Below are 56585 nucleotides of genomic sequence, written 5' to 3' on the forward strand. Positions count from 1 at the left end.
CCGCGCGTAGCGCCCGCCTCTCGGGGCGGGCGAGGATTGAAACCATTACCGGGGCAAGTACTCCGGCAATAACCGGCGTAGCGCCCGCCTCTCGGGGCGGGCGAGGATTGAAACGGATCAAAAGGAACACTAAAGCGCTGGACGATGAGTAGCGCCCGCCTCTCGGGGCGGGCGAGGATTGAAACTGCCTTGGGTGGGGCCATGGCCGCGGCGACAGATGTAGCGCCCGCCTCTCGGGGCGGGCGAGGATTGAAACTGTCGTATATTCCCTCGCTCATGTTCATGCTCCGTAGCGCCCGCCTCTCGGGGCGGGCGAGGATTGAAACTTTCACGAAGGGCAAAAGGGCGTTACGCCTTGTGGTAGCGCCCGCCTCTCGGGGCGGGCGAGGATTGAAACTTCGATGGACTGCTACGACTGCACGGCCTACGCGCGTAGCGCCCGCCTCTCGGGGCGGGCGAGGATTGAAACGTTCCTGATTCGTTTGATTCCGCAGATGCCGCCAGTAGCGCCCGCCTCTCGGGGCGGGCGAGGATTGAAACACTATGCAAACAGCACGAGCGGATTTGGAACGACGTAGCGCCCGCCTCTCGGGGCGGGCGAGGATTGAAACTCCGCAAAGCGCAAAGCGCAAATGCGGGAAACCATGGTAGCGCCCGCCTCTCGGGGCGGGCGAGGATTGAAACATGGTGTAAGCCATGCGTTAAAGAATATCAATTAAAGTAGCGCCCGCCTCTCGGGGCGGGCGAGGATTGAAACGATGGTTTCTGTCTCTGCTTATGCGGCGTTGCCTGGTAGCGCCCGCCTCTCGGGGCGGGCGAGGATTGAAACGCTAGATTCGACATCGGAACATGGTATTCCATGAGTAGCGCCCGCCTCTCGGGGCGGGCGAGGATTGAAACCGTGAATATATCGCTTGGCGATTTGGTGACAACAGTAGCGCCCGCCTCTCGGGGCGGGCGAGGATTGAAACTCAAGCGTTTCGGCAACAAGGTTTAATCTTCAATGTAGCGCCCGCCTCTCGGGGCGGGCGAGGATTGAAACCGATGTCGAATCTAGCGAAAATCAACGTGCCGATGTAGCGCCCGCCTCTCGGGGCGGGCGAGGATTGAAACGTCATAAACAGGTACTTGCCGGCTTTTTCAAAGTGTAGCGCCCGCCTCTCGGGGCGGGCGAGGATTGAAACCTGTCTGCGCGTGGTATAGCTGGGGCCAGTGGACGTAGCGCCCGCCTCTCGGGGCGGGCGAGGATTGAAACAAGGTGTTGTATCTCGTTTGCAAATTTTTGACGGTGTAGCGCCCGCCTCTCGGGGCGGGCGAGGATTGAAACGATAAAATGCCGGAATACCCGTTGAAAGTTACATGTAGCGCCCGCCTCTCGGGGCGGGCGAGGATTGAAACGTTCGCTATCATTTGCAGCTCGCCGGATTGCTGCAGTAGCGCCCGCCTCTCGGGGCGGGCGAGGATTGAAACTATTGAGCCATAAGGGATCTGGCTGCACTCGTTTGTAGCGCCCGCCTCTCGGGGCGGGCGAGGATTGAAACTCACTCATACCACGCCCTTTGCAGCCGCGCTGTGAGTAGCGCCCGCCTCTCGGGGCGGGCGAGGATTGAAACGGATGGAGTGCATCTGTAATGCTTGGCGACTTTGGGGTAGCGCCCGCCTCTCGGGGCGGGCGAGGATTGAAACACGGTGCCAACCTTACCCGTGCCATCCTTACCCGGTAGCGCCCGCCTCTCGGGGCGGGCGAGGATTGAAACCCCTTGCAAAAACACAAACATTTTCAATGATTAGAGTAGCGCCCGCCTCTCGGGGCGGGCGAGGATTGAAACTCGATCGATCTGGGGCTGCAAACGCGACATCATGGGTAGCGCCCGCCTCTCGGGGCGGGCGAGGATTGAAACCATTTGGACGCGATACACTTCTGGTATGTCGTCCGTAGCGCCCGCCTCTCGGGGCGGGCGAGGATTGAAACAAGCGGCAGGAGTAGACAAGCATAGGGTACGCACGTAGCGCCCGCCTCTCGGGGCGGGCGAGGATTGAAACAGCGCCTTGGCCGCGCTGAATTTCGGCACGCGCTTGTAGCGCCCGCCTCTCGTGGCGAGCGAGGATTGAAACATGGCATCCCCTTAAGCTTGTGAGTAGGTGATCCACACTGGGGAGTTGAACTTGTTATGAAAATCCCCAATATTGCATCCGGGTGGTGTTTGTATTATGCTCTGTATTACAGGATTCTATGCGAGGGAAACCATCATGAGAATGCTTTCGGTAAGGCTGGATGATGAGGAAAGCGCTGCGTTGCAGACCGTATGTGCGCAAACCGGAATGACCAAAACGGAAGTGGTCAAGGCGGGGATCATGAATATGGCCAAGCAGCAGGTTAAACGGAAATCCGCTTATGAACTGGCGGAACAAATGGGGCTTGTCGGGTGCTTTGAAGGGCCTGCTGACCTGGCAGAGAAAGCCGGGGAATACGCCAAGGAACGCATCCGTGAAAAACACCATCCTCATTGATACCGGCCCCATTGCCGCGCTGATGAATAGGCGCGACAAGCATCACCAGCGCGCGACAGAGTTATTCAGGGATTTTTCAGGAACAATGATGACCACTTGGCCGGTCTTGACCGAGACTTCTCATCTGCTGCCTGACCATCTGCGCGTTGGGTTCATGCGCTGGGTAGCGGCGGGTGCGCTGGCAATTCATGAAATGCCGGCCGCGGCCGCTGAGGAAATCGCAGACCTGATGGAAAAATACAATGATCGTCCGATGGATTTGACGGATGCTTCTCTGGTCTGGTTGGGGTCGCATTGTGGGGTAACCCAGATCGCCACGATTGATCTTGACGATTTTTCTGTTTACCGCACCCAAAAAAATCGGCATTTCACCAATATTTTTTGATTCTGATCAAAAAAGTTTCAATCACACAATTATGAAAATCCTCTCCCTCGACTCTTCTACCGAGCTTTGTTCCGTCGCCTTGTGGCTGGACGGCGAAATGCTCGTGCGCGAGGAGTTGGCTGGGCAGCGCCACTCCGAGCTGCTGCTGCCGATGGTGCAGGAATTGCTCACTGAGGCGGGGCTGGATTTGAAGGCGCTGGATGGCATCGCTTTTGGTGAGGGGCCGGGGTCGTTCACCGGCCTGCGCATCGGTTGCGGTGTGGCGCAGGGATTGGCATTCGGTGCGGATTTGCCGGTGGCGGGGGTGTGTACCCTGCTGGCGCTGGCCGAAGCTTCGGGTGCAAGCCGCGCGATCGCCTGCCTGGATGCGCGCATGGGCGAGGTTTACCATGGCGTGTACGAAAAAATCGAAGGCGAGTGGTGTACCTTGAATGCGCCCGGATTGAGTTTGCCGCAGCAGACGCCGGATGTCGCAGGTGAACACTGGACCGGATGTGGTAATGGCTTTGCGGCTCATGGCGAGATATTGCGCAGCCGTTATGCCGGGCAGCTTGTCGAAGTGATGCCCGATGTTTTGCCTCATGCGGCGGAGATCGCCGTGCTGGGTGCAGCGCAGTTCAAGCGCGGCTTCGGCATGGATGCGGCCGAAGCTGCGCCGTTGTATATCCGTAATAAAGTTGCGTTGAAGACAAGCGAACGATGAGCGCCCAGTTGCAGGAAATTGTCTCTATCCGCCCCATGTGCCTGGAAGATGTCGAGGCGGTGGTTGCGATCGAATACGAGATTTACCCTTTCCCGTGGACCTACGGCAACTTTCGGGATTCTCTCAATGCCGGCTACAGTTGCTGGGTGTATGAACTCAGCGGGTTCGTGATCGGCTACAGCGTGATGATGGTAGCAGTGGGCGAAGCGCATTTGCTCAACCTGGGCATTGCACCGGATTGGCAGGGCAGAGGTCTGGGGCGGCGCTTCCTTCACCAACTGATCAATCTGGCGCGCGATTATCATGCGGAAATCATGTTGCTGGAGGTGCGTCCTTCCAATATTGCGGCACGTCGGCTTTATCTGAGCACCGGTTTTTCCAAAATCGCCGTGCGCAAGAAATACTATCCGGCCGAAGAGGGCCGTGAGGATGCGGTTCTGATGGAGTTGTCGTTATGACGGGCAGGCGCGAGCTCTATCTTCAGGAAATGGGCCTGATGCCGGTGTGGCGTGCTCGCGGGACACCGGCTGGTGCGGCTGACCGGGGCGATGCAGGAGCCATGGATTGGGCCGAACTTAAAGCCACAGTGGCAGGCTGCACCTCCTGCGACCTCCACAAGAGCCGCACCCGGACGGTGTTCGGCGTCGGCGACGAGAACGCCGACTGGCTGTTTATCGGCGAGGCGCCCGGCGCGGACGAGGATGCCCAGGGTGAACCCTTCGTCGGCCAGGCTGGCAAGCTGCTCGACAACATGCTGAAAAGCATCGGACTGAAGCGGGGCGATAATGTGTATATCACCAACGTGGTGAAGTCACGCCCACCCAACAACCGGAACCCTCTCCCTGATGAGATCGCGGCATGCTTTCCCTACCTCCAGCGCCAGATCGAACTGATCCAGCCGAAGCTGATTGTCACCCTGGGGAAAGTCGCCTCCGAAACGCTGCTTGGGCGCGAGGCGACCATCTCCAGCCTGCGCGGCAAGGTGCACGCCTACCAGGGCATTCCGCTGATCGCGACCTATCATCCCGCTTATTTGCTGCGCACCCTGCAAGACAAGGCTAAGGCGTGGGAAGATTTGTGCCTGGCGAAACGGACCATGCAGGACATCTGTTCCAAAGACTCAGCTACACTATAAAAAAAGCGTTGTTTACACAGGAGGTCGTTATGCGTAACTGGCTGTTATCCGTTGTTTTGCTGTTGTCCCTGCCCTTGGGCGGCTGCGGCTACAACACGCTGCAATCCACCGACGAGCAAATCAAGGCGAGCTGGTCTGAGGTGATCAACCAGTACCAGCGCCGAGCGGATCTGGTGCCCAACCTGGTGAACGTGGTCAAGGGCTATGCCGCGCACGAGAAAGAGGTGCTGACGCAGGTCACCGAGGCGCGTGCCAAGGTGGGTTCAATTCAGGCGACACCCGAGCTGATCAACGATGAGCAAGCTTTTGCCAAGTTCCAACAGGCGCAGGCCCAGATGACGAGCGCCTTATCCCGCCTGTTGGCGGTGTCAGAGAACTACCCGCAGCTCAAGGCCGATGGCCTGTTTCGCGACTTGCAGGCACAGCTCGAGGGCACGGAAAACCGCATCACCGTCGCACGCAACCGCTATATCAAGGCGGTACAGGAGTACAACGTGACTGTGCGCTCCTTCCCCAGCAATCTCACAGCGATGCTGTTCGGTTTCAAGACCAAGCCCAACTTCAGCGTGGAAAACGAGAAAGAAATTTCCACCGCACCCAAGGTGGATTTTGGTGCTGCGCCTGCCGTCAAGTAAAGCCTGGCTGACCAGCCTGGTCGCCGTCCTGTGGCTGCTTTGCGCACCGTGGGCGGCGGCGGAGGTGGCGGTGCCGCCGCTCAAGGCGGGTGTCACCGATCTGACCGGGACACTTCAACCCGACGAGCAGGCCGCACTGGAGCAAACCCTGCGAGCCTTTGAAAGTATAAAAGGCAGCCAGATCGCCGTTCTGATCGTTCCCACTACCCAGCCTGAAACCATCGAGCAATACGCCATCCGCGTGGCTGACGCCTGGAAACTCGGGCGCAAGGGCGTGGATGATGGCGTGCTGCTGTTGGTCGCCAAGAACGACCGCGCCCTGCGCGTCGAGGTGGGTTACGGTCTGGAGGGGGTGATTCCAGATGCGGTGGCGAAGCGCATAGTCAGTGAAATCATCACGCCCCATTTCAAGCAGGAAGACTATTTTGGCGGCATCCGAGCCGGGGTCGATCGCATCATCAAGGTGATCGAAGAAGAGCCGTTGCCGGATAAGAAATCGTCGCGGTCGAAAGGCGAGGGCGGTAGCGGCGATTGGCTGGCCATCGGTTTCGTGCTTGCAGTCGTTTTGGGGGGCGCAATGCGCGCCCTGCTCGGCCCGTTTGTCGGCGGGCTTGTTGCCGGTTCGGTCGCGGTCGTCGTCGCCTGGCTATTGTTCGCCTCGCTGATGATGGCCCTTGTCGCCGGTTTGTTCGTTTTCATCTTTACCCTCCTTGGCCGTCACGGTGGCGGGGGGTGGTCCAGCGGCGGCGGTGGCTGGTCGGGTGGAAGCGGTGGGGGGTTTAGCGGTGGCGGCGGTGGTTTTGGCGGCGGCGGCGCTTCGGGAAAATGGTGAAAAGATGAAGATCAAACGGCTTGTCAGGCATTTGGTGACTGCCCCATGGCAGATGAGGCGGGCATTTTCTCCGCACACGATGCGAGCCATAGAGGCGGCGATCAGGAAATCAGAAACGACCCATTTTGGGGAGATTCGTTTTGCCGTCGAGGCGGCACTCGATCCTATGGCGCTGCTTTATGGTCGCAGGGTCCGCGAGCGCGCCGTGGAGGTGTTTTCGCAGCTACGGGTGTGGGATACCGAGCGCAATAATGGCGTGCTGATTTATCTTCTGCTCGCTGATCGCCGTGTGGAAATTGTCGCCGATAGAGGTATCAATCGCGATGTCGGGCCGCCGGGGTGGGATAAGATTTGTCGGGCAATGGAGCGTGCGTTCAAGAAGGAGGATTTTGAACTGGGGGTGGTGTCAGGCATACACGCGATTGCAGAGCACCTTGTCCGGCATTATCCAGCCACTAGCGCCAATGTGAACGAACTTCCTGACAAACCCGTCGTGCTGTAAAAAATCAGGGCCTTAGTTCCGGGTGTCGTCGAGTAGTGCGACATCATCGAACTGGCGCTGATTTTTATCGTGCCGCTTTTTCAGGTAATACATCATGCCGCTCACGAACAGCCCAAACAGTGCGATGATTGCGTAGACCGACAAATTCAAATAGACCAGCAACGCATAAAGGCCGGTCATGACGAGGATCGACAGATTTTCGTTGAAATTCTGCACCGCAATCGAATGGCCTGCGCCCATCAGGATGTGGCCGCGATGCTGCAACAGTGCATTCATCGGCACAACAAAAAAGCCTGACAGAGCGCCGATGAGAACCAAGAGCGGCACGGCAATCCACAGGTCGTGCACGAAATTCATGCCGAGAACGATCAGTCCCATGGCGATGCCAAGCGGAATCACTTTCACCGATTTGCGCATCGTGACCATTTTTGCCGCCAGTACCGCACCGATCGCGACGCCTACCGCCACCACTCCTTGCAGCATGCTGGCTTTGGACAGGTCCATATTCAGCGCCGCCTCCGCCCACTTCAGGACGATGAATTGCAGGGTTGCGCCTGCGCCCCAAAACAGGGTGGTGACAGCGAGCGACACCTGGCCCAGCTTGTCGCGCCACAGCAGCTTCAGGCAGTGGTTGAAATCGTGTAACAGATAGAGCGGATTTTTCTTCAGGATCCGGTGGTCCACTCCGGTGTCGGGGATGTACAGGTTGAATGCCGCGGCAATCAGGTAAATGCTGCCGATGATGCCGATACTCATCTCAGGGATCGTGTCGATGCCGGTGTCGATCATCGGGAAATCGAGGTTCAACAGGGCTTGGGCGATGTCCGGCTTGACCAGCAGACCGCCAACCACAGTGCCGAGGATGATTGCCATCACCGTCAGCCCTTCGACCCAGCCGTTTGCGACTACCAGCAGGCGATGCGGTAGCAGTTCAGTGAGTATGCCGTACTTGGCGGGGGAGTAAGCGGCGGCGCCCAGGCCGACGACAGCATAGGCGGCCAACGGGTGCACGCCGGCGAACATCATCAGGCAGCCGATGATTTTGATACCGTTGCTGATGAGCATCACCCGGCCTTTGGGCATCGAGTCGGCAAAAGCGCCGACAAACGCGGCGAGCAAGACGTAGGAAACAGTGAAAAACAGCTTGAGCAGGGGTTCGTATTCCTGCGGCGCATGCATGTCGCGCAGGGCGAAAATGGCGACGATCAGCAGAGCATTATCGGCCAGTGCGGAAAAAAACTGGGCCGACAGAATAATGTAAAAGCCACGCTTCATCTGCTATTTTTGGGTAGGGTTCCGTTCGGTTTTCAGGGGCAGAGAGTAAGCTCTCAGCTTTATACCATGAAACCATGAGGGGTGCCATGCGGCCAATCTAAAGTTGGGATTTAGCCTATCTTTGCGCCTCAATTTGTGATTGAATATACGACCATTAAATTTGCTTATGATCCCTTATGGCAGACCGCCGACTTCAAGTTTTTTACACCGTTGCCAAACAATTGAGTTTCACCAAGGCGGCCGAGATCCTGTTCATGACCCAGCCTGCGGTCACGTTTCAGGTCAAGCAGCTGGAAGAACATTTCAATACCCGTCTTTTCGAGCGCAGCCACAGCAAGATCGCACTGACGCCGGCAGGGCGTCTGGCGATGGAATACGCCGAGCGCATCCTGAACCTGACCGCGGAAATGGAAACCCGTTTGACGGAAATGACCGGGGAGGTCGGCGGCACGCTGCTGATCGGCGCCAGCACGACCATTGCGGAATACATGCTGCCGCGCATGCTGGGAGACTTCAAGGCGCGCTACCCCCAGGTTCAGGCGCGGCTCACGGTTGCAAACTCGGAAACGATCGAATCCAAGGTGGCCGACCACACCCTCGATATCGGCCTGATCGAGGCGCCTTCCCATCATCCCAGCCTGAAATCGGAAGTGTGCTGCGAAGATGAACTGGTGATGATCTGCTCGACGCAGCACGAACTGTCGAAGCTTTCCTCGGCATCGGCCGAGAAGCTTGCCGTCCAGCCCTACATCAGTCGTGAAGCCGGTTCAGGCACGCGCGAGGTGGTGGACGATTACTTCAAGCGCGCCGGCATCTCGCCGGATGACCTGAATATCGCGATGGAACTGGGTAGCCCGGAAGCGATCAAGGGGGCGGTTGAGGCGGGGCTGGGCATTGCGATAGTTTCGCGCGCCACTATCCTCAAGGAAGTCAAACTCGGCGATCTGGTCGCCGTGCCATTGGAACCGCGCCTGATTCGGCCGCTGTCGGTGGTTTATGCCACGGAAAAATTCCGCTCCAAGTTGTTGCAGTCTTTCCTGGACTTCACGACCGCAGCGCTGAAGTAACTTTATCCATGAAACCTGAAGAGAAGGAACTGCTGCGTCTGCTAAAGATGCTTTCCGCGGAGCAGCAGGATACCGTGTTCGCCTTTGTCGAATTTCTTGCTGCCCGTAATTCGGTCGTCGACGTTGCCGTTCCTCAGGAACCCCTGGCTATCCCCCGGCCTGCTGAAGAATCCGTAGTCAAGGCGATCAAGCGGCTACGGGAAACCTATCCGATGCTGAATCCTGACAAGCTGCTGCACGAAACCTCAGGTTTGATGACGAAGCATGTCATGCACGGCAAGCCGGCCGTCGAGGTGATCGACGAGCTGGAAGCCTTGTTTGCCCGGCATTATGAATCGCACAAAGATATGCAGTAGGGTGCGTTCCACGCACCATGGTGCGCACGGCGCACCCTACTCGCCCCTGAAACATCCGGTTTAAAGTCAATATTGTTCGCTTAAGCCCGTTCGCCCTGAGCTTGTCGAAGGGTGAATGGGCTTCGACAAGCTCAGCCCGAACGGTAATTGAACAGTATTGGGGTTAAAGCACCTCCGCTGCATAATCCGCCAGCCTTGAACGTTCGCCGCGCAGCAGCGTCACGTGGCCGGAGTGTTCCCATCCCTTGAACCGATCCACTACGTAAGTCAGCCCGGAGCTGCCCTCGGTCAGATAAGGCGTGTCGATCTGCGCGATGTTGCCGAGGCAGACCACCTTGGTGCCGGGACCGGCGCGGGTGACCAAGGTTTTCATCTGCTTGGGCGTCAGGTTCTGCGCTTCGTCGATGATCAGGAATTTATTCAGGAAGGTGCGGCCGCGCATGAAGTTGAGCGACTTGATCTTGACCCGCGAGCGGATCAAGTCCTGCGTCGCGGCACGTCCCCAGTCGCCGGCATTCTCGTCGGTCTTGTTGAGCACGTCCAGGTTGTCTTCCAGCGCGCCCATCCACGGCGCCATTTTCTCTTCCTCGGTGCCCGGGAGAAAACCGATGTCTTCCCCGACCGGGACGGTGACACGGGTCATGATGATTTCGCTGTAAAGTTTCAGGTCCAGCGTCTGCGTCAGGGCGGAAGCCAGGGTGAGCAGTGTCTTGCCGGTACCGGCCTGGCCGAGCAGGGTGATGAAATCCACCTCCGGGTTCATCAGCAGGTTCAGGGCGAAATTCTGTTCGCGGTTGCGCGCGGTGATGCCCCAGACGCTGTTTTTGAGATGGGTAAAATCCTTGATCGTTTCCAGTACGGCGGTGTTGCCGTTTAATTCCCTGACGATGGCGTGGAACGGCTTGTCGTATTCGAAATAGACGAATTCGTTGATCAGCAGGCCGGCGCAAAGCGGCCCCTTGATGCGGTAAAAGGTATGGCCGGCTTCTTGCCAGGACTCCATGCCCTTGCCGTGGTATTCCCAGAAATCCTGCGGCAGCGCCTTGAGGCCGGTATAAAGCAGATCGGTGTCTTCCAGCACCTTGTCGTTGAAGTAATCCTCCGCAGCATAGCCCAGGGCGCGGGCCTTGATGCGCATGTTGATGTCCTTCGACACCAGAATGACCTCACGCTTGGAGTATTGCTGCTGCAGGTGCATCACCACGCTGATAATCTGGTTGTCGGCCTTGCTGGTCGGCATGCCGGCGGGCAGTTCGCCGTTCATCTGCTTGGTTTGCAGGAACAGGCGTCCACTACATTTGCGATCGTTGATGGAGAGGGGAAAGCCGTCTTCCATCGCGGTCTGTGCGCCGGTGACGATTTCATCCAGGAAGCGGCTGGCCTGGCGCGCATTGCGTGCAACCTCGGTCATGCCTTTTTTGTTGTTGTCCAATTCTTCCAAGGTAATCATCGGCAGGAAGATGTCGTGTTCATCGAAATGGAACAGACTCGACGGATCGTGCATCAGCACGTTGGTATCGAGAACAAATATCTTGGAATGGATGTGTGACTTTCGTGCCATTGGTAACCCTTTATTTAAGCGTCTCGATGAAATCAATCACTTCCTGGGCATGGCCGGCGACCTTTACGCCGCGCCACTCGCGCCGCAGCACGCCTCCGCCGTCGATGACGAAGGTGCTGCGTTCGATGCCCCTGACCTGTTTACCATACATATTTTTCATTTTGATGATACCAAACAGATTGCAGGCGGCTTCTTCCTTGTCGCTGAGCAACTCGAACGGCAGATTCTGTTTCGCCTTGAAATTTTCGTGGGACTTCAGGCTGTCTCGTGAGATGCCGTAAATTTGGCAGCCAAGGGCTTGAAATTCCGGATAAAGATCGCGGAACTGTTGCGCCTCGGTGGTGCAACCGGGTGTGGAGTCTTTGGGATAGAAGTACAGGACTACGGGTTTTCCTTTGGCCGTGGATAAGCGGAATTGCTTGTCCCCGGTCGCGGGAAGTTCAAAGTCGGGAACGGGTTGGTCGAGCATAGGAAATTTTGTGTTGGCCATAGCGTCATTGTTGACAAAAATCGGCACCAGCGCAACAGGCAACATCAGCGTTTTTTGTTCAGTGGTGATGGGCGCGCATATTTATGCCTTGCATGAACATGAAGCAGGCTCATCGGCGGGCTGGGGTGAAGAATTTCCCCCGCAAGCTGCCACTACCTCCGGCTTGGCCAATTCCCGCTCGAGGATATCCATCGTGGCCCGGCCAATATACTCGCTGTTCGGATCGGATGTTTCGATCGCTTCAAGGTAGGCGCGACCGATCAGGCGGCCGAGAGGCTTCGGATTGTATAGCAGCTTTTTGATGAGAAAGGGATTGAAAGTGAGCGGGTTATAGTCCGGCTTTAGGTAGCCCCGGCTGATCAGCAGACGTTCCACCGGTGTGCCGGGTTGAATGCCGATGAAAAAAATGAACGGCAGCACGTTGTCGCGGCCGAACATTTCATACAGCTCCTTGATCTTCTCGACGGTCTTTTGCAGCGTTTGCACTGTCTCGCCGGGCGCGTTCAAGGGCATGTAAAGTTTGATCTTCTGATCGGTGTGGCCGTTCGCCTGGAACATGCGGAAGGCATCCATCTGCTGTTCCAGCGAATAACCCAGGGTCAGCTTGTCGATGATCTCCTGCGATCCGGCGAAAGACAGGTCAACGCTGCTCATCCCCGTTGCCAGCATTTTTCGCGCGATTCCCGGCGTCAGGTGGTTCAGCCGCAGATACCCCGACCAGTTGATATCAATTTTTCTTGCCAGCAATTCGTCCAGGATATGTTCGACATGCTCGGTGCTCCTTTTTGTCGAACAGAACTGCGCATCGGTGAACCAGATTCGCTTGACGCCATATCGCCTGTGCAGTGTTTCCACCTCATTGGCGATCTCGGCCGGCTCGCGGTAGCGCTGCATGGCGCCCTCGATTTTGTTGTACAGGCAGAAATGGCACTGAAGAGGGCATCCCCGTTTGGTATGCACGCCGATGTCATTGTCGAGATAACGGTGGAAGTCGGGAAAAATCGATTCGACGTAAGTGAAATCGACCGCCGTAAGCTGGCGCAAATCGAAGGTTTCCGCGCGGCTGCGATGATCGACCTGGCCGGAGCGGTTCTTGTAGAAATACTCGCCGACCGGCTTGGTGAAACCGTCGACAATCGACAACATGGTGTCCTCGCCTTCGCCGATGACGATCACCGAATCGGGCGGGCATTTCTCGGCGACATATTTGCCGAATATCGACACTGCCGTCCCGCCGACCACAACGCGCGTGGTGGGCAGCATCCGCCTGACCAGCTTCATGTAGCCGAAGTTGCGCATCCGGCTGGCCAGATAGTCATAGATAATCGACAGCGAATCCTTGGCCGCTTTCAGTCTTCGATACAACTTCGGTGAATGGTCGAAGTTCATGACGACGCCGAGGGCGTCGTCCTCCGGATGTGGGCCGAAGGACTGCATGTTGCGCCAGGAGAAAGCCACAATGTCTGGCCGCAAGGTGCGTAGACGCTCCTTCAGCACGCGTTTTCGGTCGGACGGCGCAACCAAGGCCAAATCGAGAAGGTGCTGATGAATATCCGGCCGCTGTTTGTGAATGTAGTCGGCGACATAGATAACACCGCCGGGATAGATTTTCCAGCAGGGCAGACGGACGTAGAGTACTGATTTGGCTTCAGTCGGCATAGTTAATTTTTTTTTATATCGGCCTCAATATGTCTTGAGACACGCCAAAATCCGGCGCGGCTAAAGAAGATTAGGAATATTAGCATGTATTTATATACAACGGAGTTCGGCCATTAAAATTGGCCCACAAAGTTCGTGTTGTTCACTATGGCTAAGCTGGAGAAGGTTAGAATTATGCGTATAGTTTGCAAGGAGTGCCGACATCGAATCCATTGCCGTTAGCCTAAGCTTAGAACCTTGCGCATGTTTTTCGCCCTGTGTTTCGGTGCGGAAACGATACACCCTACCCTGGAGCCTTAGGCCGCATACCAAAGCACTGCAAAATAATGGCATGCGGTACCGGCTATAACAAACAGATGCCAGATTAGGTGGCCATACTGCAGCCGTGAATCGGTTGCGAAAAAGGCTACACCGGCTGTGTAAGACAAACCTCCAGCAAGCAACCAGAGCAAGCCCGCTGTCGGCACTCTGGCAAATAACGGATCGACTGCGATCACGATAACCCACCCCATCAACAGATAAAGGCCGGTGGAGAGTATCGGATGGGAGGCCTTATCGAATGCCTTCAGCGCCACCCCGGCTACGGCAAGACCCCAAACAACCCCGAAAAGCGTCCAGCCCCATGCGCCACGAAGTACCGCCAGCGTGAACGGCGTGTACGTACCAGCGATAAGAAGAAAGATCGCGGAATGCTCGATGACCCGGAAAATGCTCTTGGCCTTACCCATTGGTAACGCGTGGTAGAGCGTAGAGGCAAGGTAAAGAAATATCATGGTTGCGGAGAAGACACTCGTACCGACAATGAATCCAGCGTCTCCGTGCCGTGCTGCATGCATGATGAGCAACGGAGTTCCGACGAGTGCGGCGACCAGTCCTATACCGTGGCTGATGCTGTTCGCAATTTCTTCCGCTTGCGATTGCTCGCGCTTGGGACCTGCAAGCAATATGCGCACGCCAGTCCCTTTCATTCGTTAAGTGTGCATTCTAAAATGACGCTTTATCCTGCACTAAACTCATAAAATATTTTAGAATAATTTTGTTCCCAACTTTTTTAGGACATCCTAAAAATGATTGATGCTGCCGTCTTATCTACTTCGCCGCGCTTGTTCGATAAGGTGCGCGGGAAAATTCGTTTAAAGCACTACAGTATCAGTACTGAACAGGCATATCTGAATTGGATTAAACAATTTATTTGTCATTTTTGCAAGCGCCATCCGAATGAGATGGGAGCTCGCGAAGAGGGAGCTCTTTTGACATGTTCCCTCTCTCCTAAATCTCTCCCCCTGGGAGAGATGGACGAGGTCTCGTTTCGAGAGTCTCATGTTGAGCCCACCACGGCGCGCCTGTTTTTCGCCCTCTGGCCCAGTGCGGTAGCCTCTGCCGGGCTGGCTGAGGCGGGGGAACGTCTGCATGGGGTTTGCGGAGGACGGCGTACGCGCGCGGAAACGATCCACCTGACCTTGGCGTTTCTCGGCGAGGTTGGGCCTGAGCGGATCGACGATCTGCTCGCACTCGCCGGGGAAATTCGGGCTCCCGCATTTTGCCTCAATCTGACGCGATTCGGCTGGTGGCCCCATAACCGGATCGTCTGGGCGGCGTCCGATGAAACGCCAGCGGAATTGATGCTGCTGGTCGATGCGTTGCGGGAGAAGCTGCATGGGGAGGGATTCCGCTTCGATACCAAGCCCTTCGTGCCTCATGTCACTCTGCTGCGTAAGGCCGACTGCAGGAACAAACCTCTCCCGGCCGGGGAGGTCGAATGGCGTGCCGATGATTTTGTCCTGGTCAGGTCGGTGCCGGGCGAGAGCGGGTCGGCCTACGAGGTGGTAGACCGCTGGCCGTTGTTATAGGTAGATGAATTTTTCCAGGTGGCCTGCCAGTTCCTTTTGCGTGGCCTTGGTGTAGTCCTTGTCCAGGCTTTCGCTGATCAGACTGTGCACCTGGGTGCTGAAGGTGTTGTTGAGCAGTCCGCGGAAGTGGGGCTCAGCGGTTACTATGAGGCGCTGATAGTGGTTGCCGGTGCGGCCATGCTCGATGTGGCGCGCGATTTCGCGGGCGAAAATTTCATGCTCGTGCTGCTTCGGATCGGTGGCCGGCTGGCGGGCGCCGTGGCCATTGCCGGCACTTTGCATGTGGCCGGAGCGGTCGGTCACCAGATCCGAGTTCTTTTTCCTGCTGTCGGGGTGGTCGAAAGCGGCGACCTTTTCCAGACCCTTGCTGATTCCCGTGTTGGCGTAGAGTTTTGCTTCACTGGCGTTTGCGACAAGAATCCAGGTTGTAGTCATATTGACCTCTTTTGGTGGATGAACAAGACCAAATTAAAGCGTACCACCTTATCGCATCGAGTCAAGGCATGGCCTTGATCTTACTCAAGCATTGCTTTCTTTGCGGCCTCGCGGAAGCTTTCCATGCTGATATCTGCAGGGTGAAGAATAAGGGCCTCGCTGAACTGAGTATAATGTTTCGCAGTGGATTTGTTGTAGGCAGGGTCGTAGTGTTTTGCCAGTAGTTCCCCGACCAGTTCGTCCCAGGCCCGTCCGGCGGAGAGCGCCTGCCATTTCTGGATCAAGCCCTTGCCGTGAATCCCGGTCAGGTGATCCAGTTTGTGGCAAAGCGCTTCCGGATTTTCGAGGAAATGGACGTATTCCTCCTTGAGCAACGCGATGCGTTGTTCCTGTGCCATTTCGACACGGACGCACTGGCCGTGTTGCCACATTTCCTCCAGCAAGGCGTCGGGCGCCCGAATATTGCCGATTTTTTTGCTTTCCGCTTCCACATACACCGGATGGTCAGGGTCGAATTTTTGTAGCGCTTCCCAGAGTCGGCTTTCGAACAGCTTTTGAGGCGGCTGGTCAGCGTCGGGCAGGCTGCCCAGGATCGAACCGCGGTGGGCAGCGAGTCCTTCCAGGTCCAGTACCTGTGCGCCCAACTCATCCAGCGCGGTCAGCAGGCGGCTTTTCCCGGAACCGGTAGGCCCACAGATGACCCGGTAGCGGAAGCGGCCGGGCAGGGTTTGCAGCGTTGCCAGTACCATGGTGCGGTAGGCTTTGTAGCCCCCTTTCAACTGCTGGGCGCGCCAGCCGATCTGGTTCAGGATGTGTGTCATCGCGCCGCTACGGCTGCCACCGCGCCAGCAGTAGACCAGGGGGCGCCAGTTTTTCGGCTTGTCGGAAAAATGCTGTTCCACATGGTCGGCGATGTTGCGCGCAACCAGCGCCGCGCCGATTTTCTTGGCATCGAAGGCCGAGGTCTGTTTGTAAATGGTACCGACCCGTGCGCGCTCCTCGTCATTCAGCACCGGAAAATTCACGGCGCCCGGGATATGGTCCTCGCGGAATTCGGAGGGCGAGCGTACATCGATGATGTCGTCAAATTGGGCCAACTGTGCTAGGGTTAAGGCCTCGGCTGCGACGGTGCGATGCCCGCGGTCATTGCTTGTGCAAATCATTTATGTGTCAGAGAAACCAAGTGTCAGTGAGTGAAGGGTGCGAAAGATTATAATATGGATGTCAAGTTAACAGAGTTCTCGCACGGCGGGGGCTGCGGCTGCAAAATTTCTCCGGCGGTTTTGAGCGAAATTCTCGCCACCATGCCGACGCGCGCTATCTTTCCCGATCTGCTGGTCGGGATCGAATCCAGCGACGATGCCGCGGTTTACCGCTTGAATGCGGAGCAGGCGATTGTCGCGACAACCGATTTCTTCATGCCGATTGTGGACGATCCGTTCGATTTCGGGCGCATCGCCGCCACCAATGCGATTTCAGATATCTATGCCATGGGCGCCCAGCCGATCATGGCGCTGGCTATCGTCGGCATGCCGATCGGCAAGCTGCCGGTCGAGGTGATCCGTGAAATCCTCAAGGGCGGCGAATCGGTGTGCGCAGCGGCGGGCATCCCGATCGGCGGCGGCCATTCGATCGATTCCGTCGAGCCGATTTATGGGCTGGTGGCGCTGGGCATTGTCCATCCCGACCGGGTCAAGCGTAACGACCAGGCCAGGGCGGGCGATGCGCTGATTCTCGGAAAAGGTCTCGGCATTGGTATCATGAGCGCGGCATTAAAGAAAGGCGAGCTGTCGGAGGAGGGCTATCGCCAGATGATCGCCAGCACCACCCAGCTCAACACGCCGGGGTCGGTGCTGGCCGCAATGCCGGGCGTGCATGGGTTGACCGATGTCACCGGCTTTGGATTACTGGGCCATCTGCTGGAAATCTGCCACGGCTCCAAGCTGGCCGCCGAGATCGAATTCGATCGTTTGCCGCTGCTGCCTGTCGCGCTGGATCTGGCGAAGCAAGGCTACGCACCCGGTGCGGCGGCGCGCAACTGGGCGAGCTATGGGCACGAAGTAGCACTGCCGGCGGCCATGCCGGAGTGGCAGAAGAATTTGCTGTGCGATCCGCAGACCAGCGGCGGGTTGCTGGTGGCCTGCGCCCAGGAGGATGTGGGTGGTGTTCTGGAAATCTTCAACCAGCAGGGTTTCGGCTACGCGAGTGTGATCGGCTCGTTGCGTGCCGGAAGGCCTTTTGTGTCATTAAAAAAATATTAAACAGATAGATAAAAATAAATGTTAATGTCAATTCTAGATAATCTGGCGGGTCGATTATGATGAAATTGCTGATTATTGAGGATGATGAGTCAGCGGCGAAGTCGCTCAGGAACGGGTTGGTGGAGGCGGGCTTTAGCGTTGACCTCGCCCACGACGGCGAGACCGGCTTGCAGCAGGCGCAGGACGGCGATCACGACCTGTGGGTCATCGATGTCATGTTGCCCGGGCGCGATGGGCTATCGGTTCTGAAGGCGCTGCGGGATCAGGGTAGAAGCACTCCAGCCCTGATCGTGAGTGCGCTGGGCGAAGTGGACGAGCGGGTGGAAGGCCTGCGTGCCGGCGGCGACGATTACGTAGTCAAGCCCTACGCCTTTGCCGAATTGCTGGCACGGATCGAAGCGCTGCTGCGCCGCTCGCGCAGCTTCGGCAGCGGTCCGGAAACCATGCTGGAACTGGCTGATCTGAAAATGGACTTGCTCAGCCGCAGCGTCACCCGCGCCGGCCAGGCAATCGATCTCCAGCCGCGCGAGTTTAGCCTGCTGGAATACCTGATGCGTCATGCCGGACAGGTGGTGACGCGCACCATGCTGCTGGAAAATGTCTGGGAATATTTCTTCGACCCTCAGACCAATGTCGTGGACGTCCACATCAGCCGGCTGCGTCAAAAAATCGACAAATCCTTTGCCACGCCCCTGCTGCACACCGTGCGGGGAAGCGGCTATATCCTGCGTCCGGAAGCATAAGTGGTCGGGATGTGGCTGTCAGTGGTTTTGCTGCTGGCCCTGCTTGGCGGGGTTGCCGGCTTCTGGTGGCTGCAGCGGCGGCGGCAGCAGCAGAAAGATGCCTTGCTGCGTCGTCAGCTGGTTGCGGTGACTCAAAGCACCCGGCAGACGGGTGACAATATCGCTCACGATTTAAGAACGCCACTGACGCGCTTGCGCGCCGATGTCGAAGCGGCATTGCGGCATGACGATGGCGAAATGCACCGCGCCGCGCTTGAAAGAGTGCTCGACGAAGTCCAGAATATGCAGAACATTGTCAATGCTCTGCTCACGCTTGGCCAAGCCGATGCGGGCGCCATGCGGGTGAGAAAAAAAGCGGTGGACCTGTCCGGGTTGCTGGAAGAGTTACTGGAACTTTACGTGCCTTCAGCGGAAGAACGCCAACTTACCCTGCAAGGGCGGATTGCTCCCAATCTTACCATCGAAGCCGACCGCCAGTTGCTGGCGCGGATTTTTAGCAACCTGCTCGACAATGAGCTCAAGTATGTCCCCGCAGGCGGTACCATTTTGCTGACGGCCCTTGCCAGAGAGAAGCATGTGGAAATCCGGGTGGAGGATGATGGCCCGGGCATTCCGGCGGAAATGCGCGATAAAATTTTCGAGCGTTTCGCCCGACTAGATCCGAGTCGAACCCTGTCCGGCGGAGCCGGTTTAGGGCTTTCTCTGGTCAAGGCTTTCGCGCAGCTGCTACAGGGCGAGATTTGCGTGGCGGAAAGCCGTTTGGGTGGGGCGGCATTTATCCTGACGTTGCCAGCATCGGCTGCAGAAGTTTCCAAACCCTTTCCACGATCAGCGGCTGGGCAGCGGTAGTGGGATGCAGGCCATCCGCCTGAAATAATTCCGGATTGTCGGCAAATCCTTCAAGCAAGAAGGGTAGAAATGAGATTTTATGACGCTGCGCCGCCTGCTGGTAGATTGCCTGGAACTTGGTGGTGTAGGCATTGCCATAATTGGGAGGAAGCCGCATCCCGATCAGCAGTACACGGGCTTTGCGGTTGCGACAGGCAGTAATGATGGCGTTAAGGTTGGATGCGGCGGCATCAAGCGGCAGCCCGCGTAGTCCGTCGTTCGCTCCCAGTTCCAGGATCACCACCGCTGGCCGGTGCTCGGCCAAAACCTGTTCGATTCTGTAACGGCCGCCGCTCGTGGTTTCGCCGCTGATGCTGGCGTTGACTACCCGGTAGCCTGGATTTTTCTGGTGAATCCGCCGCTCAAGGAGGGACACCCAGCCCCTGTCTGCAGGAATGCCGTAGGAGGCGGAAAGGCTGTCGCCGAAGACCAGAATGACCGGCGCGGCTTGCGCGGCGACACCCCAGAGCAGGAAACAGACCATCAGCAGCAGGCGCTTAAACATGAATGCATCCCCTAAAAATTTTATTGTGCAGGCAATTGCGCTAACCAAGCAAGTGACAAGCGAGGGGGCGCCGCTGATCATCCTCGACCAGCTCGATTTCTCGGCGTCGCCGGGCGAATCGGTTGCCGTGCTGGGCGCTTCCGGTTCGGGAAAATCCACTTTGCTCGGCTTGCTGGCTGGTTTGGATGTGCCAACCGGCGGCAAGGTTCTGCTTGATGGCACCGATCTGTTTGCGCTCGATGAGGATGGGCGGGCGGCCTTGCGCGGACGCATGGTCGGCTTCGTGTTCCAGTCTTTTCAACTCCTGCCGGCGCTGACTGCGCTGGAAAACGTGATGCTGCCACTGGAACTTGCCGGGGTGAATGGTGCTCGCGTCGAAGCGGGTGTTGCACTGGAGCGGGTCGGGCTGGCGCAGAGGGCTTCCCATTATCCGCGTCAGCTCTCTGGCGGCGAGCAGCAGCGCGTGGCGATCGCCCGCGCTTTCGCGGTTAACCCGCGCCTGTTGCTGGCCGACGAGCCGACCGGCAACCTCGACAGCTCGACCGGTGAGCGCATCATCGACCTGCTTTTTCGGTTGAACGAGGAACACGGCACCACGCTGATCCTGGTGACCCACGACGAGCGGCTGGCGCAACGCTGCCAGCGACGTTTGCACCTTGATCGAGGCGTTCTCGTTCCGGAACAGGCATGAACAACTTTGTCCTTTCTCTGCGTATGCTGCGCCGCGAGTGGCGTGCCGGGGAGCTGCGGGTGCTGGCTGCTGCACTGGTGATTGCAGTGGCCAGCGTCACTTCGGTCGGTTTTTTTACCGACCGCGTCGGACGGGCGCTGGCGCAGCAGGCAAATATGCTGTTAGGTGCAGATCTGGCGCTGATCTCGGACCATCCGCTGGATGTGGGTTTTGAGCGCGAGGCGTTGCGGCGTGGTCTGCGGACGGCTCGCACCCTGAGTTTTCCCAGCATGGTGCTGCATGGGGAGCGCGCACAACTGGCGGAAATCAAGGCGGTCAGCCGCAACTATCCGCTGCGCGGGCGGCTGCGGGTGGCGCAGCCGCCCTTCTCCCCAGATCGCGCCAGCAGCGGGATTCCGGAAGTGGGTACGGCATGGCTGGACAAGCGCCTGTTCAACCAGCTGGATGCGGGTGCCAGCGCAGGCATGGAGGTAGGGGCAAGTCATCTGGCCGTGTCTGCCGTGCTGACCCAGGAGCCTGATCGTACTGGCGTCCTGTTCAATATTGCGCCGCGGCTGCTGATGAATATTGAGGATATCCCGGCGACCGGGTTGATCCAGGAAGGCAGCCGCGTCAGTTATCGTCTGTTGATTGCGGGAGAGGTCGGCAGGGTTGAACTTTTCCGCGCCTGGGCTGCTGCACGGCTGAAGCGGGGTGAACGTCTGGAAGGCGTATCGGACGCTCGCCCGGAAATCCGCGCTGCGCTGGCGCGGGCAGAGCATTTCCTCGGCCTGGCTGCACTCACCAGCATTATTCTGGCAGCGGTGGCGGTGATCATGGCGACACGCAGATTCATGACCCGTCATCTCGACAACTGCGCCGTGATGCGCTGCCTGGGTGCCCAGCAGCGGCTGATTTTCCGTCTTTACCTGATCCAGTTTCTCCTGCTCGGCATGCTGGCCAGCCTGATCGGCTGTCTGCTCGGTTATATCGGGCAGATGGTGCTGGCGCAGCGGTTGGGCAGCATGGTTGCCGTCGAGCTGCCCCTGCCGTCGATGCTGCCGGCCGTACAGGGAATTCTGACTGGCATGGTGACGCTGTTGGGGTTTTCACTGCCTTTTTTGCAGCAACTGAAGCATGTCCCCGCCCTGCGCGTGTTGCGCCGCGAGCTCGGCCCTCCCGGACGCTTCGGCTTGATCGGCTTTGCCCTGGGGCTTGCCGGTATTTCCGGGCTGGTGCTGTGGCAGGCCGGGGATATCAGGCTGGGCAGTTATGCGCTGGCGGGCTTGTTTGCAGCCACCCTGGTCGCCGCACTGCTGGCGCTGTTGATGATCAGGGCATTGTCCGGGATACGCCTTCAGGCCTCCGTGTCATGGCGCTATGGGCTGGCCAACATTGCACGGCGGGCGGGTGGAAGTGTGGCGCAGGTGAGTGCTTTCAGCCTGGGAATGCTGATGTTGCTGCTGCTGACCGTGGTGCGCGGCGATCTGATGCAAAGCTGGCAATCCACCCTGCCTGCCGAGGCGCCCAACCGTTTCGTGATCAACATTCAGCCTGATCAGGTTCTGTTGCTACGGGGTTTTTTCCATGACCGCCACATTCCTCCGCCGGTGCTCTACCCGATGGTGCGTGGCCGGTTGCTGGCGGTCAACGGCAAGTCGGTGGCCACCGAGGAATATCCCGATGAGCGCGCGCAACGGCTGGTTGAGCGGGAGTTCAACCTTTCCTGGTCGGATCGCTTGCCTGATGAAAATCAGGTTGTCGCCGGAAAATGGTGGGCTAGGGAAGATCTTGGCGCGGCTCAACTGTCGGTCGAGGAGGGGATCGCCACTACGCTCGGCATCAAGCTGGGAGACAGCTTGAGTTACAGTGTCGGTGGCGCGACTTTCAGTGCACGCGTGGCGAGTCTGCGCAAAGTCAACTGGGATTCGTTTCGCGTCAATTTCTTCGTGATCGCCTCGCCCGGTGTGCTGGAAAAATTTCCCGCCAGCTATATCACCAGCTTCCATTTGCCTGATGCGCAGGGTGGCCTGCTCGACGAAATGGTCAAGGTGTTTCCGAATTTGACGGTGATCGACGTGGCTGCCGTCATGAATGAAGTGCGCACCATCATGGATCGGGTTGCCGGCGCGGTAGAGTTCGTTTTTCTGTTCACCTGGCTGATGGGCTTCACGGTACTGTATGCCGCGATCGCCGCCACCCGCGACGAGCGGGTTTACGAGACCGCGATATTGCGCACTCTGGGAGCGAGCAGGCGGCAGTTGTTGGCTGGCCTGTTTGCCGAGTTTGCCGGGATCGGCATGCTGGCTGGGCTGGTCGCCGCGCTCGGCGCGAGCGGAACGAGCTACTTCCTGAGCACCCGTATTCTCGCATTGCCCTATGTGTTCAACGTCTGGCTGCTGCCGGTGGGGATGCTGGCCGGAGCCGCCGCTATCGGCATCGCCGGCATCGCCGGTTGCTACAGCGTGCTGAACCACCCACCTTTGCAGACGATCAGGGATAGCAGCTAGAATTCGTCTTTTACTTTATCTGTAGGAAACACCATGAAATTCGGCACCCCGTTGAGCCCCAGCGCTACGCGCGTCATGCTGCTCGGCAGCGGCGAACTCGGCAAGGAAGTGATCATCGCCTTGCAGCGCCTCGGCGTGGAAGTAATCGCGGTGGATCGCTATGCGAATGCGCCCGGCCATCAGGTGGCGCACCGCGCTCACGTCATCAACATGGCCGATGGCGCCGCGCTGCGTGCCTTGGTCGAGCAGGAAAAGCCGCACCTGATCGTGCCCGAGATCGAAGCCATTGCCACCGACATGCTGGTGGCAATCGAGCGCGATGGGCTGGCCGAGGTGATTCCCACCGCACGTGCCGCGCAGCTGACCATGAACCGCGAAGGCATCCGCCGCCTGGCGGCAGAAACGCTGCAACTGCCGGTTTCGCCCTATGCCTTCGCCGATAGCTTGGTGGAGCTTCAGGCGGCAATCGATGCCGGGATCGGCTATCCCTGCATCGTCAAACCGGTGATGTCCTCCTCCGGCAAGGGCCAGTCCCGACTGGAAGGCCCTGCCGATGTCAAAGCGGCATGGGATTATGCCGCCAGCGGCAGCCGGGTGAACCAGGGGCGGGTGATCGTCGAGGGTTTCATCGATTTCGAGTACGAAATCACGCTGCTCACCGTGCGCGCGGTGGGTGCTTCGGGTCAAGTGGAAACCTTTTTCTGCGAGCCAATCGGCCACGTCCAGGTCAAGGGCGATTACGTCGAAAGCTGGCAGCCGCAACCGATGAGCGACGCAGCGCTGTCCCGTTCGCGCGAAATCGCCAGGGCGGTGACGGATAACCTGGGCGGACGCGGCATTTTCGGTGTGGAATTGTTCGTCAAGGGCGACCAGGTGTGGTTTTCCGAAGTCAGCCCGCGCCCCCACGATACCGGCATGGTAACGATGTGCAGCCAGATCCAGAGCGAATTCGACCTTCATGCCCGCGCCATCCTCGGCCTGCCGGTGAATGTTTCCCTGCGCGCACCCGGTGCCAGCGCAGTGATCTATGGGGGCATGGACGCTACTGGCATTGCCTTTGAAGGCGTGGCGGAAGCTTTGACCGTGCCGCAGAGCGACCTGCGCCTGTTCGGCAAGCCGGAAAGCTTTACCCGCCGCCGCATGGGCGTAGGGCTCGCCAACGGCAAGGACGTGGATGAGGCACGTGGCCGGGCCAAGCTCGTGGCGAGCAAAGTCAGGCCGGTGAGAGGCTAGGCATGCAGACACATTACGAAAGAATCGGCGGCGAGGAAGTGGTGCGCAAACTGGTCGACCGCTTCTACGACTTGATGGACCAGCAGCAGGATCTCCAGGGCATCCGCGAACTGCATGCAAAGAGCCTGAAAGCCTCGCGTGAGAAGCTGTTTCTCTTTCTATCCGGCTGGCTCGGCGGACCGCAGCTGTATGTCGATAAATACGGCCACCCGCGCCTGCGCCAGCGCCACCTGCCATTCGTCATCGGCGAATCGGAGCGCGACCAGTGGATGAACTGCATGATTCAGGCGATGCAGGATGTTGGGCTGGAAGAGGGTCTGCGCGAAGAACTGAAGCGCGCCTTCTGGAAAACGGCTGATTTCATGCGCAACAAGGAGGGTTGAGTTCTTCAAATAGATTACATAAACGTAATCTGGCCTTCTCCGGCAACTATCTATAATCCGATCTGTGATATTTGACGGAGGGATAAGAAATGAAAATTTTGATGGTGCTAGTCTTGGGCGTGCTGGTTGTTTCCGCTGCAACTGCGAAAGCGGGTATGGATGGCGAGGCGATTCTCGGCGGAGCGCTTGGCGGCGGCGCAGGAGCTGCGGTAGGTTCGGCCATGGGTGGCCGTGATGGCGCAATTATCGGCGGCGCCGTTGGCGGTGCGGCGGGTGCTGCCATGGCAACGTCTGATCGCAGACGTGAAACTGTGAGGGTGAGAAAGGAAGTCGTGTATGTCCAGGATGACCATGATCATCACGACAATGGCCGGCATCTCGGTCACTACAAGGACAAAAACAAGCACGGCCGCCACGATTAAGACGGGATAGATGAAAAAAAAGGCGCTCAATCGAGCGCCTTTTTTCATGGTGTTACCAGACAGGATTACCTGCCGCGACTGACGGGACGTCCAGTTCCGGTAGCGCTCTTGTTCGGGCCGCCGCGCCCTGCATAGCCTTCGCGATTGCCGTTGGGGCGACCTTCATAGCCGGGACGACGGTCATTGTTGCCGAATCCTGGACGCTTGCTAGAAGGGCTAGGCGCGCTGGAGCGCATCGGCCGTTTCGCCTCGAAGCCGGGAACGACGTGCGGGGTGATGGCGTGGCCGGTGAAGCGCTCGATCTTCTTCAGGTTCATCACATCCTTGCCGGAGGCGAAGGATACCGCGATTCCCTGGCTGCCTGCACGGCCGGTGCGGCCGATGCGGTGGACGTAGTCCTCGGCGAACTTGGGCAGGTCGAAGTTGATCACGTGGCTGATGCCGGCCACGTCAAGTCCGCGCGCCGCCACGTCGGTGGCGACCAGTACTTTGATAGCGCCGCTGCGCATGCGGGTGAGGGTGCGGTTGCGCGCGCCCTGGTTCATGTCGCCATGCAGTGCCGCAGCCTGATGGCCCTGTGCGAACAAGTCTTCAGCCAGCATGTCGGCGTCGCGTTTGGTGGAAGTAAATACGATGGCCTGTTTGACATCGACGTCGGTCAGCAGATGCTGCAACAGACGGTTTTTGTGGGCCATGTCGTCGACGATGTGCAGACGCTGCTCGATATTCTCGTGCTTGGCCTGCTGCGCTGCCATCTGGATGCGCTTGGGATCTTTCAGCAGGCGCTTCGCCAGGGTTGCGATGGTGCCTTCCAGCGTGGCCGAGAAGAGCAGGGTCTGGCGGCTGGCTGGGGTAGCAGCGGCGATTTTCTCGACGTCGTCGATGAAGCCCATGTCCAGCATGCGGTCGGCTTCGTCCAGGATCAGCATTTCCAGACGCGAGAAATCGATGCGGCCACGATCGAGATGGTCGATCAGGCGGCCAGGCGTGGCGACGAGGATGTCCACAGGCTGCGACAGCAGCTTGTTTTGCAGCGGGTAGGGCATGCCGCCGAGGATGCTGACGGTTTTAACGCGCAGGAATTTGCTGTACTTGCGCGCTGCGTCGTTAACCTGGTTTGCCAGCTCGCGTGTCGGTGTCAGCACCAGTACACGCGGGCCTTTGCTTTTGCTCAGGGAGGGCTCGGTCAGACGCTGCAGTGCGGGCAGGATAAAGGCAGCGGTCTTGCCGGTGCCGGTTTGTGCCGAAGCCATCAGGTCGTGGCCGGCGAGGACTTCGGGAATGGCTTCTGCCTGGATCGGGGTGGGGCTGGTATAGCCGCTCTCGGCGATCGCTTGCAGGATGGAGGGATGCAGATTCAGTTTTTCAAAAGACACGTGTATTTCCTTAAATTTAAGGTAAAAATAACGCGCAGCAGGGAATAAGCAGGGCTGACCCGATCATTAAAGGGCCAATACCAAACACCACGCGGCGCTAAAACATCGTCGCTAACCGGGGTGTGATCGAATTTCAGAGAATCTGAAAAAGAAGGGTCAGGAGCGATGAACCAAGGCTGAAAGATATTACTTCAGCCAAGCGGCGCATTATACGGAGATTTTCCAGAAAAGCCAGATATTTATGCTACAATCGCTGACTTTTTTACATAGCAGGAATCATTACATGTCACGCGCCCAACGCAATATTGCAATCATCGCCCACGTCGACCACGGCAAGACCACGCTGGTGGACAAGCTGCTGCACCAAGCCGGCACCTTCGCCTCGCACCAGCATATCGCCGAACGGGTGATGGACAGCAACGATCAGGAAAAGGAGCGTGGCATTACCATTCTCGCCAAGAACACTTCTGTGGAATATGAAGGTGTCCACATCAATATCGTGGATACCCCCGGGCACGCGGATTTCGGCGGTGAGGTGGAACGGGTGCTGGGCATGGTCGACGGCGTGTTGCTGCTGGTGGACGCAGTGGAAGGCCCGATGCCGCAAACCCGGTTCGTGACCAAGAAGGCGCTTGCGCTGGGCCTCAAGCCGATAGTCGTGGTGAACAAGATCGATCGTCCCGGCGCTCGTCCTGACTGGGTCGTCAACCAGACCTTCGAACTGTTCGACAAGCTGGGTGCAACCGAAGATCAGCTCGATTTCCCCGTCGTGTATGCCTCCGCGATCAACGGCTACGCCATGTTGGAGTTGGGCCAGACTTGCAACCATATGCGCGCCCTGTTCGATACTGTTCTAAAGCATGTGGAGCCGCCGAAGGGAGATCCGGATGCTCCACTGCAGCTACAGATTGCCGCACTGGACTATTCCAGCTTCGTCGGTCGCATCGGCATTGGCCGCATTGCCAACGGCCGCATCAAGCCGGGCCAACAGGTGGTCGTGATGAATGGGCCGGAGGGCACCCCGAAAAATGCCAAGATCAACCAGGTGATGGGATTCCATGGCCTGGAACGGGTGCAACTGGATGAAGCGCAGGCCGGGGATATCATCCTGATTACCGGAATTGAAGAAGTGGGCATCGGCGTCACCATCTGCGACAAGGAAAACCCTCAGGCGCTGCCGCTGCTGCTGGTGGATGAACCGACTCTGAACATGAACTTCCGGGTTAACACTTCGCCGCTGGCCGGCACCGAGGGCAAGTTCGTCACCAGCCGCCAACTGCGCGACCGGTTGCAGAAGGAGCTGTTGATCAACGTGGCATTGAAGGTTGAAGAGACCGAGGATGCCGACTCGTTTATCGTTTCCGGACGCGGCGAGCTGCATCTGACGGTGCTGCTGGAAAACATGCGCCGCGAAGGTTATGAGCTGGCCGTGGGCAAGCCGCGCGTGGTGATGAAGGAAATCAACGGCGTCAAGTGCGAGCCCTATGAGGCGCTTACGCTCGACGTGGAGGATGCGAATCAAGGCGCGGTGATGGAGGAACTGGGCCGCCGCCGCGGCGATCTGCAGGACATGCAACCCGACGGCCATGGCCGGGTGCGTCTGGAGTACCGCATTCCCGCGCGTGGCCTGATCGGCTTCCAAGGCGAATTCATGACCCTGACCCGCGGTACCGGCGTGATGTCGCACGTGTTCGACGAGTATGCCGAAGTCAGGGCCGACATTCCCGGTCGCCGCAACGGCGTGCTGGTCAGCCAGGATAACGGCGAGGCCGTAGCCTACGCCCTGTGGAAACTGGAAGATCGCGGCAAAATGTTCGTGAGCCCCGGCGACAAACTGTACGAAGGCATGGTTATCGGCATACACAGTCGCGACAATGATCTGGTAGTGAACCCGATCAAGGGCAAGCAACTGACCAACGTACGTTCTTCCGGCACCGACGAGGCAGTACGCCTGACCACGCCGATCAAGATGACGCTGGAATCCGCAGTGGAGTTTATCGACGATGACGAACTGGTGGAAATCACTCCCAAGTCGATCCGCATCCGCAAGCGCTTCCTGCTGGAGCATGAGCGCAAGAGGTCTGCTCGGTCCTAACGGCATAGCTTCTTAAGAATCCCCCGCTTCTCCGATCTTCAAATCGGGAAGCGGGGGATTTTTCATTTGGCGGTTTGGCTATCCCGACCTCGGCCGGGTAACGGCGCCATCGGCGATGCGTTATAATCGCCCTTCCATTTATTTAGAAAAAACCATGCCCGAAATCCTGATCGGAATCCTGCTGTCGTTTATCCTGGCCGCCGCTTTGTGGCTGGGGTTCAGATTCAGCGGGCTGGTCCGCCGTCAGAATGAACTGCCGGCCCTGGTGGCGCAAATCATGGAGGAGAAGCACCGTGCCATGCTGTCCGACCTGCACGAGGGGCTGGCCAGGCAGGGCGACCGCATGAATTCGGCTGCAGCGGAAAATGCCGAGCGTTTGCGCGGATCGATCTCTCAGGAACTTCAGTTAAACCGTGATGCACTGGAAAAATTGCAACTGTCTCAGAGCACGAGTCTTGCCCAGACCCGCGAAGCGATGCTGGCGCAGTCTGCAGAGCAGGTGCGCGCCAACCAGGAACTGATTCAGTCCACCCTGCGCAATACCACCCAACAGCTGACTACCGCCATTGAGTCCCTGACCAAGTCGGTGGATGGCCGCCTCGAGCAGATTAGCGGCAAAGTGACGGAGCGGCTGGACGAGGGGTTCAAGAAAACCAACGAGACCTTCGCCAACGTCATGGCACGGCTGGCGACTATCGACGAGGCGCAGAAGAAGATCGATGGACTCACCACCAACATGGTGAGCCTGCAGGAACTGCTTGGCGACAAGCGTTCGCGCGGCGCCTTCGGCGAGGTTCAGCTGGAGGCGTTGGTGCGCAACATTCTGCCGCCTTCTTCATACGCCTTCCAGCAAACCCTGAGCAATGGCAACCGCGTGGATTGCCTGTTGATGCTGCCCGAGCCGACGGGTAATGTCGCTGTCGATTCCAAGTTCCCGCTGGAAAACTATCACCGCATGTTCGCCGCCGAGCTTTCCGAGGGCGACCGTGCCCAGGCGCTGAAGCAGTTCAAGTCGGACGTAAAAAAGCACGTCGATGCGATTAGCGAAAAATATATTATTCCCGATGAAACCAGCGATGGCGCGGTGATGTTCGTGCCGGCCGAGGCGGTGTTTGCAGAGATTCACGGCCACCATCAGGACGACGTGGTGGATTACGCGATGCAGAAGCGCGTGTGGATTGTTTCGCCGACCACCATGATGGCGATTCTGAACACCGCGCGGGCCGTGATCAAGGATGTGGAAACCCGCAAGCAGGTGCACATCATCAAGGATGCGCTGAGCAAGCTGGGCAAGGAGTTTTCCCGCTTCGACACGCGCATGAAAAAGCTGGCGGATCATATCCGGCTGGCCCATGAGGATGCCGAGGAAGTGCATGTCACCAGCCAGAAAATCAGCCGCCGTTTCGCCCAGATCGAGCATGTGCAGCTGGATGAATCGGGCGTGCCGGTATTGGAAGTTCTGAGCGACGTTCCAAGCATCGGCGAGGATTCCTGAGTTTGCTGAAGAGTTCGAAAACCCTCATCCTTGCCAGCTTTGGCCTAGTGCTGCTGCTCATGGCGGGACTGACTGCCATCGGCCTGACACGCGTCACGGCGCTGCACGAGCGGATGGAGGTTTTAAGCGAGGAGCATGACGCCAAGATCGGTCTCGTGTTCGAGATGGTGACGGCCGCCCGAGAACGTGCCATCAGCCTGCACCGTCTGGCGCTGCTGACCGATCCGTTCGAGTGGGACGAGGAGATGTTGCATTTCGGCAGGCTGGCGGCGAACTTCATCCAGGCGCGTGACAAGCTGGTTGCGCTGGGCCTTAACCCAGAGGAAAAACGCGTCTTATCTCAATCGCTCGAACTGGCCAAGCATGGAGAGCGGCTGCAGGTAAAAGTGGCAGGATTGTTCCAGCAGGGGAATGTCGCCGAAGCCAAGCGTTTTCTGCTCAACGAGGTGATCCCCACGCAGAGAGTGGTGATCGGGCAGCTTGCCGCGCTCACGGATTTGCAGCAGGAGCAGGAGCGCAAGGCCACAGCCGAAGCGGCTTCCTCTTATCGCAGCGGGCTCCTATTGATGGGTTTGCTCGGACTTGTCGCCGTCGCGCTGGGTGCCATGATTGCCTTGTACGTGATGCGGCGCACGGTACTGACGGAACAGGCGCTCTTCCAGGAGAAGGAACGCGCCCAGGTCACGCTGGATTCGATCGGCGACGGCGTAATCACCACCGATGATGAAGGCAAGGTGGTTTATTTCAATCCGGTCGCCGAGCAGCTCACCGGTTGGAAGCTGGAAGAAGTGCAAGGGCTGGCCCTGCGCTGGGCGTTCAACGTGGTCGATGCTTTCACGCGCAAGCAAATCGACCATCCCGCCTTCGATGGCTCGGTCGAGGGCGCGACGGTCAATGTTTACGAGAACGTGCTGCTGGTTAACAACGACGGGCGCGATTTCGACATCGAAAGCTCAGTTGCGCCGATTCGCAACCAGGCGGGGGAGTCGATCGGTTCGGTGCTGGTGTTTCGCGATGTCACCCAAGCGCGAGAACTGGCCAAGCAACTGGCTTGGCAGGCAGCCCATGACCAGCTGACCAGCTTGATCAACCGGCGCGAATTCGATCTCCGGCTCACCCGGCTGCTCGACAGCACAAAATCGGGCGGCGACCAGCACGCCCTGCTGTACATGGATCTCGACCAGTTCAAGGTGGTGAACGACACCGCCGGCCATGCCGCCGGGGATGAAATGTTGCGCCAGCTGGCCGATAAGTTGCGGTCGCAAATCCATGGCGGCGACACCTTGGCCAGGCTGGGCGGAGATGAATTCGGCGTCTTGCTGGAACATCGCACCCTGGACGAGGCTCTGAAAGTGGCCAATACGTTGCGCAAGATCGTGCAGAATTTTCGTTTTACCTGCGAAGACCGAACGTTCGAAGTGGGCGTCAGCATCGGCTTGGCGCCGATTACCGCGCACAGCGGCAGCCCGGCGAACTTGATGAGTTGCGCCGATGCGGCATGCTATGCCGCCAAGGACAATGGCCGCAATCGCGTCAATGTGTACAGCCCGGAAGACATCGATTTGATGCAGCGCCAGAGCGAGATGCGCTGGGTCACGGATATTTCCAAAGCATTCGAAGAGCAGCGCTTTCGACTATATTTCCAGCCTATCCTCCCGCTGAGCGAGGAGCAGGAGGATGGGCACTACTGCGAGATTCTGCTACGCATGATCGATGTGAACGGCGAGGTGATCTCGCCGGGGACCTTTATGCCTGCTGCCGAACGTTACGGCCTGATGCCGGTGATCGACCGCTGGGTGATACGCACCCTGTTCGCCACTGTATCGGAGAGCTTGGGCCGTGCGGCAGGATCGAACCCGCCGCGCATCTGCTCGATCAACCTTTCCGGCGCGAGCCTGAACGATGAGTATTTCCCCGAATTCCTGCGCGACCAGATCAGCCGCTACCGAATTCCCCCCACGGCGCTGTGCTTCGAGATCACCGAAACCGTGGCGATTTCAAATCTTGAACGCGTGCGCCGGTTCATGCAGGAATTGAAACAGGCCGGTTGCCGGTTTTCCCTGGATGATTTCGGCAGCGGGATGTCGTCGTTCGCCTATCTCAAGGACTTGCCGGTGGACTACCTGAAGATTGACGGCATGTTCGTCAAGAATATGGTCCAAAACCCCATCGACCTGGCCATGGTCGAGGCGATTAACCGCATCGGCCACGTGATGGGCATCCAGACCATTGCCGAATTCGTGGAAGACGAGGAGACCCTGGAAAAATTGCGCATCCTCGGGGTGAATTATGCGCAGGGGTACTGGGTCGGCATGCCCGCCCCCTTGGAACTTTAGTAGTCAGCCACGCGGAAGCGCGAGGATGGCAGGGTATCCATCGGAGCACCCTGCATTCCTTTCGTTTTGCGCTCGCCATGGACCCGTGTGGGCATCGCGAGTTGCTGGACAAGGGCGGAGCAGCAGGAGAAGCCAGCCGAGGCCGGCCAGTAGCTTATTTCTTTTTGGCCGGTTGCGGGTTTTTCAGCATCCACACTGCCAGAACCCCTTCGATTTCACTGCTCAGGGAATGGTGGGCCTTGTCGCGCGGGGTTTCGTTCTTGAAGTCCATGGCGTAGGCGTCGGCGCCCTTGCTCAGGAAAAATTCCACCAGTTCTTTCTTCCCGGTGAAAGCGGCAATATGCAGCGGCGTCGTGCCGTTGTTGTCCTTGGCGTTGATATCGGCACCCTTGGCCAGCAGCAGTTTGGCGATTTCTGGATTGGAACGGGTGGCGGCGATGTGCAGCGGCGTGGAACCGAGTTCGGTGCGTGCGTTGACGAGACTCTTGTTGGCGGCAAGCATTTTTTCCACTTCCTGTACGGTGCCGGAGCGGGCGGCTTCGAAAATCGTACCGGCCGCGTGGGAATTTCCTATTACGCTCAGCAGAAAAATGGCGACACCGATGATTTTATGGCTTTTGTTCATTGCTGGATTCCTTTGGATTCGTTATCTGGATGGTGTTTGGTATGATGGGAGCGATGGCAAGTCTAATGTGAATCGATGGAGGAGTAAATTGATGCAAAAAGTTTTAAGGCATTGCGCCGGCGTTGTCGTTCTGGGACTCGCCGCCAGTTTTTCCGTCCAGGCGGCGGAATGGGTGCAGGCATCCCAAATCAGCGACAATTTCCGTGAGGTGGACAAAAGCAGCATCCGGGGCAACAAGCCACAGCTGACATTCACCAGTCGACACGTGATCAATGATGAAAAAGAACTCAAGATCGGGCGCCAGGTTGTGAAGTATTTAGTGATGGAGCAGCGGGTCGATTGCGCCAAACGCACTACCGTCGTGCTTTCGAGCGAAGCGCAACGCGCGGATATGAGCGTGATCGCCCGCCAGAAGCTGGTCGGTCAGGAGGAGATCCCTGTTCTGGAAGGCAGTGTGGATGAAGATGTCCTGAAATTCGTGTGCGCAGCCGCTTCGGGCGGCTAGTAGTCAGTCAACATGAAATATCACCATCGTAGGTCGGGCTGAAGCACGACCTACGTTCCGGAAATTCAACGCAGCTATTTTATTGTCAGGCTGGTCAATTTTGGAGTGGCCACCAGTACGTTGCGGCACAATGACGAATCTATACTATTGACTGCACCGGACGTAACGGGTCGGCACCGATAGTGCCGCTCAGGCTTTGCAGGTATGCCGTGCTCTTTACCCACTCCAGCTTGGTCTTGGCGCCTTCGAGCCGTTCCTGGATGTCAAGCCGCTCAGCCAGGTCCTGGTGGCTGGTGCGGTGGGCGAAGGTGTCTAGGTAGGCGATATGGCGTTCCCAAAGACGGATGTCCCGTATTTGCTTCGTCTTTAGTCGTTCCTGGTACCAATCCGAAGCGAATAATGCTTCACGGGTAAACAAGGCCCGGATAGCCGGGTCATGCACGTCTTTGCCCTCATAATGACCCTTGGCCATGATGTGGAGCAGGGCCTTGAGCGGCGGGCAGGCATCTTCCACGCTGCCGTCCTCCAGATAGCAGACGGCCACGTTTTGCTGCGCTTCGACGATATTTTCCACGCCATCCACGAATACCGCCATATCCTGGGTTTCCGGCCGCAGGATTTGCTCACCGAATACCGCACGGGGCGCATCGAACATTTTGCCCATGAAGCCGTGTACGAAGCGTTCCGTGATGCGATAGCCGAGGCGGCTTGCCTGAATCAGGCGGCCCTGATACTGGAAATCCGACACCTTTTCCATGTAGCCGTTTTCGATCAGGAAGCGCGGGTCCCGTTCCTGTGGCTTCAGGCGCGACCAGATTTCCGGCACGAGCAGACTGATGTCGTGATCGATGCGGAGATTCGGGCCGATATAACCTGCAGCGGTGGAATAGCCGGCGTAACCCGTAAGGATGAAGGACACCAGCGTATTGTTGAGATCCACAGTGGGCCGGAGGGCGTTGAACGGTCCTTTGGTAAGCGCACCTTCGCTGCCTGCACCGGTCGTGGACGGCGATTTGCCGGTGAGGCTGCAGATGAAGTCCATGAACAGCTCGGGCAGTTCCTGGTAGTGAATTGGGTTGTACACTGCAAGGGGGCGGATGCCGGGTTCCGGCGGGTTGTTGCGACGGCCCACCAGCACTGCGTTAACGGGTTCGATGACGGGGGTGCCCAAAGGAACCCGGCGGTTGAATCTGGCGCCGATTTCTGCCACGTAGCGCCTTACCGGGTTGGCGAGATCGGGCCGCAGTTGCAGGTAACGGGGATTCTTGCTCGGCTTGCCGTCCACCAGGCGCGGATGTGCGGAGGACACCACATATTCATGGGCTTCATGGGCCTCGCGAAGAATCTTGCGCATGGGCTCGGTGTACAAGTCGAACCCCACCACGTCATCGATAATTTTCGTCAATGCATCGCCATGGAGCGGCTCGAAATTCGCCAGAAAATTGTCGCGCTGAGCCATGTCCAGCTCGGTCTGACGATCGAATCCGCGATGAACCGCCTCGTCCGGACGCTGGAACAGGCGATACTCGCAGTTACGGACGAGCTTGACGGAAGGGTCGTCACTTTTCGGCGAGAGATTGGGCAGGGATGCAGCGGGAACGACAACCGAGGCGCTGATGTCGTCCTCCATCTGTACCTTGTCGGCAGCGATGAAATCCTGACGTAACTTGAACACGCGCCACGCCCCGTTTTCGGCAAAACCTATCCGTAAATAAGAACCGACCAGCTTTCTTTCGCCGAGTTTGAGTTCATGGCCAGGATGGCCGTTAACGAAATCCGTCGACAGATAGTTGCGCCAGTCGTCGCCCCATTCCGGGCGATACATGCGCTTGATGATGAATACCAGCGCTAAAATGCGGTCAGGAATTTCTTCCAGCCAGGCGTTGTATTCTTCGGTGTGGGAGGGGGAGGGGGTGAGCACTTTGATCACCGACCCCAAGCTGCGTTCGGCGCTGAGCAACGAACGGGCTGGATCCCGGTCCTCATGCTCGAATCCCGGCTTGAAGCGGCTGGCGTAATCTTTCTTGATGATTTTTTCGACCTGGATGAGGTCCTTCTCCAGATCGGCCACGAACAGCGGGCCGTAGATCACCGCATCGTTCAGCGACTTGGAAATCTCCGACTTTCCTCCGCCCGACACGGTGCAGGGCTTGTGGCAGAAGGTGCCTTCCGGATCCGTGCCCACCAAACGCCATGATGGCGCACCCGGATGCTTCTGCATCTCGACCTTGTAGCCGTTGGGCTGTACGTAGATATGGCCCGGACGCAGCTTGATGGTCTGGGCTGCGCCATCCTTCACCCAGCTGATGGTTTGAGCGGGAAGATCCATGCGCAGATCCTGTGGCACGTAAATGACTTCCGGATGCTGCTTGTCGATCCCATAGCCTTCCGGCTGTACGGTCATCAAGTCGCCGTAGTGGGTCACGATCTCTTCGAAGCTGTAACCCGGTACGCGGGTAATGCTGTCCACGCCGAATTCTTCGCCGTGGTTGTGCCGTGGGAACGCCAGGGCACCGCCCGCATGCTCCTCTTCAGCCAGCCCGAAAAGGTTGGTGGCATAGCTGATCTGGGTCTTGACCTCTTTCTTGCAGTATCCGAAGTAATTGTCGGCCAGAATGGTGACGATCACACCTCGCTCGTCGCGCGCGGTGATCTTGAACGCGGAGCCCTCGTTGTACAGTTCGCTTTCATCGAGCCAGCACATGCCATCTGCCTGTTGGCGAGGCGTTGCCGCGTCCCGGTGGGGTAGCCCCAGCTCTTTCTTGGTGAACCGGGTCAGGTGGGGGGCCAGAATCACGCAGCCGGTGTGTCCGGACCAGTGATCCACGTCCAAACCGACATCGTTCGATGCCAGGACAGGGTTGCCGCCATTGCCGAAGATGCTTTCCACAAAATCCAGATTGCTCACCAGGCTGCCGGGCGCGAAGAAACGAATCTCCATGATCTTTTCCGGCTCGCGGCCCGGAATTTCGGGGCAGATTACCGGGCGCAGCAGCAGCGAAACGAACATCGCCGCTTCCTGAGGCTGACCAGCGGTGAACGGCAAGTGCAGCAGATGCTCCGGCGGGGTGAATGCCTCACGCAGCAGGCGTGCAAAAGTGACCTTGGGAACCGCTTTCTTGTCGCCGGGGATAGGCAGACCGCCCTCGGCTACATGGAACAAGCCCTTGGTCGTGCGACGGTCGCTCACCGGGTTGTGCAACACGCCGTTGTGGATGCGATAACTGCTGACATAATCGCCCTTGAACTCATTTTTGCTCACCGGCAGGGAAAGCTCCCTCGCCACGCCATGGCGATCGAGTATCAGCGTGTTTTCAGGCAGCCGGGGTACAGCGCCATCTGCGGCATCGGCAAGATAATCGTCAAGGAAAGTCTGGATACGCTGATCGGGAGGGCAGAGATAACCGCTCAACAAGCGGGATTTTTCCCGGTAGCTTTTCAGAAGATCGTGCGCAACTGCCAGGAAATCGCCACTTCCGCCATCCAGGCAGGGAGGCTGTCCCGACGAGGACAACTTCAGGTTGATGTATAGCTGAAGGCGTTTGCGGGTTTCTTGTGGGTCTTCAGAACCGTCGCCCAGCCCAAGAAATTGATTCAGGTCCATAATGCGCTTTACCTTGTACGTGCACCCGCACTTGAGAAAAAAAGAGTATTTTACCCTGAAATGAGTAAATTTGAGATGGCTGACTGGCGGAAACCCGCAAATTGCAACGGTGATGAACTCGCGCTTGAGGATGGAGTCCATGTCCTCAAATCTAGGGGGCACATCTTCCGGAGAGTGGATTTTGCCTGATATGAAAGGGTTTTCCGGTATAACATTGCACCGCGCACCGGCAATTGGTGCAGCCCTTGATTCAGTCAAAACGCAACAAAAAGCTTATCCAACAGAACATAAAGGTTATTCATGCTGACAAATGCGCTATCGAAGCAGGAGCTATCGAGATTGGAAGAATGGCTGGCCTCGCCCATTTTTAATGGCAAGGCCATGAGCCTGGATAAATTACAGGGCTTTCTTTGCGCCGTTATCAGCGCACCGGACACCATCCCGCCGAGCCAATGGATGCCGGAAGTGTTCAAGAGCGAACCGGCACACGAATCGGTGGAGCAGGCTCAGGAGTTCATGACGCTGATGATGCGTTTCTATAATGGCATGGCCGCAGAACTCGGCGGAAATCAGCCGATTGAATTTATCCTGAAACCCCGCTCGGGCACTGACCAGCGGCCTGATTACCAAACATGGTGCGAGGGCTACATTCTGGGGTGGGGGCTTTCCGCGGAGGAATGGTTGAGTCCGGGAAACGAACCTCTGAAGAAGCTGACTTTTCCTCTTTTGCTTTTGTCCGGCGCTTTTAAGGAAGAATCTGAAAGGAGGGGGAAGGAATACCTGCCTGATGATGAATATGCGAAATTGCAGCAAGAATGTGCTGACTTACTTCCCAAGGTTGTTGCGGATATATACCACTATTGGCATTTCAGGATGAAGCCTGTACCCACCAAGCGGGAAACGCCGAAAGTCGGGCGCAATGAGACTTGTCCATGTGGGAGCGGTCTGAAATTCAAGCAGTGCTGCGGCAAAGAAAGAACGCTGCACTAAAATCAAGCAGGAAATCGAAAAATCCGAAATCGCAATATGATTCGGCTGCAAGCGCCACAAAATGAAAAAGCCCCGCATCGCTGCGAGGCTTTTCTAATCTGGCTCCCCGACCTGGACTCGAACCAGGGACCTGCGGATTAACAGTCCGTCGCTCTACCGACTGAGCTATCAGGGAATTAGCAAGCTGCATATAATAAAGCTTTGGCCTTGGTCGGTCAACTTGTAAATGACTTGGTTTTGACGGTGGATACTGTGAAGTGGACTAAGCGCCTGTTTATTATTCTAGTTGTATTTCTGGCTGTAATCGGTCTGCCGTTTCTCATCCCGTTGAATACCTATATCCCTGAAATCGAAAAGCAGGCTGGGGAAAAACTGCACGAGCCGGTCAAGATCGGCTCGTTGCGTTTTTCGCTGGTTCCTTTGCCGCATGTGGCGTTGCAAGGAATCACCATCGGAGCTCAACAGGAAGTCAGGATAGCTTCGATTAAGGTCAGCCCGAATTTGAGTTCGTTGATTAGCTCGGTCAAGATTCTGCGCAATATCGAGTTGGACACGGTTTACATCCGTGCGGACATGCTGGGAAAGATGCCGGTCTGGTTCAAATCGGAAGGTGGCCCGCAAGCAGTAAGAATAGAAAAAATCGGCTTAAATCACGTAACGCTGGAATCTCCAAGCATGGCGTTGCCCTTGTTCAGTGTGGCAGTTAACCTGAACTCGGACGGTGACTTGAAGAATGTGCTGCTTGCGAGCGATGATGGCAAGCTGAAACTGGATGCTACGCCTGTGTCGGGCAGTGACTTCGATTTAAAGCTCACCGCTCAGCAATGGCGCTTTCCCGTAGGGCCGCCGCTGCAGTTCGACATGCTGAACATTACCGGCGCTGTCGATAGCGAAGCGCTGCGGCTCAGGGATATCGATGGCAAGCTCTACGGAGGCACGCTCAAGGGCGCGGCTGAACTCAACTGGAAATCGGGGTGGAGGTTTAGCGGCGACCTGAAGGGGCAGCGCGTGGCGCTGAAATCCCTGTTGCCGCTGTTCAATTCCAAAGCCCGTGTGAGCGGCCAACTCAACGCCAAAGCCAGATTTTCAATGAATGCCAGGACTGCATCCCGGCTTGCGGATAGCCCGAATGTTGATGGCGATTTTTCCATCCACAATGGGGTGTTGCACGGTTTCGATCTGGCAAGAGCGGCGCAACCGATCAAGACCAAGGAAGTGCGCGGTGGGCAGACAGAGTTCGACGAATTCAGCGGGATTTTTAGCCTTGCCGGGAAGGACATCCGCTTGCGCAGGCTGAACATTTCTTCCGGGGTGCTCAATGCCAACGGGGATGTGGATATTTCGCCTTCCAGGCAGCTGGGCGGCAAGGTTTATGTCGAGGTGAAGAAGGGCATTTCCCTGGTGAGCGTCCCGCTCAGGGTCTCCGGCACGCTGCAGGACCCGGTGCTGTTTCCCACCGGCGCGGCGGTAACCGGCGCCGTGGTAGGCACGGCGATTCTCGGCCCCGGGGCAGGGACATCCTTGGGGGTGCAGGCTGCCGATAAGCTGGAAAGCTGGTTCGGGGGCAAGAAAAAATGAAGGGCGCCGTTCGCGGCGCCCTTCGATAACTCGGTACCGGGTTTAATCCAAGGCTATTCAAGTGCCTTCTGGATACGCTCCAGAGCCATCTCCAGGTTTTTCATCGAAGTGGCGAAGGAGATGCGGAAGTAGCCCTCCGCGCCGAAGGCCGAGCCCGGTACTACTGCCACTCCCGCCTTTTCCAGCAGGTATTCCGAAAGAGCCATGTCGGTCGCTTCCGCAATAATACCGCGGCGATGCAGATCGGCAATGGCCTCTCGTGCGTCGGGGAAGGCATAGAAGGCGCCGCCAGCGTGGATGCACTTCAGTCCCTTCATTTCGTTGAAGCGGCGCACCACGAATGCATGGCGCTCGCGGAATGCTTTCACCATCGGGGTAATACACCCTTGATCGCCATCCAGGGCAGCCTGGGCTGCCACCTGGGAAATCGAGGTGGGGTTGGAGGTGGACTGGGACTGGAGGATTTCCATCGCCTTGATGATTTTTTCCGGGCCGGCAGCGTAGCCGATGCGCCAGCCGGTCATGGAATAGGCCTTCGACACGCCATTTAGCACGACACAGCGGTCTTTTAGCTCAGGGGTGGCGTTGAGGATGTTGACGAACTTCACGCCGGACAGGTTGACATGCTCGTACATGTCGTCGGTGGCCACCAGTACGTGAGGGTGGCGTTTCAGCACTTCGCCCAGGGCCTTCAGTTCATCCAGCGCGTAGACCGCCCCGGTCGGATTGGACGGGCTGTTGATCATGAATATCTTGGTTTTGGGCGTAATGGCCGCATCCAGTTGCGCCGGGGTGATCTTGAAGCCCTGTTCGATGCCGCATTCGACGATGACCGGCTTGGCTTCGGCCACCATGGCGATGTCTACATAGGAAACCCAGTAGGGAGCCGGGATGACTACCTCGTCGCCCGGATTCAGGACGGCCAAAGCCAGGTTGAAGATGCACTGCTTGCCGCCGACGCCGACGATGACTTCCCTGGCGGTGTAGTCCAGGTCGTTGTCGCGCTTGAGTTTGGCGACGATGGCGTTTTTCAGGCTGGGTATGCCTCCGACGGGGGTGTATTTGGTGAATCCGTCGTCGATGGCCTTCTTGGCGGCATCCTTGATGTGTTGCGGGGTGTCGAAATCCGGTTCGCCGGCGCCCAGCCCGATGATGTCCTTGCCTTCGGCCTTGAGCCTGGCGGCACGGGCGGTGACGGCGAGGGTAGGGGATTCCTTGATGGCCTGAACGCGCTGAGACAGTTCCAAGATTCTATCCTTAAGTGAGAGCAATGCGGGCCAGTACCCGCATGATATAATTTAAAGTTGCCAAAACCGCGTAATTTTACCCGTGATCGTCACATTTCCCAATAGTCCTTACAAACTTCACCAGCCGTTCGAGCCCGCCGGGGATCAGCCCAATGCTATCGAAAAGCTGGTCGAAGGCCTGAATGACGGACTGGCGTTTCAGACCCTGCTCGGTGTGACCGGCTCCGGCAAGACCTTCACCATGGCCAATGTCATCGCCCGCCTTGGGCGGCCGGCCATCGTCATGGCGCACAACAAGACCCTGGCGGCGCAATTGTATTCCGAGATGCGCGAGTTCTTTCCGGAAAACGCGGTGGAGTACTTTGTTTCCTATTACGATTATTACCAGCCGGAAGCCTATGTTCCGTCGCGCGACCTGTTCATCGAAAAAGATTCCAGCATCAACGAGCACATCGAACAGATGCGGCTATCCGCCACCAAATCGTTGCTGGAGCGTGAGGACTGTGTGATCGTCGCCTCGGTTTCCTGCATTTACGGTATCGGCGACCCGGTGGACTACCACGGCATGATCCTGCACCTGCGCCAAGGCGAGACGATGTCCCAGCGCGATGCCATCAAGCGACTCACCGAGATGCAGTACGATCGCAACGAGATCGATTTTCGCCGCGGCACTTTTCGTGTGCGTGGTGATGTGCTCGATATCTATCCGGCGGAAAGTGCAGAAACAGCAGTACGGGTCAGTCTGTTCGATGACGAAGTCGAGAGTATTTCCCTGTTCGACCCGCTGACCGGTCATATTCAGCGCAAGGTTCCGCGCTATACGGTTTATCCGTCGAGTCACTACGTCACGCCACGCAGTACCACCTTGCGGGCGATTGAGGCGATCAAGGCCGAGCTGCGTGAGAGAATCGAGTTTTTCCAGAAAGAGCATAAATTGGTGGAAGCGCAGCGGATCGAGCAGCGCACCCGCTTCGACCTGGAGATGCTCAATGAACTGGGGTTCTGCAAGGGCATCGAGAACTACTCGCGTCATCTGTCCGGCAGGAATCCTGGCGATCCGCCGCCCACGCTGATCGACTATCTGCCGCCTAACGCACTGATGTTCCTCGACGAAAGCCATGTCACCATTCCACAGATCGGCGGCATGTACAAGGGGGACAGGGCGCGCAAGGAAAATCTGGTGGGATATGGTTTCCGCTTGCCCTCGGCACTCGATAACCGGCCCCTGCGCTTCGACGAGTTTGAAAAGGTGATGCGGCAGTCAATTTTCGTTTCCGCTACGCCCGCTGATTACGAGGCGCAGCATGCTGGCCAAGTGGTGGAGCAGGTGGTGAGGCCAACCGGGTTGGTTGATCCGAAGATCGAGGTCCGTCCGGCAACCAACCAAGTGGACGATCTGCTCTCCGAGCTCAATGCCCGGATCGCGGTAGGCGAGCGCGTGCTGGTCACCACGTTGACCAAGCGCATGGCCGAGGATCTGACTGACTATCTGTCTGACCATGGAATCAAGGTTCGTTACGTGCACTCGGACATCGACACGGTGGAACGGGTCGAGATCATCCGCGACCTGCGACTGGGGGTGTTCGATGTACTAATTGGAATTAACTTGTTGCGAGAAGGTCTTGATATTCCAGAGGTATCATTGGTGGCAATTCTGGACGCCGACAAGGAAGGTTTCCTCCGTTCCGAGCGCGCCCTAATCCAGACCATCGGACGGGCGGCACGCCACATCAATGGCACCGCGATTCTCTATGGCGACAAAATCACCAATTCCATGCGCCGTGCAATCGATGAGACTGAGCGCCGCCGGGCAAAGCAGGTTGCCCACAATATCGCTCACGGTATCACGCCGAAAGGGGTCACCAAGCGTATCAAGGACATCATCGATGGCGTGTTCGATATCGACACCGCCCAGAAGGAGCTTAAAGTCGCCCAGGAGCTTGCTGCCTACAAGCACCTGGACGAGAAGAAGCTGACCAAGGAAATCAAGCAGCTGGAAAAAGAAATGCTGGCCTGCGCCCGGAATCTTGAGTTCGAACGTGCCACGCAGCTACGCGACAAGTTGAATCAGATCAAGGCGCTGATGTTCAAAACATAACCATTGCCAAAGCTTTTGGCTGTGGTTGAATGATCAATGGTCCGGATTTTTCATGAAAGTGACTACATTGGCGCCAGGCGGCGTGCGTGAACCGCAGGACAGATCATCGTTGAGTTCCAGTTCGGCTTCATGCAACTGGTTGATGACTTCGACGTAGTCCTTGTCCTTCGCCATCATCAGCGCTGTGCGGCCCCCTTCGTTCTTGGCACGGACATCCGCACCCGCCTTCAACAGGACGTCAACGACACCAGCTTCTCCGTAGCCTGCAGCAAGCATCAACGGTCGAGTGCCGTAGCCAATCTGGGTTTCGATGTCAGCTCCGGCGTCGATCAATGCGCTAACGATTTCGGGAAAGCCACGGTTAAGCTCGTGGTTGTACAGCGCTTTCATCAGTGCGGTCCAGCCTTGAGGGTTGGTCGCGTTTACATCGGCACCAGCCTCGATCAGATTTGTTACCAGATCAAGGTTGCCAATTTCTGCAACCTGCATCAGCAAAGTGGCACCCTCGGCGTTACGTGTATTGCAGTCAGCGCCAGCTTGAAGCAGAGTACGGATATTTGCTGTTTCGCCAGCATTGAGCATTTCGGTTGCCATTGTTTTCTCCTAATCATTCAATAAATCTAATTGTATAGTATATAAATAGTGTAGTTAATTAGTCAACTATTTTGGTGATATTCCCTATTGAAAGATCAAACCTAATTGCTAACTTTAAAACCCTGAGTTGCTAAAAAAACGCAACGCAGAACCGGTGAAATGGCGTCATTGATCAAGATGCCATTCTTGAGGTAATGACTGCCAATTGGACATCCCGCAGATATCATCGGATCACCTAATTCAGGTCGACCTCGAGTTTTTCCAGTACTCATAGTAGATGAAAGGAAAATTTGTCATGAACAAAATTACCATTGAAATGCCGCTTGTTTCGGAATGCATGGTTACTCAATGCGCTTATAACGTCAGCAATAACTGCCATGCCCGCGCTATCACCGTCGGCGATGGCATGCACCCCGGTTGCGATACCTTCATGCCGGAATCCAAGCACATCAAGGAGTCCAAACGGATTGCCGGGATCGGCGCGTGTAAAGCGACCAGTTGCAAATTCAATGAAGACCTTGAGTGTGTGACAGACAATATCCGTGTCGGAATCGTACACAACGAGGCTAATTGCATTACCTACGCGATGCGCTAATCCGATTTCAGAAAGAATTGGAGTTAATAAAACAGCACAACTACTTTGATTAATGAAGTAAAGTAGCAAGCCCGGCGGCTAAATATGGTCGCGCGGGTTTTTATTGTTGCGTGTGTTCTAACGTGTTTTATTTATATAATTTCATGATGAATTACAGAAAAAGAAAAGTTCTATTTGTCTGCATGGGCAATATCTGCCGCTCTCCGACCGCAGAAGGGGTGTTTCGCCATCAAGTCTCTGAGGCGGGTCAGACCGACAATATCATTATCGACTCGGCAGGTACCCATGCTTACCACATCGGCTCGTCGCCCGACAGAAGAGCTCAGCAAGCCGCGCTGCAACGGGGTTATGACCTGAGCAGCCTGCGCGGGAGGCAGGTTGGCACCAGTGATTTTCACGAATTCGATTATATTCTGGCAATGGATAGAGAAAACCTGGCCAATCTGTTCCAAATTTGCCCGCCGCAGGAGCAACACAAACTCAAGTTATTCATGGAGTTCAGCCGGGGATTCAGCCAACGCGAAGTGCCCGACCCTTACTATGGGGGGGGGCAGGGGTTTGAGAACGTTCTGAATATGGTAGAGGATGCTGCCTCCGGCTTGCTGGAAGAAATTCTGGCAAGAAAGATCGCAAAGGGTTGACGCGAGATTGCACGATCCACCGGGAAGCTACGTGTAGGCAGCTTCCCGGTGGGTGCGAGAGCGAGTTTACTTGTGCTGCGTTTCGACTTGGACCAGCGGAGCGCTTTCTTCCACGATTTTGGGGCGTGGCGCACGGCGCGGCCGTGCCCGTTCCGGTGCGTTGGCTACGGTGTCTTCCACAACCGCCTTGATTTTATCGGGGCTGGTTTCCACCAGGACCAATCCGCTGGAAGCGATTTGATCATCCGGCGCGGCTTGTGGGGCGCGGCGACGCGGGGCACGCGGCCTGCTTTCGGCCGGAGCAACAGCTGGCGCGACGTCGGCTGGGGTAACAGCTGCTGGCGCTATGTCGGCTGGTGCGGCAGAAACGGGCTCCGCTTCAATCAGTTTGGATGGCTCGGTAGGCGCTACTGAAACCGCAGCAGGCTCCTGAACGACAACGGGCTGAGAGGTTTCGGTCACTTTCTCAGGTGTGGCTTCTACTTTTTCGACTCTCGTGCTTGCCATCTCTGGAGCAGCAGCTTCAGGCGCTTTCTCGCTTGAAACTTCAGTGCTTTCAGGAAGATTGAGTGGCGCTTCCGGACGCTCTGTGCGTTCCCCTCGCTCACGCCGCCCGCCGCGGCGTCCGCGTCGGCTCCTGGGCTCCTGGGCTTCGGTTTCTCCCGTCTTCTCAGCTGTTGCCGGGGCAGTCGCCTGAGGGGCGATAGCCTCCTTTTCCCTCTTTACTTGCGGCTGAGCGGGTGTGCGCGGCTTTTGTCCGCCACGACCTTCTCCGCGTTCGGTGCGGCGAGGTTCACCTCGCTCCGCATCCCGGTCACGCTTGCCTTCGCGGCCTTCGCCACGACCTTCACTACGCGGTTCACGGCGCTTGGCGCTTGGCGCTGGGCGTGCCTTGGGCTTGATCTCTTTTTCCGGCTGAGCGCCACCTAAGCCTTGCAGCCATGCCTTAACCTTACCAAACCAGGTTTGCTTAGTTTTGTCCTCGGCCACCATCGGTGCCGGCTGCCCGGGTGTGATGCCGCGCACCGCGGCGATTTGGCGTTGCGGCTTGTTTTCCGCGGACAGGGTTTTTTCTGCGGCGGTTTCGGCCGGCATTTCCACCATGCGGTAGCTGGGTGTTTCCTCGCTACCCATTTCATCGCTTCGCACCCTGACCATGGAATAATTCGGTGTTTCCATGTGGATGTTCGGGATCAGCATGATGCTGGTTTTGAATCGCGATTCGATTTCGTGAATTTCCGCACGTTTTTCATTCAGCAGGAAGGTGGCTACGTCCACAGGAACCTGGGCATGAACTGCGGTCGTGCTGTCCTTCATGGCTTCTTCCTGCAAAATCCTCAGGATATGCAAAGCGGAAGACTCGATGCCGCGGATGTGACCAGTGCCATTGCAGCGCGGGCAGCCGATGTGGCTGGTTTCACCGAGGGAGGGCTGCAGGCGCTGGCGAGACAGTTCCAGCAGGCCAAAGCGGGAGATCTTGCCCATCTGGACACGAGCCCGGTCGTAATGCAGGCCGTCACGCAAGCGATTTTCAACTTCACGCTGGTTGCGGGCGCTTTCCATGTCGATAAAATCGATCACCACCAGGCCGCCCAAGTCGCGCAGGCGCAATTGGCGCGCCACTTCCTCGGCGGCTTCAAGGTTGGTGTTGAATGCGGTCTGCTCAATGTCCGCACCACGGGTGGCACGGGCCGAGTTGACGTCCACCGACACCAGTGCTTCGGTATGGTCGATGACGATGGCGCCGCCAGAGGGTAGGGGGACTTCCCGGGCAAAAGCGGTTTCGATCTGATGCTCGATCTGGAAACGCGAGAACAGGGGCACGTCATCCCGGTACAGTTTTACCTTGTTCACATTGCCGGGCATGACGTGGCTCATGAACTGTATGGCCTGGTCGTAGATCGCTTCAGTGTCGATCAGGATTTCGCCAATGTCGGGCTGGAACAGATCGCGGATGGCGCGAATGACCAGGCTGCCTTCCTGGTAGATGAGGAAGGCGCCGCTTTGCTGTTGGGAGGCGCTTTCGATCGCGCGCCATAACTGCATCAGGTAGTTCAGATCCCACTGCAGCTCTTCTTGCGTGCGTCCGATACCTGCAGTGCGCGCGATGATGCTCATGCCGGTGGGAACATCCAGCTGCGCCATGATGTCGCGCAACTCGTTACGCTCTTCACCTTCGATACGGCGGGACACACCGCCGCCGCGCGGGTTGTTTGGCATCAGTACCAGATAACGGCCAGCGAGGCTGATAAAGGTGGTGAGCGCAGCGCCTTTGTTGCCGCGTTCGTCCTTCTCCACCTGGACGATGAGTTCCTGGCCTTCTTTCAGGACATCCTGGATGCGGGCGCGGGAAATGTCCGCGCCTTCCGGAAGCAGGAAATTAACACGGGAAACTTCCTTGAAGGGCAGAAAGCCATGACGTTCGGTTCCGTAATCCACGAAGGCGGCTTCGAGACTGGGCTCGATGCGGGTGATAACACCCTTGTAGATATTGCTTTTACGTTGCTCTTTCCCGGCTGATTCAATGTCGAGGTCAACGAGCTTTTGACCGTCCACAATAGCAACGCGCAACTCTTCGGCTTGCGTTGCATTAAACAACATGCGTTTCATTTGTTATATTCTCCCGCGCTCTTTTCACACGGGGAGACAAACCGCTGCGCTAACTGGCTGCCGTAAAATTGAATGGACTATGTAGTTTAGTCAGTCAACATGAATGCCGCCATTGTAGGTCGGGTTTTAACCCGACTTGTCAGGCTGAAGCCTGACCTACATCCCGGAAATTCAACGTGACTGAATTATTCTAGTCATTAACTTATTTACGATTAAAATTAAGCCTGAGGTGCGAGTTTGTCGTTCTTTAAGTCCCGTTACTGAAACGAGACTTGAAAATCTGCGAGTGCTTTGAGCGCGCAATTCGTTTACCATCGCTACTTTTTCTTGTGGTGAGCGAAATTAACCGACAGGATTTTCAGGCTGGTAGCGACCGATTCCGCATCCTAGCGTTCATGAATCGTCTCGGTAACGGCGAATTTAACGTCCGTTACCGCCAGAGCAATTTTGAAGTATAAGCAAATTGAATGATTTAAGCAAAGAATCTGTGACCTGGGTAACGATCGACGAAAGCAGCGAATCCCAGCGTATCGATAACTTCCTGTTCAAGCACCTCAAAGGCGTGCCGAAAAGCCATGTCTACCGCATCCTGCGTAGCGGCGAAGTGCGCGTCAACAGCAAGCGCGTCGATGCGACCCGCCGCTTGGTTGTGGGTGATGTACTACGCATTCCGCCGGTACGTTCGTCCCGGCCGGTTGATAACGGAGAGCCCAAGGCCGCTGCGCCACAGATGCTTTCCCGGCATATCCTGTATCAGGACGATGCGCTGCTTGTACTCAACAAGCCGTCCGGCATGGCGGTACATGGCGGCAGCGGCATCAGCCGGGGCGTGATCGAACAGATGCGCCTGGAACATCCCGAATTCAAGTTTCTCGAATTGGTGCACCGGCTGGACCGGGAAACCTCCGGCGTCCTGCTGCTGGCGAAGAAACGTAGCGCCTTGGTCGAACTGCACCGGGCGATGCGCGAAGGCGAGACGGAAAAACGCTACCTCACCCTGGTTAAGGGGCAATGGCACAACGCCAAACAAAGCGTGAAGTTGCCGCTGTTCAAGTACGTGACCGGTTCCGGCGAACGCCGGGTAAGCGTGAATGAGGAAGGGCAGAGCGCGCACACGATTTTTACCCTGAAAAAGTCCTGGCCTGAATTCTGTCTGCTTGAAGCGGAACTCAAAACAGGACGTACCCATCAAATCCGTGTCCATCTGTCACATTTAGGATTCCCGATTGTTGGGGACGACAAATATGGCGATTTTCCCTTGAACAAGGCACTGCAAAAGCGTGGTTTGAAGCGTATGTTTTTGCACGCCGGCAAGATGGTGCTCAAACACCCCCTGACGGGCGAGAAGTTGTCCCTGGAGGCACCTCTGCCGGAAGATCTGGAACGCTTTCTCCGTCATTTGGATGCGGAGTAGAATAAGGCATGCCGAAACAATTCGATTTGCTGGTTTTTGACTGGGATGGCACGCTGATGGATTCAGCCGGGGCCATTGCCTTTTCCATTCAGGCAGCCAGTCGTGATGTCGGCTTGCCGGTACCCAGTGAAAGGGAGGCCCGCCACATCATTGGCCTGGGCCTGAACGAGGCGATTGCCGCCCTGTTCCCCGAATTGCCCCGCTCCGGTTACGGGGCGCTGGTGGAGCGTTACCGCTATCATTACCTTTCGCAGGATACTGAAATTCCTCTCTTTATCGGTGCAGCAGAAACCATAGCTGCATTGCATGAAGAGGGGTTTCTGCTTGCCGTGGCAACCGGCAAGGGACGCCGTGGACTTGATCGTGTTTTTGAGCAAACTGGCCTGGGTCAACATTTCCACACTTCGCGCTGCGCCGATGAGTGCTTTTCCAAGCCTCATCCCTGCATGCTACTGGAAATCATGGACGAACTTGGTGTGCCGCAGGCGAAGACCCTGATGATCGGTGACACCAGCCATGACCTGCAAATGGCCAGCAATGCCGGCGTATCTGCCGTCGGTGTGAGCTACGGCGCGCATCCGCGGGAGGGTTTGCTGGCGTTGTCGCCGCTTGCCTGCGCCGGTGATTTCGGTGAGCTGAGCCGGTGGCTGAGCGATCATGCCTGATGATGCTAAAATTATAAATATTTAAAATTGAAAGGATGATCATGGCTGACCCCGAGAGCTGGGAGCGGAAAACCCTGGAGAAGCTGGCATTTTCAGCCTTGCAGGAACAGCGCCGGGCGCGGCAGTGGTCGATCTTTTTTCGGCTGCTGACTCTGGCTTTCCTGTTCGTTTTGCTATTCGCAATAATGGGCTGGTTCAACAAGGGGGAGACGCCTCTTTCCGGCAAGCACACCGCATTGGTGGAACTGCGCGGCGTGATCGCTGCCGGAGGGGATACCTATGCCGAAAGGGTGAACGATGGTTTGCGCGCAGCCTTCAAGGACAAGGGCACGCAGGGGGTTATCCTGCTGATCAACAGCCCTGGCGGCAGCCCGGTACAGGCCGGTTACATCAACGACGAAATTCGGCGCCTGCGTGCAAAATATCCGCAAATCCCTTTGTATGCCGTAGTGGAGGATATCTGTGCCTCGGGCGGCTATTACGCTGCAGCCGCCGCCGACAAGATATTTGTCGACAAGGCCAGCATCGTCGGTTCCATCGGTGTGCTGATGGATGGCTTCGGCTTCACCGGCACGATGGAAAAATTGGGGATCGAGCGCCGGTTGATGACTGCGGGTGAAAACAAGGGATTCCTCGACCCTTTTTCGCCGGTGAATGCCAACCAGAAAGAATATGCCCAGATGATGCTGAATGAAATCCACCAGCAATTTATTACCGTGGTGCGCCAGGGGCGAGGCAAGCGCTTGAAGGAAACGCCGGACATGTTCAGCGGCCTGTTCTGGAGCGGCGAAAGGAGTATCCAGCTTGGGTTGGCCGATGCCTTCGGCAGCGCCGATTATGTGGCGCGCGATATCATCAAGGCCGAGGCAATCATCGATTTCACCCCGCAAGAAGGCATCGCGGAGCGCTTTGCCAAACGCTTCGGCGCAGCCACGGCGAGCGCCATAAATCCGTTGGCGAACGGCGGCATGGGCTTGCGCTAGCATGGAGCAAGAGTACCTGCCGATCGCATGCATGCAGCACGAGCGGCTGGAATTCAGCGTTTTGCGCCGGATACCACTGATGCTGGAATGCCGGTCGGAGGGCCCGGACAGGGTTGAGAAAGTTATGCCACTGGACGTAACTACCCGTGACGGCGCGGAATGGCTGAAATTCCGCCGCGAGGATAGCAGCGAGGAAGAAATCCGTCTCGACTGGATTTCGTCGTTCGAGGAAGTGTTAGCTTGAGCGCGGACGATAGAGCAGGAAAATCGTCGGTTTCTTGTTGATGTCCGGTAAGCCCTTGCGCCAGCCACCGATCGTGCGGGTACAGATTTGCTCGCTGGGAAGGGTCAGGTCGGTGGCGATGCACAGTTCGGTGCCGGGTTCGCAGGTCTGGACGAGGTCTTCCAGCAGCGCCTGATTGCGGTAGGGTGTTTCGATAAAAATCTGGGTCTGGTTCCTGGTCGCCGACTCTTTCTCCAGTTCGGCTATCTTCTTGCAACGCTCCGCTTTCTGGATGGGCAGATAGCCATGGAAGGCGAAAGCCTGTCCATTCATGCCCGATGCCATCAGCGCCAGCAAAATGGATGATGGCCCCACCAGCGGCACTACCCTGATCCCTTTCTTGTGCGCCAGTCGCACTAGCAGCGCGCCGGGATCGGCCACTGCCGGACAGCCCGCTTCGGATACTAGCCCCAAATCCTTTCCCGCCAACGCGGGCTGGAGGAAATGCTCCAGCTGCTCCGGCTTGGTGTGCTTGTCCAGGGTGAATATTTCGATGTCCTGTAGCGGCGTGGCAAGTTCCAGCTGTTTCAGGTATTGCCGGGCGGTTTTGGGGTTTTCTGCGACAAAAACGGTTAGCGACGCAGCAATATTGCGGACCTGCTCGGGGAGAATCGAAGAAAGCGGGCTTTCTCCTAGCGTGGTCGGGATCAGGTAGAGGGTGCCGATTGTCATTTAAATTACCGGCATGCCCTCATTTTCAAGCATATCAATCAAGGCGATCAGCGGCAAGCCGATCAATGCGTTGGGGTCATCACCGCTCATTTTTTCGATCAGGGCGATGCCTAATCCTTCCGATTTGGCGCTGCCGGCACAGTTGTAAGGCTGTTCCTTGACCAAATAGTGTTCGATTTGTTCGTCGGTGAGCTTGCGGAAGAACACCGTGAAGGGCACTTCCCTGGCCTGGGTGTTGCCAGTACGACTGTTGTAAAGGCACAGCGCCGTGTGGAATACCACGCTTCGACCTCGCATCATGGTGAGTTGCTTGACAGCGTTTTCGTGTGTATGGGGCTTGCCGAGCTGCTGGCCGTCGAGCGTGGCGACCTGATCGGAGCCGATGATAAGGGCGTCGGGAAAATCCTTGGCAGGCGCCTTAGCCTTGGCGATCGCCAGGCGATAGGCGGTCTGCTCAGGTGTTTCACCGGCCAGCGGTATTTCATCCACTTCCGGCGAGCAGACCTCGAAGGGGAGCTTGAGGCGCGAAAGGAGTTCCCGCCGGTAAGGGGAGGTGGAGGCAAGAATTAGTTGCATGATTGTAGGGTGGGTTAGGTTAGCGTAACCCGCCAACCTTTAAGTTTTATTCCGGCTGGATTTCCACTAGCGCCTCATCGGGGGTGACGCTATCGCCCTTGGCAACCCAGACATTGATCACAGTCCCGCTGATCGGGGCCTGCACTTCGTTTTCCATTTTCATCGCCTCAATCACCAGTACCGGGTCGCCGGCCTTAACCTTCTTACCGGGTTCGACCAGCACATCCACGATGGTGCCGGGCATAGCGGTGGTGACGTGGCCTTGGTGCGAGGGGCGCGGGCGCTTGCCGCTTGCGGACTTGCCGCCTTCCCTGGGCCTGGATTTGCTGCCGCCGCTGATCACGCCGCCCATGCCTCCATACACCTCAACTTCATTGAGTGCCTCGACCATGACTTCTTCCTGCACGCCATCGACCGAGACAAAGAACGGCCGCTGCTCTTCGCCAGGACGACCGGAGCCGCTGATGTGGATATGGTAGGTTTCACCGTGCAGGGTGACATTGAACTCGTTCGGCGAGTAAAACGGGCCGCAGGAAAGATTGCTGCCGATCGGTAGCAGCTGCTCCGATTTGAGAGTGCCGGCGGCGCGTTCCTGCAGGAAGGTGCGGGCCAATTCCGGGAACATGGCATAGGTCAGCACGTCCTCCTCGCTCTTGGCGATGCTTTCGATCTCGCCGCGCAGTCTGTCCATCTCGTCTTCCAGTTGATCGGCCGGCCGGCAGGTGATGACTTCGGCATTGCCGATGGCAATGCTTCGCACCTGTGCATTGACCTCGCCGGGGGCCTTGCCGTAGCGGCCTTGCAGGTAGTTCTTGACTTCGGTGGTGACGGATTTGTAACGCTCGCCGGTCAGCACATTCAAGACTGCCTGGGTGCCGACGATCTGTGATGTCGGCGTGACCAGCGGGGGAAAGCCCAGATCTTCACGCACACGGGGGATTTCTGCCAGCACTTCATCCATGCGGTTGAGAGCGCCCTGTTCCTTCAATTGGTTGGACAGGTTGGAAATCATGCCGCCGGGAACCTGATTGACCAGCACCCGGCTATCCACGCCAGTGAATTCGCTTTCGAACTGCCAGTATTTTTTGCGGATCTCACGGAAATAAGCGGTGATTTCCTGTAGCAGTGGCAGGCTCAGGCCAGTGTCGTATTCGGTGCCGGCCAGCGCTGCGACCATGCTTTCCGTGGAAGTATGGCTGGCACCTTCGCCAAACGAGGAGTTGCAGGTATCCAGGATGGTCGCGCCATTTTCTACCGCGCGGAGGAAACACATCGCCGACAGGCCGGATGTCGCGTGGCTGTGCATGTGGATGGGCATCTTCACCGCGGCGGCAATCGCCTTGACCAACTCAGCTGTGGTGGCGGGGGTGAGGAGGCCGGCCATATCCTTGATGGCCAGGGTATCGCAGCCCATCGCTTCGAATTCTTTGGCCAAATTAACAAAGTAAAGGATGTTGTGCACTGGGCTCGTGGTGTAGCTGATTGCACCTTCGGCGATCTTGCCGCTGGCTTTTACCGCCTCGATGGACACACGCAGGTTTCGCAGGTCGTTCATGGCGTCAAAAACACGGAACACGTCCACGCCGTTGTCGGCCGATTTTTTTACGAAGGCGCGCACCACGTCATCTGAGTAATTGCGGTAGCCGAGCAGGTTCTGGCCGCGAAGCAGCATCTGGATACGGGTGTTGGGCAGTGCCTTGCGCAGTTTCTTCAGGCGATCCCACGGATCTTCGCGCAGAAAACGCACGCAGGCGTCGAAGGTCGCGCCACCCCAGGCTTCCAGCGACCAGAAACCCACGTTGTCCAGCTTGGCACAGATCGGCAGCATATCTTCAGTGCGCATGCGAGTCGCAATCAGGGATTGATGTCCGTCGCGTAGTACCAGATCGCTGATAAAAACTTTAGCCATGCTTTATCCTAAATTCTTTAGATCAAGTTGAAATTACAGTCCCACGTGGGCCGCGATCGCCGCTGAAATGGCTGCCGCCAGCAGTTCCTTGGGACGGCTGACTGAGTAGTTTGTCAGTTCGGGGTGGGCTTCCACGAAACTGGTATCAAACTTTCCATTGCGGAAATCCGGGTGCTTCATGATTTCCTGATAGTAAGGAATCGTGGTTTTTACCCCATAGACCACCATATCGTTCAGGGCACGCTTGCCGCGTTCGACCACACCTTCCCAGGTCAGGCTCCAAACAGTGAGCTTGGCGCACATGGAGTCGTAGTAGGGAGGGATGACATAACCCGTGTACATGGCCGCGTCGGTGCGCACGCCGGGGCCGCCTGGCGCATAGTAGCGAGTGATGCGACCGAAGCTGGGGAGAAAATCGTTTTTCGGGTCTTCAGCATTGATGCGGAATTCCATGGCGTAGCCGCGATAATTTACGTCTTCCTGCTTGTACTGCAGTGGCAGGCCGCTGGCGATGCGGATTTGCTCCTGTACAATGTCGATGCCGGTAATGGTTTCCGTTATGGTGTGTTCTACCTGCAGACGGGTATTCATTTCCATGAAGAAGAACTGGTTGTCCTGGTCAAGCAGAAACTCCACCGTGCCCGCGTTTTCGTAGCCGACGGTCTTGGCGGCCTGCACTGCGATCTTGCCGATGTAGTCGCGCTGGGCGCGGGTCAGTTGCGGGGAAGGCGCGATTTCGATCAGCTTCTGATTGCGGCGCTGGATCGAACAATCGCGCTCGAACAGATGGATCACGCTACCGAAGCCGTCGCCAATAACCTGGACTTCGATGTGACGCGGGTTGACCACGCATTTTTCCATGAATACTTCAGGCTTGCCGAACGCCTTGGTGGCTTCGGAAACTACGCGATCATAGTTCTTGATCAGTTCTTCTTCGCTGTTGCAGCGGCGGATGCCGCGCCCGCCTCCGCCGTTGGTGGCTTTAAGCATCACCGGGTAGCGGATCTTGGCAGCCAGTTCCCTTGCTTCCTTGATGCTTTCGAGATTGTGCTCGCTACCCGGCACCACAGGCACGCCTGCATCGATCATCGCTTTGCGGGCTTGGATCTTGTCGCCCATCTGTCGGATGACCTCGGGAGAAGGGCCGATAAACTTGATGCCGCGCTTGGCGCAGATTTCTGCCAGAACGGGATTTTCCGAAAGGAAGCCGTAGCCGGGATGAAGTGCATCGCAACCTGCCGCAACGGCGAGATTGACTATATTATGTGCGTTCAGGTAACCAATGACCGGGTCGGAGCCGATATTGTAGGATTCATCGGCCTTTTTGACGTGCAGTGCATGTCGGTCGGCATCCGTATAGATGGCGACGGATTTAATCCCCATTTCGGAGCAGGCGCGTACAATGCGGACAGCGATTTCGCCACGATTGGCAATAAGAATTTTCTTGATCACGCGAGAACCCGTTAAATTATCAAAACATCAAGTTTCTTTAGATGGCTCTTGGGATTGCTCTTGGAGCTTGTTTTTTGACAGTCAATCTTAAAAATTATATCATGCGCGCCTTATGCCTGAACAGGTCGTCATCAATAGCATCGAGTTTGCGCGCAACGGCGAATCGTTAAACGGTTGTGTCGCGGTCGCAAACCTGAGTCGGCTGCAGGATTTACTGTTTTCCAGTAGCGGTATGCTGGAGTATGCCCTGACCGGCAAGCGCGGCGATAACGATCAGCTTTTTCTGGTTTGCACCGTCAAGGGTATGCTGCAACTTAGGTGCCAGCGTTGCCTTGGGTCTCTGGCTTATCCTGTTGACCTCGATTCCGAACTGGAATTGATTGAAGGTGAACAGGTTTTGCCAGCGGTGGTGAACGAGGATGAATTGACGGACGCGATCAAGGTGGATCCGAATATGGATGTGCTGGCGTTGGTCGAGGATGAGGTGTTGCTGGGCTTGCCGATGGCGCCCACGCACGCGCCGGGAGACTGTAAGGCAGGCGGAAATTTTGGCCAGGCGGAAACCGATAAACAAAATGTTTTCAGTGCTCTGGCTGCACTAAAAACGAAAGATTTGAGAAATAATTAGGAGTTATCATGGCTGTACAACAAAACAAGAAATCCCCCTCCAAGCGTGGCATGCACCGCGCGCATGACTTCCTGACCAACCCACCGTTGGCCGTGGAGCCGACCACCGGTGAAATTCACCTGCGTCACCACGTCAGCCCCAGCGGTTTCTACCGCGGTAAAAAGGTTGCGCGTGCCAAGGGCGAGTAATTGGCGTTACCTGGCGTCCGGTAAAGGCGGTTTGCAGCGAGCGTAATGGATATCACTGTAGCGATCGACGCCATGGGCGGCGATCACGGACCCCATGTCACTGTCCCTGCTGCTCTGGCGTACCTGAACCGGGACGCTGAAGTCAACATAGTATTAGTCGGCTTGGCCGAGGTGATTGAGGCCGAGCTTCAATCCCTCCAGGCCTCGGTTTCGCCTCGCCTGCGCATTCACCATGCCAGCGAGGTGGTTACCATGGATGATCCGCCCGCGCTGTCCTTGCGCAACAAAAAAGACTCCTCCATGCGCGTCGCCATCAACCTGGTAAAAACGGGCGAGGCGAACGCTTGCGTTAGCGCCGGCAACACCGGTGCGCTAATGGCCATCTCCCGTTTTGTCCTGAAAATGCTGCCGGGGA

General features: G+C 57.3%; 54 protein-coding genes, 1 tRNA gene, 1 pseudogene and 1 CRISPR repeat array (1 of these 57 running past the window's edge). Of the genes and pseudogenes, 37 read left to right on the top strand and 19 right to left on the bottom strand.

Annotation, left to right across the window (positions count from 1 at the left end; all coding sequences use genetic code 11):
* Positions 1-6 precede the first annotated feature (6 nt).
* Positions 7-2115: direct repeats of the CRISPR family, unit length 37 nt; unit sequence GTAGCGCCCGCCTCTCGGGGCGGGCGAGGATTGAAAC.
* A 135-nt stretch (positions 2116-2250) separates the two neighbouring features.
* Genes VMV64_RS02875 through VMV64_RS02910 form a run of 8 tightly spaced genes read left to right on the top strand, consistent with a single transcriptional unit; the run spans position 2251 to position 6703 of the window.
* Positions 2251-2511 carry a hypothetical protein gene (locus VMV64_RS02875; protein ID WP_325328446.1) on the top strand — a complete coding sequence of 87 codons (261 nt, stop codon included), beginning with the start codon at positions 2251-2253 and terminating at the stop codon, positions 2509-2511.
* Positions 2489-2896, top strand: coding sequence for a type II toxin-antitoxin system VapC family toxin (locus tag VMV64_RS02880; RefSeq protein ID WP_325328447.1), 408 nt, complete (start codon positions 2489-2491; stop codon positions 2894-2896). The genes VMV64_RS02875 and VMV64_RS02880 overlap by 23 nt, the downstream gene beginning before the upstream one ends.
* A 31-nt stretch (positions 2897-2927) precedes the next feature.
* Positions 2928-3599 carry a tRNA (adenosine(37)-N6)-threonylcarbamoyltransferase complex dimerization subunit type 1 TsaB gene (gene tsaB, locus VMV64_RS02885; RefSeq protein ID WP_325328448.1) on the top strand — a complete coding sequence of 224 codons (672 nt, stop codon included), beginning with the start codon at positions 2928-2930 and terminating at the stop codon, positions 3597-3599.
* On the top strand, positions 3596-4057 hold the full coding sequence (gene rimI / locus VMV64_RS02890; protein WP_325328449.1) for a ribosomal protein S18-alanine N-acetyltransferase: 462 nt from the start codon (positions 3596-3598) through the stop codon (positions 4055-4057). The genes tsaB and rimI overlap by 4 nt, the downstream gene beginning before the upstream one ends.
* Positions 4054-4734, top strand: coding sequence for a uracil-DNA glycosylase (locus tag VMV64_RS02895; RefSeq protein WP_325328450.1), 681 nt, complete (start codon positions 4054-4056; stop codon positions 4732-4734). The genes rimI and VMV64_RS02895 overlap by 4 nt, the downstream gene beginning before the upstream one ends.
* Before the next feature lie 29 nt (positions 4735-4763).
* Positions 4764-5369: a LemA family protein gene (locus tag VMV64_RS02900; protein WP_325328451.1), complete on the top strand. Its 606-nt coding sequence runs from the start codon at positions 4764-4766 to the stop codon at positions 5367-5369.
* Positions 5347-6201, top strand: a complete 855-nt coding sequence (locus VMV64_RS02905) for a YgcG family protein (protein WP_325328452.1) — start codon at positions 5347-5349, stop codon at positions 6199-6201. Before VMV64_RS02900 ends, VMV64_RS02905 begins: the two co-directional genes overlap by 23 nt.
* A gap of 4 nt (positions 6202-6205) precedes the next feature.
* Positions 6206-6703: a TPM domain-containing protein gene (locus tag VMV64_RS02910; protein ID WP_325328453.1), complete on the top strand. Its 498-nt coding sequence runs from the start codon at positions 6206-6208 to the stop codon at positions 6701-6703.
* Positions 6704-6715: 12 nt separating this feature from the next.
* On the opposite strand, the gene lplT is transcribed toward VMV64_RS02910, so the two are convergent.
* Positions 6716-7978 carry a lysophospholipid transporter LplT gene (gene lplT, locus VMV64_RS02915; protein WP_325328454.1) on the bottom strand — a complete coding sequence of 421 codons (1263 nt, stop codon included), beginning with the start codon at positions 7976-7978 and terminating at the stop codon, positions 6716-6718.
* Positions 7979-8154: 176 nt separating this feature from the next.
* Here lplT and VMV64_RS02920 point away from each other — a divergent pair, with 176 nt between their 5' ends.
* Together VMV64_RS02920 and VMV64_RS02925 are read left to right on the top strand one after the other, a co-directional pair.
* Positions 8155-9045, top strand: a complete 891-nt coding sequence (locus VMV64_RS02920) for a selenium metabolism-associated LysR family transcriptional regulator (RefSeq protein WP_325328455.1) — start codon at positions 8155-8157, stop codon at positions 9043-9045.
* Positions 9046-9053: 8 nt separating this feature from the next.
* Complete coding sequence (locus VMV64_RS02925) at positions 9054-9401, top strand: hypothetical protein (protein ID WP_325328456.1); 348 nt, start codon at positions 9054-9056, stop codon at positions 9399-9401.
* A 163-nt stretch (positions 9402-9564) separates the two neighbouring features.
* Here VMV64_RS02925 and VMV64_RS02930 read toward each other — a convergent pair whose 3' ends face one another.
* The 4 genes from VMV64_RS02930 to trhA form a co-directional block, all read right to left on the bottom strand.
* On the bottom strand, positions 9565-10962 hold the full coding sequence (locus VMV64_RS02930; RefSeq protein WP_325328457.1) for a PhoH family protein: 1398 nt from the start codon (positions 10960-10962) through the stop codon (positions 9565-9567).
* 10 nt (positions 10963-10972) lie between these two features.
* Positions 10973-11431, bottom strand: coding sequence for a peroxiredoxin (locus tag VMV64_RS02935; protein ID WP_325328510.1), 459 nt, complete (start codon positions 11429-11431; stop codon positions 10973-10975).
* A gap of 102 nt (positions 11432-11533) precedes the next feature.
* Positions 11534-13111, bottom strand: coding sequence for a B12-binding domain-containing radical SAM protein (locus VMV64_RS02940; protein ID WP_325328458.1), 1578 nt, complete (start codon positions 13109-13111; stop codon positions 11534-11536).
* A 296-nt stretch (positions 13112-13407) separates the two neighbouring features.
* Positions 13408-14079, bottom strand: a complete 672-nt coding sequence (gene trhA / locus VMV64_RS02945) for a PAQR family membrane homeostasis protein TrhA (protein WP_414718821.1) — start codon at positions 14077-14079, stop codon at positions 13408-13410.
* Between the two features lie 99 nt (positions 14080-14178).
* Between trhA and VMV64_RS02950 the strand changes: the two are divergent.
* Together VMV64_RS02950 and thpR are read left to right on the top strand one after the other, a co-directional pair.
* Positions 14179-14337: pseudogene (locus VMV64_RS02950) on the top strand (phage integrase N-terminal SAM-like domain-containing protein); the annotation flags it as partial.
* Positions 14338-14403: 66 nt separating this feature from the next.
* Positions 14404-14961, top strand: coding sequence for an RNA 2',3'-cyclic phosphodiesterase (gene thpR / locus VMV64_RS02955; RefSeq protein WP_325328511.1), 558 nt, complete (start codon positions 14404-14406; stop codon positions 14959-14961).
* Here the strand turns inward: thpR and VMV64_RS02960 are convergent.
* On the bottom strand, positions 14956-15396 hold the full coding sequence (locus VMV64_RS02960) for a host attachment protein (RefSeq protein ID WP_325328460.1): 441 nt from the start codon (positions 15394-15396) through the stop codon (positions 14956-14958). The genes thpR and VMV64_RS02960 overlap by 6 nt on opposite strands.
* An 80-nt stretch (positions 15397-15476) precedes the next feature.
* A complete protein-coding gene (gene mnmH / locus VMV64_RS02965) occupies positions 15477-16559 on the bottom strand; it encodes a tRNA 2-selenouridine(34) synthase MnmH (RefSeq protein ID WP_325328461.1) in 1083 nt (360 codons plus the stop codon).
* A 54-nt stretch (positions 16560-16613) separates the two neighbouring features.
* Here mnmH and selD point away from each other — a divergent pair, with 54 nt between their 5' ends.
* Genes selD through VMV64_RS02980 form a run of 3 tightly spaced genes read left to right on the top strand, consistent with a single transcriptional unit; the run spans position 16614 to position 19249 of the window.
* Positions 16614-17657, top strand: a complete 1044-nt coding sequence (gene selD, locus VMV64_RS02970; protein ID WP_325328462.1) for a selenide, water dikinase SelD — start codon at positions 16614-16616, stop codon at positions 17655-17657.
* A 59-nt stretch (positions 17658-17716) separates the two neighbouring features.
* Positions 17717-18400 carry a response regulator transcription factor gene (locus VMV64_RS02975; RefSeq protein WP_325328512.1) on the top strand — a complete coding sequence of 228 codons (684 nt, stop codon included), beginning with the start codon at positions 17717-17719 and terminating at the stop codon, positions 18398-18400.
* 9 nt (positions 18401-18409) lie between these two features.
* The gene (locus VMV64_RS02980; protein ID WP_325328513.1) at positions 18410-19249 is read left to right on the top strand and encodes a sensor histidine kinase; all 840 of its coding nucleotides are present in this window, start codon (positions 18410-18412) and stop codon (positions 19247-19249) included.
* Here the strand turns inward: VMV64_RS02980 and VMV64_RS02985 are convergent.
* Positions 19176-19793, bottom strand: a complete 618-nt coding sequence (locus VMV64_RS02985) for an arylesterase (protein WP_325328463.1) — start codon at positions 19791-19793, stop codon at positions 19176-19178. The two genes, VMV64_RS02980 and VMV64_RS02985, sit on opposite strands and share 74 nt — an antisense overlap.
* Here VMV64_RS02985 and VMV64_RS02990 point away from each other — a divergent pair.
* The 5 genes from VMV64_RS02990 to VMV64_RS03010 all read left to right on the top strand — a co-directional run bounded on the left by VMV64_RS02990 (position 19792) and on the right by VMV64_RS03010 (position 25011).
* Entirely contained in the window at positions 19792-20484 is a 693-nt protein-coding gene (locus VMV64_RS02990) for an ABC transporter ATP-binding protein (RefSeq protein ID WP_325328464.1), read from the top strand. The genes VMV64_RS02985 and VMV64_RS02990 overlap by 2 nt on opposite strands.
* Positions 20481-22973, top strand: a complete 2493-nt coding sequence (locus tag VMV64_RS02995; RefSeq protein WP_325328465.1) for an ABC transporter permease — start codon at positions 20481-20483, stop codon at positions 22971-22973. Before VMV64_RS02990 ends, VMV64_RS02995 begins: the two co-directional genes overlap by 4 nt.
* A 33-nt stretch (positions 22974-23006) precedes the next feature.
* Complete coding sequence (gene purT / locus VMV64_RS03000) at positions 23007-24206, top strand: formate-dependent phosphoribosylglycinamide formyltransferase (RefSeq protein WP_325328466.1); 1200 nt, start codon at positions 23007-23009, stop codon at positions 24204-24206.
* 2 nt (positions 24207-24208) lie between these two features.
* Entirely contained in the window at positions 24209-24589 is a 381-nt protein-coding gene (locus VMV64_RS03005) for a group II truncated hemoglobin (RefSeq protein ID WP_325328467.1), read from the top strand.
* 89 nt (positions 24590-24678) lie between these two features.
* Complete coding sequence (locus VMV64_RS03010) at positions 24679-25011, top strand: glycine zipper domain-containing protein (protein ID WP_325328468.1); 333 nt, start codon at positions 24679-24681, stop codon at positions 25009-25011.
* A 65-nt stretch (positions 25012-25076) separates the two neighbouring features.
* On the opposite strand, the gene VMV64_RS03015 is transcribed toward VMV64_RS03010, so the two are convergent.
* Complete coding sequence (locus tag VMV64_RS03015) at positions 25077-26387, bottom strand: DEAD/DEAH box helicase (RefSeq protein WP_325328469.1); 1311 nt, start codon at positions 26385-26387, stop codon at positions 25077-25079.
* Between the two features lie 283 nt (positions 26388-26670).
* Here VMV64_RS03015 and typA point away from each other — a divergent pair, with 283 nt between their 5' ends.
* The 3 genes from typA to VMV64_RS03030 all read left to right on the top strand — a co-directional run bounded on the left by typA (position 26671) and on the right by VMV64_RS03030 (position 32313).
* A complete protein-coding gene (typA, locus tag VMV64_RS03020; RefSeq protein ID WP_325328470.1) occupies positions 26671-28482 on the top strand; it encodes a translational GTPase TypA in 1812 nt (603 codons plus the stop codon).
* 154 nt (positions 28483-28636) lie between these two features.
* Complete coding sequence (locus VMV64_RS03025) at positions 28637-29977, top strand: DNA recombination protein RmuC (protein ID WP_325328471.1); 1341 nt, start codon at positions 28637-28639, stop codon at positions 29975-29977.
* 2 nt (positions 29978-29979) lie between these two features.
* On the top strand, positions 29980-32313 hold the full coding sequence (locus VMV64_RS03030; RefSeq protein ID WP_325328472.1) for an EAL domain-containing protein: 2334 nt from the start codon (positions 29980-29982) through the stop codon (positions 32311-32313).
* Positions 32314-32467: 154 nt separating this feature from the next.
* On the opposite strand, the gene VMV64_RS03035 is transcribed toward VMV64_RS03030, so the two are convergent.
* Positions 32468-32938 carry an ankyrin repeat domain-containing protein gene (locus VMV64_RS03035; protein WP_325328473.1) on the bottom strand — a complete coding sequence of 157 codons (471 nt, stop codon included), beginning with the start codon at positions 32936-32938 and terminating at the stop codon, positions 32468-32470.
* Positions 32939-33029: 91 nt separating this feature from the next.
* On the opposite strand from VMV64_RS03035, the gene VMV64_RS03040 reads away from it, so the two are divergent.
* The gene (locus VMV64_RS03040; RefSeq protein ID WP_325328474.1) at positions 33030-33443 is read left to right on the top strand and encodes a surface-adhesin E family protein; all 414 of its coding nucleotides are present in this window, start codon (positions 33030-33032) and stop codon (positions 33441-33443) included.
* 139 nt (positions 33444-33582) lie between these two features.
* On the opposite strand, the gene VMV64_RS03045 is transcribed toward VMV64_RS03040, so the two are convergent.
* On the bottom strand, positions 33583-37047 hold the full coding sequence (locus VMV64_RS03045; protein WP_325328475.1) for a hypothetical protein: 3465 nt from the start codon (positions 37045-37047) through the stop codon (positions 33583-33585).
* A gap of 139 nt (positions 37048-37186) precedes the next feature.
* Between VMV64_RS03045 and VMV64_RS03050 the strand changes: the two genes are divergently transcribed.
* Entirely contained in the window at positions 37187-37354 is a 168-nt protein-coding gene (locus VMV64_RS03050) for a hypothetical protein (RefSeq protein ID WP_325328476.1), read from the top strand.
* Between the two features lie 32 nt (positions 37355-37386).
* Entirely contained in the window at positions 37387-38037 is a 651-nt protein-coding gene (locus VMV64_RS03055) for a UPF0149 family protein (RefSeq protein ID WP_325328477.1), read from the top strand.
* A 99-nt stretch (positions 38038-38136) separates the two neighbouring features.
* Here the strand turns inward: VMV64_RS03055 and VMV64_RS03060 are convergent.
* A tRNA-Asn gene (locus VMV64_RS03060) sits at positions 38137-38212 on the bottom strand.
* A 77-nt stretch (positions 38213-38289) separates the two neighbouring features.
* Between VMV64_RS03060 and VMV64_RS03065 the strand changes: the two genes are divergently transcribed.
* The gene (locus tag VMV64_RS03065) at positions 38290-39615 is read left to right on the top strand and encodes an AsmA family protein (protein ID WP_325328478.1); all 1326 of its coding nucleotides are present in this window, start codon (positions 38290-38292) and stop codon (positions 39613-39615) included.
* A 53-nt stretch (positions 39616-39668) separates the two neighbouring features.
* On the opposite strand, the gene VMV64_RS03070 is transcribed toward VMV64_RS03065, so the two are convergent.
* Positions 39669-40862: a pyridoxal phosphate-dependent aminotransferase gene (locus VMV64_RS03070; RefSeq protein WP_325328479.1), complete on the bottom strand. Its 1194-nt coding sequence runs from the start codon at positions 40860-40862 to the stop codon at positions 39669-39671.
* An 82-nt stretch (positions 40863-40944) separates the two neighbouring features.
* Between VMV64_RS03070 and uvrB the strand changes: the two genes are divergently transcribed.
* Positions 40945-42960: an excinuclease ABC subunit UvrB gene (gene uvrB, locus VMV64_RS03075; protein ID WP_325328480.1), complete on the top strand. Its 2016-nt coding sequence runs from the start codon at positions 40945-40947 to the stop codon at positions 42958-42960.
* Between the two features lie 33 nt (positions 42961-42993).
* On the opposite strand, the gene VMV64_RS03080 is transcribed toward uvrB, so the two are convergent.
* Positions 42994-43554: an ankyrin repeat domain-containing protein gene (locus VMV64_RS03080; RefSeq protein WP_325328481.1), complete on the bottom strand. Its 561-nt coding sequence runs from the start codon at positions 43552-43554 to the stop codon at positions 42994-42996.
* A 295-nt stretch (positions 43555-43849) separates the two neighbouring features.
* Here VMV64_RS03080 and VMV64_RS03085 point away from each other — a divergent pair, with 295 nt between their 5' ends.
* Together VMV64_RS03085 and VMV64_RS03090 are read left to right on the top strand one after the other, a co-directional pair.
* Positions 43850-44149 (top strand): DUF1540 domain-containing protein, encoded by a 300-nt coding sequence (locus VMV64_RS03085; protein ID WP_325328482.1) that lies wholly within the window; start codon positions 43850-43852, stop codon positions 44147-44149.
* A 143-nt stretch (positions 44150-44292) separates the two neighbouring features.
* Positions 44293-44790: a low molecular weight protein-tyrosine-phosphatase gene (locus VMV64_RS03090; RefSeq protein WP_325328483.1), complete on the top strand. Its 498-nt coding sequence runs from the start codon at positions 44293-44295 to the stop codon at positions 44788-44790.
* Between the two features lie 66 nt (positions 44791-44856).
* Here the strand turns inward: VMV64_RS03090 and VMV64_RS03095 are convergent, their stop codons facing one another.
* A complete protein-coding gene (locus VMV64_RS03095; RefSeq protein ID WP_325328484.1) occupies positions 44857-47400 on the bottom strand; it encodes an Rne/Rng family ribonuclease in 2544 nt (847 codons plus the stop codon).
* 463 nt (positions 47401-47863) lie between these two features.
* On the opposite strand from VMV64_RS03095, the gene VMV64_RS03100 reads away from it, so the two are divergent.
* Genes VMV64_RS03100 through VMV64_RS03115 form a run of 4 tightly spaced genes read left to right on the top strand, consistent with a single transcriptional unit; the run spans position 47864 to position 50706 of the window.
* Complete coding sequence (locus VMV64_RS03100) at positions 47864-48814, top strand: RluA family pseudouridine synthase (protein WP_325328485.1); 951 nt, start codon at positions 47864-47866, stop codon at positions 48812-48814.
* Between the two features lie 8 nt (positions 48815-48822).
* A complete protein-coding gene (locus VMV64_RS03105) occupies positions 48823-49479 on the top strand; it encodes an HAD-IA family hydrolase (protein ID WP_325328486.1) in 657 nt (218 codons plus the stop codon).
* A gap of 41 nt (positions 49480-49520) precedes the next feature.
* Positions 49521-50462 carry a S49 family peptidase gene (locus VMV64_RS03110; RefSeq protein ID WP_325328487.1) on the top strand — a complete coding sequence of 314 codons (942 nt, stop codon included), beginning with the start codon at positions 49521-49523 and terminating at the stop codon, positions 50460-50462.
* Position 50463: 1 nt separating this feature from the next.
* Positions 50464-50706 (top strand): transcriptional antiterminator, Rof, encoded by a 243-nt coding sequence (locus tag VMV64_RS03115; RefSeq protein WP_325328488.1) that lies wholly within the window; start codon positions 50464-50466, stop codon positions 50704-50706.
* On the opposite strand, the gene VMV64_RS03120 is transcribed toward VMV64_RS03115, so the two are convergent.
* The 4 genes from VMV64_RS03120 to VMV64_RS03135 are packed head-to-tail and all read right to left on the bottom strand — an operon-like array spanning position 50698 to position 55354.
* A complete protein-coding gene (locus VMV64_RS03120; protein ID WP_325328489.1) occupies positions 50698-51417 on the bottom strand; it encodes an SAM-dependent methyltransferase in 720 nt (239 codons plus the stop codon). The two genes, VMV64_RS03115 and VMV64_RS03120, sit on opposite strands and share 9 nt — an antisense overlap.
* The gene (locus VMV64_RS03125) at positions 51418-51993 is read right to left on the bottom strand and encodes a Maf family nucleotide pyrophosphatase (RefSeq protein ID WP_325328490.1); all 576 of its coding nucleotides are present in this window, start codon (positions 51991-51993) and stop codon (positions 51418-51420) included.
* Between the two features lie 46 nt (positions 51994-52039).
* Positions 52040-53902: a sodium-extruding oxaloacetate decarboxylase subunit alpha gene (gene oadA, locus VMV64_RS03130; protein WP_325328491.1), complete on the bottom strand. Its 1863-nt coding sequence runs from the start codon at positions 53900-53902 to the stop codon at positions 52040-52042.
* Positions 53903-53935: 33 nt separating this feature from the next.
* Positions 53936-55354 carry an acetyl-CoA carboxylase biotin carboxylase subunit gene (locus VMV64_RS03135; protein WP_325328492.1) on the bottom strand — a complete coding sequence of 473 codons (1419 nt, stop codon included), beginning with the start codon at positions 55352-55354 and terminating at the stop codon, positions 53936-53938.
* A 112-nt stretch (positions 55355-55466) separates the two neighbouring features.
* On the opposite strand from VMV64_RS03135, the gene VMV64_RS03140 reads away from it, so the two are divergent.
* The 3 genes in view from VMV64_RS03140 to plsX are tightly spaced (at most 45 nt apart) and all read left to right on the top strand, a layout consistent with a single transcriptional unit that may run on beyond the window.
* The gene (locus VMV64_RS03140) at positions 55467-55982 is read left to right on the top strand and encodes a YceD family protein (protein WP_325328493.1); all 516 of its coding nucleotides are present in this window, start codon (positions 55467-55469) and stop codon (positions 55980-55982) included.
* 8 nt (positions 55983-55990) lie between these two features.
* Positions 55991-56170, top strand: a complete 180-nt coding sequence (rpmF, locus tag VMV64_RS03145) for a 50S ribosomal protein L32 (RefSeq protein ID WP_009205684.1) — start codon at positions 55991-55993, stop codon at positions 56168-56170.
* Between the two features lie 45 nt (positions 56171-56215).
* Positions 56216-56585, top strand: partial view of a phosphate acyltransferase PlsX gene (gene plsX, locus VMV64_RS03150; protein WP_325328494.1) — the 5' portion only. It continues 647 nt past the right edge of the window; only the first 370 of its 1017 coding nucleotides appear in the window; the start codon lies at positions 56216-56218; its stop codon lies beyond the right edge, outside the window.

It is taken from the genome of Sulfuricella sp., assembly GCF_035531155.1.
GTDB lineage: Bacteria > Pseudomonadota > Gammaproteobacteria > Burkholderiales > Sulfuricellaceae > Sulfuricella.

Coding starts and splice junctions, on each gene's coding strand:
- VMV64_RS02960 (WP_325328460.1), bottom strand. CDS start 15,396: ATGACTACAACCTGGATTCTTGTCGCAAACGCCAGTGAAGCAAAACTC.
- VMV64_RS02920 (WP_325328455.1), top strand. CDS start 8,155: ATGGCAGACCGCCGACTTCAAGTTTTTTACACCGTTGCCAAACAATTG.
- VMV64_RS03120 (WP_325328489.1), bottom strand. CDS start 51,417: ATGACAATCGGCACCCTCTACCTGATCCCGACCACGCTAGGAGAAAGC.
- VMV64_RS03115 (WP_325328488.1), top strand. CDS start 50,464: ATGGAGCAAGAGTACCTGCCGATCGCATGCATGCAGCACGAGCGGCTG.
- VMV64_RS03085 (WP_325328482.1), top strand. CDS start 43,850: ATGAACAAAATTACCATTGAAATGCCGCTTGTTTCGGAATGCATGGTT.
- rpmF (WP_009205684.1), top strand. CDS start 55,991: ATGGCTGTACAACAAAACAAGAAATCCCCCTCCAAGCGTGGCATGCAC.
- thpR (WP_325328511.1), top strand. CDS start 14,404: ATGGACGAGGTCTCGTTTCGAGAGTCTCATGTTGAGCCCACCACGGCG.
- VMV64_RS02925 (WP_325328456.1), top strand. CDS start 9,054: ATGAAACCTGAAGAGAAGGAACTGCTGCGTCTGCTAAAGATGCTTTCC.
- VMV64_RS03005 (WP_325328467.1), top strand. CDS start 24,209: ATGCAGACACATTACGAAAGAATCGGCGGCGAGGAAGTGGTGCGCAAA.
- VMV64_RS03080 (WP_325328481.1), bottom strand. CDS start 43,554: ATGGCAACCGAAATGCTCAATGCTGGCGAAACAGCAAATATCCGTACT.
- VMV64_RS03105 (WP_325328486.1), top strand. CDS start 48,823: ATGCCGAAACAATTCGATTTGCTGGTTTTTGACTGGGATGGCACGCTG.
- VMV64_RS02900 (WP_325328451.1), top strand. CDS start 4,764: ATGCGTAACTGGCTGTTATCCGTTGTTTTGCTGTTGTCCCTGCCCTTG.
- VMV64_RS03095 (WP_325328484.1), bottom strand. CDS start 47,400: ATGAAACGCATGTTGTTTAATGCAACGCAAGCCGAAGAGTTGCGCGTT.
- VMV64_RS03125 (WP_325328490.1), bottom strand. CDS start 51,993: ATGCAACTAATTCTTGCCTCCACCTCCCCTTACCGGCGGGAACTCCTT.
- VMV64_RS03025 (WP_325328471.1), top strand. CDS start 28,637: ATGCCCGAAATCCTGATCGGAATCCTGCTGTCGTTTATCCTGGCCGCC.
- trhA (WP_414718821.1), bottom strand. CDS start 14,079: ATGAAAGGGACTGGCGTGCGCATATTGCTTGCAGGTCCCAAGCGCGAG.
- rimI (WP_325328449.1), top strand. CDS start 3,596: ATGAGCGCCCAGTTGCAGGAAATTGTCTCTATCCGCCCCATGTGCCTG.
- VMV64_RS02910 (WP_325328453.1), top strand. CDS start 6,206: ATGAAGATCAAACGGCTTGTCAGGCATTTGGTGACTGCCCCATGGCAG.
- VMV64_RS03035 (WP_325328473.1), bottom strand. CDS start 32,938: ATGAACAAAAGCCATAAAATCATCGGTGTCGCCATTTTTCTGCTGAGC.
- VMV64_RS03010 (WP_325328468.1), top strand. CDS start 24,679: ATGAAAATTTTGATGGTGCTAGTCTTGGGCGTGCTGGTTGTTTCCGCT.
- VMV64_RS02990 (WP_325328464.1), top strand. CDS start 19,792: ATGAATGCATCCCCTAAAAATTTTATTGTGCAGGCAATTGCGCTAACC.
- VMV64_RS02975 (WP_325328512.1), top strand. CDS start 17,717: ATGAAATTGCTGATTATTGAGGATGATGAGTCAGCGGCGAAGTCGCTC.
- VMV64_RS03110 (WP_325328487.1), top strand. CDS start 49,521: ATGGCTGACCCCGAGAGCTGGGAGCGGAAAACCCTGGAGAAGCTGGCA.
- VMV64_RS02940 (WP_325328458.1), bottom strand. CDS start 13,111: ATGCCGACTGAAGCCAAATCAGTACTCTACGTCCGTCTGCCCTGCTGG.
- VMV64_RS03090 (WP_325328483.1), top strand. CDS start 44,293: ATGATGAATTACAGAAAAAGAAAAGTTCTATTTGTCTGCATGGGCAAT.
- VMV64_RS03140 (WP_325328493.1), top strand. CDS start 55,467: ATGCCTGAACAGGTCGTCATCAATAGCATCGAGTTTGCGCGCAACGGC.
- VMV64_RS03040 (WP_325328474.1), top strand. CDS start 33,030: ATGCAAAAAGTTTTAAGGCATTGCGCCGGCGTTGTCGTTCTGGGACTC.
- VMV64_RS02935 (WP_325328510.1), bottom strand. CDS start 11,431: ATGCTCGACCAACCCGTTCCCGACTTTGAACTTCCCGCGACCGGGGAC.
- purT (WP_325328466.1), top strand. CDS start 23,007: ATGAAATTCGGCACCCCGTTGAGCCCCAGCGCTACGCGCGTCATGCTG.
- VMV64_RS02895 (WP_325328450.1), top strand. CDS start 4,054: ATGACGGGCAGGCGCGAGCTCTATCTTCAGGAAATGGGCCTGATGCCG.
- VMV64_RS02985 (WP_325328463.1), bottom strand. CDS start 19,793: ATGTTTAAGCGCCTGCTGCTGATGGTCTGTTTCCTGCTCTGGGGTGTC.
- VMV64_RS03050 (WP_325328476.1), top strand. CDS start 37,187: ATGTCCTCAAATCTAGGGGGCACATCTTCCGGAGAGTGGATTTTGCCT.
- VMV64_RS02980 (WP_325328513.1), top strand. CDS start 18,410: ATGTGGCTGTCAGTGGTTTTGCTGCTGGCCCTGCTTGGCGGGGTTGCC.
- lplT (WP_325328454.1), bottom strand. CDS start 7,978: ATGAAGCGTGGCTTTTACATTATTCTGTCGGCCCAGTTTTTTTCCGCA.
- mnmH (WP_325328461.1), bottom strand. CDS start 16,559: ATGATTTGCACAAGCAATGACCGCGGGCATCGCACCGTCGCAGCCGAG.
- selD (WP_325328462.1), top strand. CDS start 16,614: ATGGATGTCAAGTTAACAGAGTTCTCGCACGGCGGGGGCTGCGGCTGC.
- VMV64_RS03045 (WP_325328475.1), bottom strand. CDS start 37,047: ATGGACCTGAATCAATTTCTTGGGCTGGGCGACGGTTCTGAAGACCCA.
- VMV64_RS02875 (WP_325328446.1), top strand. CDS start 2,251: ATGAGAATGCTTTCGGTAAGGCTGGATGATGAGGAAAGCGCTGCGTTG.
- oadA (WP_325328491.1), bottom strand. CDS start 53,902: ATGGCTAAAGTTTTTATCAGCGATCTGGTACTACGCGACGGACATCAA.
- VMV64_RS02995 (WP_325328465.1), top strand. CDS start 20,481: ATGAACAACTTTGTCCTTTCTCTGCGTATGCTGCGCCGCGAGTGGCGT.
- VMV64_RS02930 (WP_325328457.1), bottom strand. CDS start 10,962: ATGGCACGAAAGTCACACATCCATTCCAAGATATTTGTTCTCGATACC.
- tsaB (WP_325328448.1), top strand. CDS start 2,928: ATGAAAATCCTCTCCCTCGACTCTTCTACCGAGCTTTGTTCCGTCGCC.
- typA (WP_325328470.1), top strand. CDS start 26,671: ATGTCACGCGCCCAACGCAATATTGCAATCATCGCCCACGTCGACCAC.